The sequence below is a fragment of the Amycolatopsis bartoniae genome (genome assembly GCF_014191255.1).
Lineage (GTDB): Bacteria > Actinomycetota > Actinomycetes > Mycobacteriales > Pseudonocardiaceae > Amycolatopsis_E > Amycolatopsis_E bartoniae.
Genome location: NZ_JACHWH010000008.1, coordinates 1 through 57,136, shown reverse-complemented (window position 1 = coordinate 57,136; position 57,136 = coordinate 1). Strand labels below are relative to the sequence as shown.

Here is a 57,136-nt window from a genome sequence, read left to right as displayed (position 1 = left end):
CGAAAGTTACCTTTCCGTACTCACCCGCCGCTATCGGGACGGCCACGTTCAAGGCCGACGTGACCACGCTCGCGAAGATCAGGAGTCGACGGGCTGGCCGCAGCACGTCCGCTGACGCGCCTGCGAGCGCCAGATGCCTAGTACCCAGCAGCAGACCAAGGATCGACAGATCGACCGCAGGTGCGACAAGCGGCGCGACCCAGACCGGGACTCCGAGCCGGAGCGCGAGGTTGAGGACGTTGCCGAAGCCGAACAGGAAGGTGAGGCCGACGACGACGCCCATGATCAGGGTGACGGCGTGAACGACAGAAGACCCGTCCGAACCTGATCGAGTTGGAATAGTTGCAGGCTGGCTTATCGGGCACCACCTGCTTCGACGCGCGGGCGTCCGTGGGTGTCTCGGGTAGGGATGCCGCGTTCGCGCAGTTTGTTGAGCACGGTGGTGTGGTTGACGCCGAGGTGATCTGACTCGCGCGAGGGACCAGCCGAGGTTGTAGAGGTGGATGGCGTCGTCGACCTGTTCAGGCGAGAGGCCGCGGCGGCGCATCGGCACACCGTGCCGGTGGAGGATGGTGCTGACCGTTCGTCGTTCGATGCCGAACTGGTTGCCGAGTTCGTACACAGTCGCGCCGGACCGGTAGTCGGCGATCAACTGCTCGATCTGTTCGGGGCCGAGTTGACGGGCGCGGCCGGGGCGATCGCGCTTGATCGCCGGGGGCTCGGGTGTGTCGAGCCTGGGAAGCTTCTCGCGGAGTTCTTCCAGGGCTCTGACCTGGTAGGCGACGGAGCGGGCACAGCGGCTGAGCGACTGTGGGCCGGGTCCATTCTGCTTGAAGGCGAACCGCTTTAAGTCAGTGGTGTCGCCGAATATGGCTCATACCTGCGAGACAGCGGCGTGGTTTCATTCCTGCGGCCTCACCGGCGATGTGCGTGCTCGTCGGCACATGGTCCACACGCCCGCGGCACCGGCCACCACCAGTACCCATGCCGTCACGTCCACCATGTATGCGGCCAGCCACACGTGCTTCGCGATCTCGAAGTACCCGTCCGCCAGCGCTGCCGCGGACAGTCCCAGACCGGCAACCGCCGTCGCGCCCGCCAGCCGCGCCGCCCTGAGCCCAAGGGTGTGGCCCCGCCGTAACCCCACCAGCCCTACCACGCAGCCGGCGATCAGCACGGTGCCAGGCCACCACGGCGCCGGCAGCCCCGCGAGCCAGGTCCGAAGCTGTGCCGCATCCGCGGCCTGCTCCCCCGTCGTCTGGCCCAGCGGTGTCGGCGACATCCCCGGCGACCACGCCCGCGACGGCAGGTACGAGAGTTCCCGGCCGGCTGTGGCCTGCACGGCCACCGACAAGGCGCGGACCATCGCCGCGGGATGCTCGGCGAGCTCGACAAGCACCCGGTTCCGCACCGCGCCGGGAGCGGCCGCGACCACGTCCGCACCCGGTACTCCCTCCGGGCCCGCCGGGTAGTAGGCCCTGCCCGCCGCGTTCTGCGCCGCCGCGGGCAGACCGAGTGCCGGCGCCGAGCCGGGCATCTCGGTCAGCGCGAGCGTATACACCAGATTATGGCTGTTGATCGCTGCATAGTGTCGGGTCTGCAAGCTGCTGAGGTGGATGAACAGCGCCCCACTCACGACGCCGATCCCCGCGGCGGTGGCAACGCTGGCCCGCCACGCGCGTCGGCCACCCGACAGCGCGGCGGCTGCTGCGGCAACCAGGGCCAGCGGCGCATAGGCGGGTTTCGCCCAGGCCGCGCCGATGGCCCCGACGGCGAGCAGCCCCAGCATCAGCGCTCGATCCCAGCCAACGGGGCGGGTCACCGCTGCGGCGATCCCGCACGCCACCGTGAACGCCGCCAGCAGCCCCACCGGTTCGCTGAAGGTCGAGATCAGCATTCGGGTGAATGCGGAGTCCCACAGTGGCATGATCACCGGGACCAGCAGTACCGCGCGCCGGACGCCTCGGGAGGTCGCTACCCATCCAGCGCACGCGGCTACTGCCGTGAATACGAGGGCGTAGAGCGCGCCGAGCACCCGTAGGTCTGCGCCACTTCCAGTGCCCACGACGTCGAGGAGGACCTGCGCCAGTGAGGGGTACGGGTCCGGGCAACGTGCCGCTGGCACGAAGTGCAGCACCACGCCGCCCAGCCACGCCGAATTGCCGCCCGGTGTGGCCGGCGCCAGGCCTGCCCCGCAGTACAGCCGACTGCCGTCGCCGTTGTCCGCGGCTCCGACCACCGTTCCAGTGGCCAACCCGGTGGAGATCAGGATCGCCGCGAGGGTGAATATGGCCGCCGCGAAGGCCGCCGCCGCGCGGACGATCCGCCGTGGCCGCTCCGGGGGCGGGCACTTCGCCCGGGCGCGAAACGCGATCAAAGCATCCATCACGGGCAGTGTGTCGGACCGCGTTTCCCGCACAGCGGCGACCCTCCTGCTTGTCGATGCATGTGCAGCGCACAGCGCGGTGCCCGGACCGGCTGCGTCGGGGTCCTCCACACCTAGCAGGACAGGGAGGCTCGTCCGGAAGACGCGGAGAAGCCACCCTGTCCTGCGACACCGGGTCAGTAGTAGAAGGCCTGGACGGTGTTGTTGCTGGCAGTCCAAATGATGTAGCCGTGTTGGAAGTCGCTACGTCGACCGCCCGTGATGCCGTATTCGTCGCTCGCCGGGTAGCCGAGTCGGCCGGCTTCCCAGCCGAGGGAGGCCCAGGTACCGCGGATGGCGCCTAGGACGGCGTGCGCGCCAGTGCTGGGAGTCCAGTAGATGGAGGCACCGGAGGCAAGGCTGAAGTGGTTGTAGCGGCCTACGCCATCTGGCGTCACCGATTCATCTGTGGTGGGGTAGCCGAGGGCCGCTCCTTGACCTTGGGCTATCCATTTTGCGCGAATGAGACCTTGGATGGCGTGAGCGCCGTTGGCGCTGGTCCAGTAAATGGAGGCGCCGTCGGAGCGGCTGAAGTCGTTGTAGCGGGCCAAACCATCCGCGGTGCCGGTCTCGTCGGTGGTGGGGTAGCCGAGATTGGTTTCCCAACCGAGTGCGGCCCACTTGCCGCGGATGGCGCCTAGGACGGCGTGCGCGCCGGTGCTTGGAGTCCAGTAGATGGAGGCACCCGAGGCGAGGCTGAAGCGGTTGTAGCGGCCTACGCCATCTGGCGTTCCGGTTTCGTCTGTGGTGGGGAACCCGATCGCGGCGGGACCGCCGATTTGCTGGTATCGACCGAGGATGGCGCCGAGGACGTAGTGCGTGCCGCTGCTGGGGGAGTTGTAGAGGGCGCCGTGTTCGTAGTTCTGGACGGTGCCGCCGGCCACAGAGGTTTCCCCGCCGACAGGCGCGGCGAGGAAGGACGCGGTACCGCCGAGTGCGAGGTAGCGGGTGAGGATGGGGGAGTTCGTCTGCCCGGTGAGCGAGTCGTGGAGGTCGTCGACCCGGGTCTCCACTGCGCCGGTGCGGGTTTCGGTTTCCGCGAGGCAACCACGTTGCCAGGAGGCGTGGTTGAGCGCGACGAGTTCGGGGGTGCCGTTGTTGTCGCGTAAAGCGGGGCCGCCAGCATCGCCCTTGCACGTGGTGGGCCCGCCGCTGCTGTTGACCGACAGCGTGGTGGCGGTGGTGGCGTCGACGGTGACCACACTGGTATGAACCTGATTGGGTACCCATTCGGTGGCGGTGCGGCCATAGCCCGCGACGGTCAGCGAATCGCCGTTCTGCGCCGCGGTGGCACCAACGGTCAGGGTGTCGACATCGGTAACCGCGGTAGCCAGGTGCGCCAGCACAAGCGAGCGGCCAGTCTGGGGCACGATGGAATCGACCTTGACCACGTGATCGGTCGTGCCGGAGAGGTCGGCCCGGCCAACGGTGGCGGTCGTCGGCGTTGTAGGTGCCCCGATTTGGGCGGTGCCGGGAAAGCAGGTGCTGGAAGTCAGCACCCATTGCGATGCGGTGAGCACGCCGCTGCAGTCGCCGGTGTCGTTGGTCAGTTTGACCACGAACTCGTAGGTGGCCGGGGCCGAGACGGCGAGACCGAAGGCGATGATGGCGGCGGTGCGGCGGAAGTGTCTTCGTGAGAACGCAGGCATGGAAGTCTCCAGGCAAGGGTGGGTGTCGCGTGCGACGTCGCAGCGGAACGGGAGTTGGGGGAACGGGTGCGCCGGGAACGGTCAGGAAGATGCGCGGAGTTCGACGAGGGTGGCGGGGTCGGTGCCGGCGCCTTCGCCGATGCCGGTCCAGCTGTTCTTCGCGACCGCGACGGTGCTGTCCTCACCGTTGATGGTGACGGTGGCTTCGACCGTGTGGTCGTCGCCGCGGATCTGGTAGGCGTAGGGCACTTCTATACGTAGGTAGCCGCTGGACCCGGTGACCTTGAAGCAGTAGTGGCTGGGATCGCTGCTGTGGTCGGCGGAGTTGTAGGCGTGCACCTGCAGCAACCCGGTGCCGCTCGCGCAGTCGGCGAGCATGATGTGCCCGTCTCCACTGATCAACGTCAGTGCCCGGTCTGCGAGAACTTTCGCGGCCCCCGGATAGCTGTGGTCCTCGACGATGGAGGGTGGCGTCCCCGGCGGAGGAGACACCGATTGAGGACACGGTGGCAATGACGGCTGCTCCGATGGCAGCACCGATGGCGATGAAACGCGCACGAAAGCGCATGGTTTCCCCTACGTCCAAGAACAGAAGAATGACGAGTGGTGTCCGGGCCCCGAAACCGGACGCGATCATCCGGACTCTAATCAGACTTTCGTTGGCAGGTCAACGATGTGGTCGTGCCGGTGCACGGCGTTCGTCTTCGTGATCCGGATGATTTGACTGACGAGGAACTCGTGACTGCGGTGAGTGCGATTCGGGCCCAGCTCAACGATCTCGAGGGGACTCCACACGTTTGAGGTTCCTCGACCGGTGTCGTCACCGGTTGTCCGCGAATCCGCAAAACTACCGGAGTCAAGCTGGTTCTGCGGTGACGGCTGCTGGGTGGTGCCCTTCGTGGGCGGTATAGTGGTGGCGGCGCAGCGCGGGCTGGGTCTACGAGTGATCGTCAAGTGTCCCTGGTGAGCGTCGGCGGGTTGCTGGGTCAAGACGGCAGGCTGGTTCTGACGGCACGCCGGTATTCGTGGTGCAGTCGAGCGAACCGCACGGGATCGACGGCGCCCGGGTCGGTCAACAACACGACGACTGCTGCCTCATGGCGGGTTCGGCGAACGTCGGCGCCCAGCTGTCCGAGGACTGGCGAGAGCAGCCGGTAGCGGTCGGCATCGAAGTAGGTCACCCAGCTTAGCCAGTCCGGCCAGGAACCCAACGGCGGCGGGGTGACGCCCAAGAACGGATCGGGCAGTTCGGACCAGATCTGCTCCAATGACCACTCGTCCTCGACCCGGCCGAACAGCGCACCGGTCTCAGTCGCGATGGCCATCCACAGTTCGGTGAGTATCCGGTGTAGTTCCCGGAACGGTTCAGCCTGGGCAGTGGGAGTCCGCCGGCAGTGAACGGCGTCCAGCGACAGTGTCACCAAGTCCCAGCCGTTCGCGCCGCCGGGCCTGGTGGTCACGAAGACCTCCTCCTCCTCCTCCTCGGACCGGGTCCACAGGTTGGTACTCCAGGAGCCGGTGGAAAGGCTGTGCACCAGCTGTTCCCAGGCCAGCACGCGGTGTTCGCCCTCGTGCCCCCGGGAGTTGTCGAAGCCGTTGATCCCGCCGCCCGGTCGATGTGGCGACAGTCCGAACGTCTCGACCAGAGCCAGCAGTCGTTCGACCGTCGCCGCGTTCAACGTCCCATCGGGTAGCGCCAGCGTCCATGACCAGTCCGAGCCCATGGCAGGCAGCTTCTCATCGACCGCACTTCTCACGGAACCGGATTTCGACCTGTCGCGCCGAACCGTCCGGGATTGACCGCGGCGATGCTACGGGCGCGGACCCAGCTTGGCAGGTGGACTGGGCAGGTTGCTGACCGCCTTTTCGCCCTGACGGAAGCGCCATTCTGGCCTTGACTGCCAATTCGGGCTGTAGCCTGCGCTATAGGTGGCCCTGGTCTACTCGGCAAGGTGGAACCATTTCTGACGGAATCAGAACTCGCCAGGATCGGTCGCGGCGACATCAAGGACGCGCTCGAATGGTGGGAATCAGGTGGTCGGCTGAATGAGGGCGCGGGCGGAAATTCGTGGTCGGGCCTGGTCCAGGTCGTGCTGGCGAAGTTCAGGGCTGAGCTGGAGAAAACGCTCTCCCCCGACCACCGTCTGCTGGCCGGCATCGTCATCGAGCCCGGGACACCATTCGATGCGAACCGCTTGTTTCGGGTGGTCTTGGCGAACGTTACCGAGGAACGGGTGGCCGAGGCGATGCGACTCGGGCCGTTTTGGCGGACCTTGGACCGCGCCACGATGTCACGCTTGATGCGGTTGAAACATTTCCTCAAGCTCGCCGCCGTGTTGCAGCCACGCCTCTCTGACCACCGCGATGTCGACAGGGTGGACAGTTGACGGTCTCTCTACGAGGTATTGCCCTTTTCCGGAAACAGAAAGCCTATGCCGGACCACAGGTATCGTTGAGCGGCGAGACGACCAGCGCGTCGGCGAGCAGGGGCGCCAGCTCGTCCCGGGGCATCCCGGCCTTCCTGCGTGCATTCCGCAGGAGGACACCGAAACGGTTGGCACGTCCGCAGTTCCTCCATGCGAGCGGCTTTCGGAGGCGCCGTGCGGTAGGGTCCGGGTCGCCGGGCAGTCGTGAGGGGGATCGGTGACGCAGGTACCCGAGTGGTGGCCGCGGGTGGTGGCGGCCGGCGAGCGCCTTGCGGCCGTGGACACCGTTTCCGAACTGGGCGAGTTTCGTTTTGTGGACAAGGCTCAGGTCTACTTGCGGATCGGGGAGGCGGGCCGGGAGTTCGCATCCGCTGCCGAAATCGGTACCGCCGAGCGGGTTCGAGTGCTGGCGGTCTTGGAGGACGTGCTCGAAGACCCGGCTCATCGTCCGGCTGCGCTGACATTTCTGACACCTCTTGCCGAGCGCACTCGGCTGGCCGAACTGCAGCGATTGTGGTCGTCGCTGGGGCCTCGGGTGCGGCAGGAGCTGGCGTTGCTCGCCGCAGTTGTGCCGGACTGGATGGAGCCCGCGGTGCCCGCACCGGCGAAACCCGTCGTGCGGCTGGCGGATCCGGTGACGTTGGCCCGTCAGTTCGCGGAGTCGGGATTCGTCCCGGCGGCGGAGGTCGTCGCGTCGTGGCAGGAGCTCGCCGAGCTGGCCAGGGACGAGCTGGAGCGCTGCGGAGTTCCCGCGTCCGTGACCGCCTCCGGTGCGGATGCCGTGCCGACGGGGGTGTGCCTGTCGGTGAGCCTCGAAGAACCCTACGGCGTCTTCCTGGAGTGGAACCCCCTGGACAGCGGATCGCGGCGGTACCGGGCTCTCACCGAGTCCCGCTCCGGGACGGCATATCTGGCTGACTACATCGGTGACGTCCGGGGTCTGCTGGCGCGAGCGGCGTTGGAGGTGCTGGCCGCGGCCGGGTTCCGGACCCTGCTGGAGTACGACTTCCTGTTCGGCGGCCGACGCGCCTACCGGGTGCTGGCCCCGCCGCAGCGGCCCTTCGCATGATTCCGCCAGGAGGAGAGCATGAGAGTACCAGTACCGCGGTGGTGGAGCGCGCTGCTGGCGGCGAGCCAGCACCTCGCCGCGGCCGACGACGCGTTCCACGGCGACTGGCGGGCACGCTACCCACCGGAGGACTTCGAAAGACCTGACGAGGCGGAAATGCCGCGAGGTATGCGGGTCATTCACCTCGGCGAGGAACTACGGTCCAATGTGGACATAAACGCGGCGGAACGGCTCCGCGTGCTGACGGTGCTCGACGACGCCCTGGGCGACGACAGCGACCCGGACCGGTATGCCACCGTGGCGACGTTCCTGCGTGTCGCGTTGAGCCGCGCCGACCTGGACGACCTGCGGGCAGTGTGGCCGTCGCTGGGAGTCCGCATCCAGCAGGCGTGCGTGCTGACACTCGACTCCTGGCCCACAGGCCCGCCCGAGTGGATGACCACGGGCGCCCCGCCGTGGGGCCCGCGGGCGATCGCGCGCCTCCGTGCTTGGAGCGCCCGCGACTCGCGGTCGTCGCGCGGGCATCTCATGACGGATCCACTCGATGTCGACGAGCTCCACGAAGGGGCCGGACGGCCGTTGCCCTGGGACCCTCCTGCCGAGGCCGTCGCAGCCTGGGTGGACCTGGCGGAGAAGGTTCGCGCGGAGCTCGACCGGGTCGGCATCCGCGCCACGGTCGATGTCGGCACGTTCGGCGGTGGACCGGCCGGTGTCTCCGTCGAGGTGAACCTGTCGATGGAGCCCCACGGGGTCCTCCTGCGCTGGCACGCGCCGATCCAGGACTCGGCTCGGTACCACGACATCCTGGATTCACAGGATCGCAGTACCGAGCTGACGTCGTACGTGTTCGAGGCCGAGAAAATCCTGCTGCGGGCCGCACTCGACGTGCTGGCCGCGGCAGGCTTCCGCACCATGAGGTACTACTACTTCCCCCATGACCGCGGATGCGCATACCGGGTCCTCGCACCTCCGGAGCACCCGATCACCTGATCTCGATGTCAGGTCCCGTGTCAGGCCGGGGTCAGGGTGGTGTCAGGCGGTACGCCGACAGTGGCTCCCATGACGGAATCAGCGATCGCGGCCTCCGGGCTGCGGAAGGTTTACCAGGACAGAACCGTGCTCGACGGGGTCGATCTCGACGTTCCGGTGGGGGCCGTGTTCGCACTGCTCGGGCCGAACGGGGCCGGCAAGACGACGATGATCAACGTGCTCACGACGTTGCTCAAGGCCGACGCCGGCACGGTGCGCGTCGCCGGGCACGACGTCGTCACCGAGGCCAAGGCGGTGCGTGCGGCGATCGGCGTCACCGGGCAGTTCGCGGCGGTCGACGAACTGCTGACGGGGCGGGAGAACCTGCAGCTGATGGTGGACCTGGGCCACGCGAAGGCGACCCGGCAGACCGTCGCCCGGCTGTTGGAGCGCTTCGACCTCGTGGAGGCAGCGGACAAGCCCGCCTCGACCTACTCCGGGGGCATGCGCCGCAAGCTCGACCTGGCCATGACGCTTGTCAACAATCCGAGGATCCTCTTTCTGGACGAGCCTACAACAGGACTTGACCCACGTAGTCGGCGCGCATTGTGGACAATCATCCGTGAGCTGGTGGCCGACGGCGTGACCGTTTTCCTCACCACCCAGTACCTCGACGAGGCCGACCAGCTCGCCAACCGGGTTGCGGTGCTCGACCACGGCCGCCTGGTCGCCCAGGGCACTCCCGACGAGCTCAAGCGCCGCATTCCCGGCACGCACGTCCGGCTCCGGTTCGCGAACGCCGCACAGCTCGACGCTGCCGCGCGCGTGCTCACCGACTCCACGCGCGACGGCGAGGCGCTGACCCTGCGTGTTCCCGGCGACGGCGGCACGAACTCCCTGCGCACCCTGCTCGACAGGCTCGACGAGTACTCGATCAGCGCCGAAGAACTCTCCGTCCACACGCCTGACCTCGATGACGTCTTCCTCGCCCTGACGGGCCGCCCCACGGAGGTGCTCGCGAAATGAACGCCCACTCGATCGTGATGCTGCGCCGCAACTTCAAGCACATCGCCCGGAACCCGATGTCGGTGTTCAACGCGATCCTGATGCCGGTCGTGGTCATGCTGATGTTCGTGTACATGCTCGGCGACGCGTTCAGCGTCGGCGTGGACTACGTCGACTACGCGACACCGGGACTGGTGCTGCTGGCCGTCTGCTACGGGCTGGGTTCCGTTGCCACGTCGGTGAACGCCGACATGACGAAGGGGATCATCAACCGGTTCAAGGTCATGGACGTCTCCCGCGGTGCGGTGCTCACCGGGCACGTCATCGCCAGCGTGCTCACCAACCTGCTCGCCATCGCGGCCATCCTCGGAGTGGCCTTCCTGCTGGGCTTCAGCCCGTCCGCGAGCTTCCTCGGCTGGCTCGGCGTGGGCGGTCTCGTGCTGCTGCTGGCCGTCGCGGCAGGCTGGTTCACCGTCGCGTTAGGACTGTTCGCCAAGACCCCGGAAACCGCGGGGATGGCCGCCGTGCCGCTGGTCATGCTCCCGTTCTTCAGCAGCGCCATCGTGCCGGCCGAGAAGATGGGCCCCGGGCTCCGGCAGTTCGCCGAGTACCAGCCCTGCACACCGATCATCGAAACCATCCGCGGACTGCTCAACGGCACGCCGTCCGCCGGCTACGCGATCGCCGCCGTCGGCTGGTGCACCGGTCTCGCCGTCGTCGGTTACCTGTGGGCGTGCGCCACGTTCAAGAAGCGAGCGTGACGGCGGCCAGCTCCTGCCAGTCCGCCTTCGTCCCCTCCGCAGTCGCCTCGGTGAACCGCTGGTCACCGAGGCGGCTTCGCGCGGCCTGCTCGATCCGGGCGGAATCCGGCTGGGAATGGTCCGGCAGGCCGCGCACGGTGGCGCTCGCCGCGAGCAACCGCGCGGCCTGCTCGTGTTGTTGGTTGCGCAGCGCCAAATCCGCGACACCGACGAGCACCTGGGCGATCAGAGCCGAATATCCTCCCTCGGTCGCCGCCCGCAGCGCCGCGGCCCGGTGTTCACGGGCCGCAGCGGGATCCTCGGTCAGGTAGCCGAGCAAATCGTGGGTCACCGCACGGATCTGCGCCCGCTCGGCGTCGCTGCCCAGTACAGCTGTCGCGGCGGCGAGTTGTTGTTGCGCCTCCTCGAAATCGCCGCTCCAGCGCGCGAGCTCCGCTTTCGCCAGTGCGAGCTCGACGTGCGCCTCCGGCCAGGCGACCAGTCCCGCGTACCGCTGCGCCTCCGCCATCGCCGCCGCACTCGACTCCTCGTCGCCCAGCAGCCAGTACAACTGTGCCTGCCGCGACCGCATTCGCACGAGGTCCTCTGTGGACCCAACCTCGGTGACGACGGCGACCGCTTGTTCGTAGTACTCGCACGCGGCGGCGAACTCACCACGCACGGCGATTCGGTCCGCCAGTTCGGCGAGAGCGAAGGAGATTCCCCACCGGTCGCCGACGCTCCGGAAGTCGGTAAGCGCTTTCTCGAAGTAGGCGTCGACGTCGCGTCCGCCGTGGCCGAGCACGATCCGCATCTTGCCGTGCTGCAGCCGGGCGAGGCCGCGGACCCAAGGGTCCTCGTCGTCGATCAGCGGTTCCCACGCGGACAGGAGCGCGTCCGGGCCGTGCAGCATGTGTTCCATCGGAGCCATCACCCGCAGCGCGGGGTGCCAGTGCGGCACTCGCCGGCTGATCTCGTCCGCCCTGCGGATCCACTCCGCAGCCGCGAACTGGTCGCTCCGCCCGGAAACCACGAACATCGAGACGAAGGCGTAGACCACGGCCCGGATCTCGTCCGGCACCTCGCCTGGCACGGCGGTGGCCGCCAAGAGCAGCTCGTTGCCCTCCACCTTGTGGCCGCCGAACCACCAGTACCAGCCGGCGGCCGCCGCGAGCCGCATGGCTTCGGTAGCCTCGCCCGCCGCGAGCGCGCCGCGCATGGCGGCCGTGAGGTTGTCGTGCTCGGCTTCGAGGGTGGTGAGCCATTCCAGCTGCTCCGCGCGGCGCAGGTGCGGCTCCGCGGTTTCGGCGAGTTCGGTGAAGTACGCGAGGTGCGCGCGGCGGGCCGAATCCGATTCGCCCGCCTCCGCGAGGCGCTGCGCGGCGTACTCCTTGATGGTGCCGAGCATCCGGTAGCGCGGCACCGAATCCTCTTCGGTGACCACCAGCAGCGACTTCTCGGTCAACGCCGTCAGCAGTTCCTCGGCGGTTTCGTCGGCGCAGACCCGCTCGGCCGCTGCCAAACTCGCCCCGCCGGAGAACACCGAAAGCCTGCGCAGCACAAGGCGTTCGGCGTCGGTGAGCAGCTCCCAGCTCCAGTCGATCACCGCCCGCAGCGTCCGGTGCCGCGGCAGCGCCGTGCGGCTGCCGCCGGTCAGCAGGCGGAACCGGTCGTCGAGCCTGGCGGCGAGCTGGTCGAGGGACAGGGTGCGCAACCGCGCCGCGGCGAGTTCGATGGCCAGCGGCATTCCGTCCAGCGCCCCGCAGATGCGCGCCATCGTGGCCAACGTGCGGGCGTCGGCTCCGAGCTCCTTGCGCACCGCGGCGGCCCGGTCCAGCAGCAGCTTGACGGCCGGGGAGGACTCGATCTCGCGCGGGTCGGCGTTCTCCCCGGGCAGTTCCAGTGGCGCGACCGGCCAGAGCGCCTCCCCGGTGATGCTGAGCGGTTCCCGGCTCGTCGCAAGGATCCGCAGCCGGCGGCACTCGCCGAGCACGCGGTGGGCGAACGCCGCGGCGGATTCGATCACGTGCTCGCAGTTGTCCAGTACCAGCACCATTTCCCGCTCGCGGACGGCCGCGATGACCCGGTCGGTCGGCTCCGCGTCCGGTACGTCGCCGAGCAACGCGTCACGCAGGCCGAGCGCGGCGAGCGTCGCCTGCGCCACGTCGTCCTCGACACCGATGGCGGCGAGCTCGACCAGCCGCACGCCGTCCGGCAGGTCGTCGAGCAGCGTGCGCGCGGTTTCCGTGGCCAGCCTGGTCTTTCCCGAACCACCCGGCCCGATCAGCGTGGTGAGCCGGTGCCCGGTGACGAGTTCGCGGACCGCGGCGACGTCGGCGTCCTTGCCGACGTAACTGGTCAGCTCGGCGCGCAGGTTGGTCTTCGGGGTTTCCTTCCGCTCCCTCAGCTCGCCGCGCAGCAACGAGACGTGCAACGCGGACAGCTCCGGCGACGGATCCGCGCCCAGCTCTTCGGCCAGGGTTTCCCGCGTGCGCTCATAAACCAGCAGCGCCTCGGTGTCGCGGCCGCTCGCGACGAGGGCCCGCATCAACGCGCCGACGAGCCGCTCGCGTACCGGGTGCGCGGCCACCAGGTCGGTCAGCTCCGTGACGAGCTTTGCGCCGTGGCCGAGGCGGAGATCCGCGTCGAACCGGTCCTCCAGCGCGGTCAGGCGCAGAGCCTCGAGCCGGGTGACCGCCGCGTCGAACGCCGCACTGTCCTGCAGGCCGACCTCCTGCATGGCCGCGCCGCGCCACAGCGAGAGCGCCTCGCGCAGCCGGCGCGGATCGTCGTCGTCGCGGGCCTCGCCGACGAGGCGTTCGAACCGCACGGCGTCGACCTCATCGGGCGGCACCGCCAACCGGTAGCCGTTGGGCTGCCCCTCGACCGAGCCTTCCGGCAGTGCCTTCCGCAGCCGGGAAACCAGGCGCTGCAGGGCGTTGGTCGCGTCGGCGGGCGGGCGCTCGCCCCAGATCCAGTCGACGAGCGTGCCCTTGGGAACCACGCGGCCCGGTTCGAGCGCGAGGGCGATCAGCAGTGCGCGCAACCGGGCGCCCGGCACGTCGGCCAGGAGGCCGTCGTCCGTGCGTACCTCGAACGGTCCCAGCATCCCGATCTGCACCCGCCGATTTTGCCACCGCGGGTTCCGCTGGTGACGGCGCCGAGGATCGCCGGTGTCAGAGCCGTGTCAGAGGCGTGTCAGATCGTTCGGTGATCGTGTTGTCAGCACGCCGACGATAGGAAAGTCCATGAATCAGATTGTCAACATTCCGAACGGCCTCCCCATGGAGCGTGACGCCGGCCCCTTCGACCCGCCCAGCGAGATCAGCCGGCTGCGCGCGGCTCGGCCGGTCAGCCCCCTGGTCTTCCCGGACGGTCACGAGGGCTGGCTCGTCACCGGCTACGACGCGGTGCGGCAGATGATGGCCGACACCCGGTTCAGCTCGCGGCTGGACCTCGACGTCGTGCACGTGCCGTACGAGACCCCTGGCATGCCCGTCGCCACCGAACCGTCCCCGCAGCTCCCGGGCATGTTCATCGCCATGGACCCGCCGGACCACAGCCGGCTGCGGCGCAGGCTCACCGGCGCGTTCACGGTCAAGCGCATGAAGCAGCTCGAAGAGCACATCGCCGACATCGTCGAGCGGCAGCTCGATCACCTGGCGCGGCTGGCCCCGCCGGTCGACCTGGTCAAGGAGTTCGCGCTGCCCGTGCCCTCGCTGGTGATCTGCGAGCTGCTCGGCGTGCCGTACGCGGACCGCGACTCCTTCCAGGCGCACTCCGCCCAGTTCATGGTCAAGGACCAGTCGCTCCAGGAGAAGATGGGCGCGTACGTCGCGCTGAACACCTACCTCGCCGAGCTGGTCACGCGGAAGCGGGCCACTCCGGGGGAGGACATCCTGTCCGACCTGGCGCGCCAGGACGACCTCAGCATCGAAGAGCTGACCGGGATCGCGTTCCTGCTGCTGCTCGCGGGGCACGAGACCACCGCGAACATGCTGTCGTTGGGCACCTTCGCGCTGTTGGAGCACCCCGAGCAGCTCACCGAACTGCGCGCCGACCCAGAGCTGCTGCCCGGTGCCGTCGAGGAACTGCTGCGGTACCTGTCGGTGGCCGACATCTTCTTCCGCTACGCCACCGAGGACCTCGAACTCGGCGGGGAAACGATCGCGAAGGGCTCTACGGTGGTCGTCTCGCTGCTGGCCGCCAACCGCGATCCGGAGCGCTTCGAAAACCCGGACACGCTGGACTTCCGCCGCAAAACCCGTGGCCTGCTGTCCTTCGGGCACGGCGTCCACCAGTGCCTCGGGCAGCAACTCGCCCGCATCGAGATGCGTGCCGGGTTCGCCGGTCTGCTGCGCCGCTTCCCGACGCTCGAACTCGCCGTTCCCGCGAGCGAGGTCCGGCTCCGGACGGACATGAACATCTACGGCGTCCACGAACTTCCCGTCACCTGGACGGACGCGGCCGGATGAACCATCCGGTGATGCTTTCGGAGCAGTGCTTTGTGCGGTGGGTGATCGGCAACTAGACCATAGTGCTGAAATCCGTTCCAACGGCCCAGTGCGATCGGTTTCCGGGTCTAGCCTTGGTTGCCCGATTCCTGAGCAGAGCTAGGGAGCGTAATGCCCGCGGCAGGCGAAGCACCTGACATACTTTCCCCGGAATTCGCCGAAAACCCTTATGCGGCTTATCGCGTCATGCTGGACACCGCGCCGTTGTTCTGGCACGAGGCGACGCAGAGTTACGTCGTTTCGCGGTACGAGGACGTGGCGCGGGCTTTCAAGGAGCCCGCTTTCACAACCGACAACTACAACTGGCAGCTGGAACCGGTGCATGGCAAGACGATCCTGCAGATGAGCGGCCGGGAGCACGCGGTGCGCCGGGCGCTCGTCGCGCCGGCGTTCCGCGGCAGCGAACTGGAGCGCAAGTTCCTGCCGGTGATCGAACGCAACGCCCGTCAGCTCATCGACTCGTTCCGCGACCGCGGCGAGGTCGACCTGGTTTCCGAGTTCGCGCGGCACTTCCCGATCAACGTCATCGTGGACATGCTCGGGCTGGACCGCAGCGAGCACGCGCGCTTCCAGAAGTGGTACACGTCGATCATCGCGTTCCTCGGGAACCTCAGCCAGGACCCGGAAGTGGCCGCCGACGGGTTGCGCACGCGGGACGAGCTGGCCGAGTACATGATTCCGGTGATCCGCGAACGCAGGCAAAACCTCGGCGACGACCTGTTGTCGACGTTGTGCAAGGCCGAGGTCGACGGCACGTCGATGAGCGACGAGGACATCAAGGCGTTCGTCAGCCTGCTGCTCGCCGCCGGTGGGGAGACGACCGACAAGGCCATCGCGAGCGTGGTCAAGAACCTGCTGGAGCACCCGGACCAGTTCGAGGCGGTGCTTGCGGACCGGTCGCTGATTCCACGCGCTTTCGCGGAGACCCTGCGGTACACGCCGCCGGTGCACATGATCATGCGCCAGCCCGCGCGGGACGTCGAGCTGAGCACGGGCACGGTGCCCAAGGGCGCCACGGTGACCTGCCTGATCGGCGCGGCGAACCGCGACCCGCGCCGGTTCGCCGACCCCGACCGGTTCGACGTCTTTCGCACGGACCTGGCGGAGGAAACCGCTTTCTCGGCGGCTGCCGGGCACCTGGCGTTCGCACTGGGCCGCCACTTCTGCGTCGGAGCGCTACTGGCGAAGTCGGAGGTCGAGGTGGGGCTCAACCAGCTGCTCGACGCCATGCCGGACGCCCGCCTGGCGGACGGCGCGGGCCCCGTGGAGCAGGGCCTGTTCACGCGCGGCCCGGCCACACTGCCGATCACCTTCACACCCCGGATCCCGACGGCGGTGTGATTCCGGCCTGAACGGGTGCGTGGTGAGGAAAGCGCTTTTTCAAAGCCGCGCGTGGCTCGCGACGCTGCTGGAGGCCGTAGAAAGCGCTTTCTCCAGGCGATGTGGCTCGATGGAGCGGATGGTTGGGTCTGAAAGCGCTTGCTCGCGCCGAGGTTACGGGGGATGGAAGGGGGTAGGCAGCCCAGGAAGCGCTTCTTGGGCGGTCGCTTCATTTGAAGGAGCGGCATGCGTGGATGGAAGCGCTTTCTCGGCGGGCAGCGCGGGCTCGGCGAGGGATATGGGGAGTGGGGCGAGTGTTTTCGCGCCCGGCAGTGTCGCTTAGGGGATGGATCGAGGGGACGGAGGTGCTTTCCCGGCAACCGGCCCGGTCCCGGCAACGGCCCGGCTTGGGTGGGGCACATGGGGGCGCAGAAACGCCTTCTCCCCCGGAGTGGTGTCGCTTGGGGTGTGGCTACGAGTCCGGAAAGCCCTTTCTCAGCGGGCGGCGCCGCTCGCAGAGGCGCCAGGCGTGGAAGAAAGCGCTTCCTGGAGGCCAGCGCCACTCGCAGGGGTGCGCGGGCGGCAAGGAAGCCGCTTTCTCGGCGGCTGGGGCCACTTGGAGGGCAGAAAGCGCCCTTTTCGACGAGCGGCGTTAGGGGGTACGCGGAGGCGTCAGCAAGCGCTTTCTTGCGACACTCCGCATCCCCGAACCCCGGCCTCACCAGGCCGACGGAACCCCCGCCCCGGTTTGAGACGCCACGTACGTCGGTGTGAAGGCCACCGGCAGGCGCTCCAGGCCGCGCATCCAGACCGACGGGTGCCACACCAGTTCCTCCGCCGGGACGGCCAGTTCCAGGTCCGGGAGCCGGTCGAGGAGCACCTCCACCGTCGTCTTCGCGATGACCTGCGCGACCTCCGGCGCGGGGTACGGACAACCGTGCTCGCCGTGGCCGAAGGACATGTACGCCTGGTTTCCCGTGTGCTGGTCGGCGAAATCCGGCCGCACCGCCGGGTCCGCGTTCGCCGCCGCCAGGCCCAGCACCAGCATGTCGCCCGTCCGGATCCGCTGCCCGGCCAGTTGCGTGTCCCTGGTCGCGAACCGGCCGATGAAGTTCTGCGTGGGGGTGTCCTGCCACAGCACCTCGTTCAGCGCCTGCCCCACACTGCCGCGCCCGCCGGCCAGCGTCATCGCGAAACGTTCATCTGTCAACATCAGGCGGATCGTGTTGCCGATCCAGTTGGCTGTCGGCTGTTGCGCGGCCGCCGCCACCACCAGCAGGTCCAGCACGATCTCCTCGTCGGACAGGTTCGCCTCGTGCTGGATGAGCTGCGACGGCAGGTCCGCACCGGGCGCATCGTGCTTCTCCGCCACCAGCCGCCCCATCGCCTCCTGCACCCGGCCGTACGCGGGAATCGCGTCGGGCCCGACGTCCAGCGACAGCGCGATGTCCCGCACCAGCGCCGGGATCTCGTGCTCCGGCAAGCCGAACATCCACGCGACCATCAGCAGCGGCATCCGCATGGCGTACTGCGCCACGAGATCCGCCTCGCCGGTGCCCGCGAACACGTCGATCAGCTGGTCCGCCACCCGCTCGCAGTGCGCGCGCAGCTCGAACTGGTCCACGGCACTGAGCGCGTCCCCGATCGCGCCCGCGCGACGGCGGTGCTCGGGGCCCTCCGTGAACATCACCGACGGGTTGTGCGCCACGTACGGCAACAACGGCCAGTCCTCCGGCACCCGGTCCCACATGTTCCAGCGGCGGGTGTCCCGCGCGAACAGCTGCGAGTCATCACAGATCTGGTGGATCTCGCGATACCCGGAGACGAACCACGCCGGGAGGTCGCCGTCGAGCAGCACCGGCGCCACCGGGCCGTGCTCGCGCCGGATCGTCGCGTAGAGCGCCGCCGGGTCCTGCTGGAACCGCGGACCATACAGCCGCAGCGGCCCCGGCGAGGGAGTGGGGTTGTCGGTCATGATGCGGTCTCCCGTGCGGTGGAAAGACGATAGAGGTGGTCGACGAGCCCGACCAGCACCCGCTTCGACGACTCGCGGTCCCGCGCGTCACAGTCGATCAGGGGCACGTCGTCGGGCAGGGTCAGCGCGTCGCGCACCGTGTCCAGGTCGTGCTGCGGCGGCTCGAAGTTGTTGCGCGCCACGATGAACGGCGTGCCGTGGTGCTCCAGCCGGTCGATGGCGTACCACGAGTCCTCGACGCGCCGGGTGTCGACGAGCACGACCGCGCCGAGCGTGCCGGAAAACAACCTGTCCCACAGGAACCAGAACCGCTCCTGCCCGGGCGCGCCGAACAGGTACAGCACCATCTCGGCGTTCAGGCTGATGCGGCCGAAGTCGAAGGCCACCGTGGTGGTGGTCTTGCCGTAGGCGCCGGCGTTCGAGTCGATGCCCAGCCCCGCCTGGGTCATCGTCTCCTCTGTGGACAGTGGGCGGATCTCGCTGACCGAGCGCACCATCGTCGTCTTGCCGACACCGAACCCGCCGACGATCACGATCTTGATCCCGTCCGTCGCGGTGCTGCTCAGCGGCGTGCGGGTGGCCAGGTCAGATGTTCTTGAGTCCAACGAGCACCTTCTTCAGGAATTCGGAGTCGGGCAGGCCGGACCCGTGGCGGAACACCGTGGAGGGGTGCCGCGCGGAGATCCGGCCGTCGGCGAGCAGGTCCGCCAGCAGGATCTTCACGACGCTCACGGGCAGCCCCAGCTCGGAGGCGACCTCCACGACCGCGGTCGGGAACCGGCACGTCCGCAGCACCTTCACGTACTCCGACTGCATACCGGGCACGGGATCGGCCTCGCTCACGATCAACGTGACGAGGTCGAGGTCGACGTCCGCGGCCCGGCTGCGGCCCCCGGTCACCGTGTAGAGGCGATCCGGGTCCTCGTCGTCGACCGCGCGGTGGATCATGCCGGGCGCGCGGGCTGGAACTGCCGGGGCGGCGAGGTCAGGAAGGCCCCGATCTGCTCCACCAGCTCGTCCATGTTGTGCCCGATGAGGCCGACGTCGGCGTCGTCGGAGGCGAGCACCGCGAGGTGGGCGCCTTCCCCCGCCTCCACGATGAACAGCAGCCCGCCGTGGAACTCGGTCATCGACTGGCGCACCCCGCCGCTGCCGTCCCCGAACTCCACCGAGGCACCGTGGGCGAGCGACTGCACGCCCGCGGCGATCGCGGCCAACTGGTCCGCCTTGTCCACCGAGAGCCGCTGGGTGTGGCAGAGCTTGAGACCGTCCTTGGACAGCACCAGCGCGTGGTTCGCGCCCGGGGTGCCGTCCACCAGGTTCTCCAGTAGCCACTCGAGGCTGGCGTCTGCTGCGTTCATCGAAATTCCGGGGGTGCCCCCGCACTCCAATCTCTGTGTCACTCGCTGTCGTCGGACGGCTTGCCGCCCTCGGAGTTCCTGGCGCGGGCCTGGCGGAAGGCGCCGAACCGGGCGCCGGAGTCCATCCGCGGCCGGTTCGACGACGGCCCGGATGGCGAGCCCGACGACCGGGTGGCGTTCAACGTCTGGCCGCGCGGGCGCTTCGGCAGGGCCTTGGGCTCCTCCACGGCCACCGCGGACTCGACGTGGTTCGCCGGGCGGGCGGCGGGTACTTCGAGCGCGGGCCGCGGCGCCGGTGCGGCCTCGGCCGGCCGCTGGCGGGGCTGGGTGATCAGCTGGTTCGGCAGCCGCAGCACGACGCCGGTGCCGCCGCGGGAGGACGGCCGGAAGAACACCTGCAGCTGGTGCTTGCGGGCCAGCGTGCCGACGACGGCGAGGCCGAGGCGCGTGCCCGACAGCTGCGCGAGGTCGAGCGGCTCGGTGGAGGCGATGGCGGCCTTCGCGCGTTCGAGCGCCTGCGGCTTCATGCCGAGGCCGCCGTCCTCGATGGTGATCACGACGCCGTTGTGCAGCTCCTCCACGTAGACGTGGACCTCTTCCGAAGGAGCGGAGAACTTCGTCGCGTTGTCCATCAGCTCGGCGAGCGCGTGCATGACGTCCTCCGCCGCGTACCCGACGACGGCCGACGTGCAGGTCGAGTGGACGTGCACGCGCTGGTACGCGCCGATGCGGCCCATCGCGCCACGCAGGACGCTCTCCATCACGATCGGCTTCGTCCAGCGGCGGCCGGTCCTGGCACCGGTGAGCACCGCGATGCTGTCGGCCAGCCGCCCGGCCTGCGCGGTGCTGTGGTCGATCTTGAGCAGGTCCCCGAGCGCGTCCTCGCTGTAGCGGTGTTCCATGTCACGCAGGTCCGCGAGCATGCTGGTGGCCAGCGCCTGCACGCGGCCCGCCGCGTTGCCACAGGCCGCCATCGCGGCGGCGCGGCGCCGCTCGCCGACGCTGATCTCGCGGGTCAGCGTGCGCAGCAGTCGCTGGTGCGCCTCGTTGCGGGGCTTGGGTAGCTGGGCCAGGACGGTGTCGGCGGACGCGCCGCTGCGCAGCCGCTGCACCGCGGCGGGCAGGAGGTCGTCGACGAGGTGGCCCAGCTCGTCGTTCAGCGCCGAGATCTGCTCCCGCTCCCGGCGCAGCCGCGCGGCGCGCTGGGCGAGCAGGGCGGCGGCGACGGACAGCAGCAGCGCGAGCACGCCACCGGCCACGCCGACCAGCATCCGCACCTCGGCGGGGGTTTCCAGCACCACCCAGGTCCAGCCGCCGCCCGTGACCAGCACGGCGACCAGCAGCACGAGCAACGGCGCGGCCGTACGGGAGCGGGCGGAGTTCGGTACCGACATAGCTGAGATTCCTCGAGACGAGAGAGACGGGGGAATGACTCGGGGGCGCGGACGAGTCCCGGAGAGTAGTACGTGTCACAGGCGCCTGGCTAGGGGGGAGGAAAGCGCTTTCGGCGAGAACGGTGCTTGTCCCTCCTGAAAGCTACCCCCGGATGTCCTTCTCAAGGTGATTTTCCGAGCCGCGGAGTTGCCTAGCTTTCCCGGTATGAAAACTCAGTCACTCCACAAGTTCCGCTTCCCGATCCTGCTGGTCGGCATGATCGCCGTGATGGTGGTCGCGAGCCTCCTGAACGCCGCGCTGGGCGACCTCGGACCCGTCTCGCTCGTCGTCGGCCTGGCCACTGCGGCGGGCGGTTTGTTCTGCTACACCCGCCTTTCGCGGTTCGCCGAGCAGCGGCCGGATGTACCCGAGCTGGCCCGCGCCGACGCGAAACCAGGGCTCCTGCGCGGATCGGCGCTCGGCGCCGGTGCCTTCGCCGCGACCATGCTGCTGATCGGGATGTTCGGCGGCTGGGACCACGTCTCCGGCGGCTCGTTCTGGGGGTTCCTCGCGAGCATCGGCGTGATGGCGAGCGCCGCGGTCAACGAGGAGCTGCTGTTCCGCGGTGTGATCTTCCGGATCACGCAGGAACGGGCGGGCACCTGGCCCGCGCTGGTGCTGTCCGCGGTGCTGTTCGGCGGTACGCACCTGCTCAACGCGAACGCGACGTTGTGGGGCGCCGTCTCCATCGCCGTCGAGGCCGGGGTCATGCTGGGCGCCGCGTACGCCTGCACCCGTTCGCTGTGGCTGCCGATCGGCATCCACTTCGCCTGGAACCTGTTCGAGTCCGGGGTGTTCGGCACGACCGTGTCCGGCGCTTCGGGAACCGCGCAGGGGCTGCTGAACACCGCGCTGTCCGGGCCCGCGCTGCTGACCGGCGGGGGCTTCGGGCCGGAGGCGAGCCTCATCGCTGTGCTCACCTGCGCGACGCCCGCGGTGTTCCTGCTCCGCAAGGCCGCGCGCCGGGGCCTGCTGGTGCCGTTCCGCGCCAAGGCTCACTCGTGAGCGGCGACCAGTCCCGTCCGGTAGGCGAGGACGACGGCCTGGACCCGGTCACGCAGGTCCAGCTTGGTCAGGATGCGCGACACGTAGGTCTTCACGGTCTCGATGCTGAGCACCAGTTCGGCCGCGATCTCCTTGTTGGACAAGCCCTTCGCGATGAGCTTGAGCACCTCGCGCTCGCGCGGGGCCAGTACGGCCAGCGGCTGGTCACCGGAAGCCGCGTCGGCGGGCCGGATCCGCTCGGCGAACTGTCCGATCAGGGTGCGCGTGACGGCCGGGGCCAGCAGGGACTCGCCGCGGGCGATGGTGCGGACGCCGTTCACCAGCTCCTCCGGAGGCGCGTCCTTGAGCAGGAAACCGCTGGCCCCGGCACGCAACGCCGCGTACACATATTCATCCACGTTGAAAGTCGTGATCACCAGGATCTTCGCGGGGTTGGCCGAACCGGAGCCCGCGAGCCGTCGCGTCACCTCGATGCCGTCCATGAGCGGCATCTGGATGTCCATCACGATGACGTCCGGCTGGAGTTCTTCGGCGGCGGCCAGGCCGGCGGGCCCGTCGGCCGCTTCGCCGACGACCTCCATGTCCGGCTGGGCGTTGAAGATCGTCGCGTAACCCGCGCGGATGAGCGCCTGGTCCTCGCAGATGAGTACGCGGATCACCGCTCGTCCCCCGTCGGAATCGTGGCGTGCACCCGGAATCCACCGCCGGGTACGGCACCCGCGGTCAGTTCGCCGCCGACGTTCCGCACGCGTTCTTCGAGGCCGGTGAGCCCCCGGCCGCCGGAGAGGCTGCGGTCGGGGGAGTCGCCGGTGCCGTCGCTGGTCACCTCGATGTCGACCGTGTCGTCGCGGTATCCGATGCGGACGACGGTGCGATGACCGCCGGCGTACTTCACGGCGTTGGTCAGCGCTTCCTGCACCACCCGGTAGCCCGCGAGCTCCGCGGCGGTGGGCAGCGGGGTGCGCTCGCCCTCCTCGACCAGCTCGACCGGCTGGCCGCCGAGCCTGGTCCGGACCACGAGGTCCGCGACGTCGTCCAGCGCCGGTTCGCCCTGGTCGCCGGTGGCTTCGAGGATCTTCAGCAGCGAGCGCAGTTCCTTGAGCGCCTGACGGCCGGTATCGCCGATCGTGGTCAGGGATTCGCCTACCTGGTCCGGGTTTCCGATCAGGTAGCGGGCGGCGCTCGCCTGCACGACCATCGCGGTGACGTGGTGGGTCACGACGTCGTGGAGTTCCCGGGCGATGCGTGCGCGTTCGGCGGTCTTGGCGGCCTCCGCCTCGAACCTGCGGCGCACGGCCTCGGCCGCCCGCCTGCTGCGGACGAGCGCGCCGATGCCCGCGCCCACGAGGAGTGCCAGGTAGAACAGCACGAAGTCGGGCAGTCGCTCGGGCGAGCCGCGCAGGGTGAGGACGACGCAGAAGCCGGCGTACAGGGCGGTGCTCGCCACTGCCACGGCCCAGCGCCCGCGGTTCTGGTGCGCGGCGACGGTGTAGAGGGCGAGGAGCAGGCCCAGCGCGCCGAACGTCGGCGGGTAGGCGAGGGTCTCGTGGAGGACGAAGCACGCCGCGACGACACCGAAGCACGCGGCGGGCCAGCGGGTGCGGACCGCGAGCGGCAGGGTCATGCCCAGGGCGAGCAGCACGCCGAGGGCGTCGCCGTGGCGCAGGGGCAGATCGCCGAACTGCGGCCCCACGTTCGCCGCGAACGGGACGAAGGCGAGGACGGCGAGCACGAGGGCGAGCGAGGGGTCGGCCGCCAGGCTCGCACTCCAGCGCCCGGGGCGCGTCGACATGCGGAAAGTGTAGCGGGAGGGGAGTGGCAGACTGCGGCTGTGGCGAAGCTGTTCGAGGGGGAGTTGCACGTCCACTACAGCCACTTCTACGTGGAAAGCCGGATGGGTGACTACTTCCACGGGTTGACCGAGACGCGGGGCGGTCAGCGCAACGGGTTGTGCGGCGCCGCCGTGCCGGGGCTGTTGTTCCTCACCACGGGACTGCACACCGGTAACGTCGAGGTGACTGTCGAGCTGTGCGACGCGCCGCCGCCGGTCGGGGACGACTGGGAGGACGTCGTCGAGGTCTCGTTCCGGCCGCAGAGCGACCGGGTGCAGCTGGTGCAGTGGGCGAGTGAGGCGGTCCGGCCGCTGGCGCTCGAACCGGTCGGCTACCGCGTGCGGTACTGCGCCTCCGGGATGGACCGGGCGCACGCCAAGGACACGCGGCTCGACGGGGAACCGCTGCTGGACCGGTACCTGCTGCAGCTGTGGCCCGCTCCCGCGGCCCCGGATGTGGTCGTCCGCCAGACCAGCCAGCAGGCGGCGTACTGGCACGACCACGCCCGGACGCTTCCCCCACCGCCGGCTCCCGAGCAGCGGGCGGAGACGCTCCGGCGGGAGCGTCTCGCCCGGGAGACGGCGGTCAGGGAGGCGGCGCGGGAGGCCGAGCTGCGGCGGTGGGGCGGGCGGATACCCAGCGAACGTGTTCGGAGGGTCAACGGCGGGCTCACGCTGCTGCGGCTGGATCGGGATCTCGTGGAGGCGATCGAGAGCGCCGACGAGCCGACCCAGCGTGCGGTGGCCGGGTGGCTGGCCCGGCAGGCGTGCGACGCGGCGAGCCTGAGCGGTCTCGACTGGGTCGCGGAGGCGCTGGCGGCGCTGGAGAACGGGGAACTGCTGCCTCTCGCCGACCACAACGCGGCGTTTCAGTTGCTGAACACGGACCCCCGCGTGCCGCGGACCGCTGTCGCTTCCTGGGACGGGCGGCACGACCGGATTTCCCAGCAGCACGCGGCACTTCCGGCGCTACGGGCGGCGGCCGCGGACGAACCGCTCGCCGCGGCGGTCGAGACCCTGTTCCACGCAGTCGTCACGTTCGGAAGCGGATATGCGCGGCTGCTGGCCGACCTGCGCGAGGCGTTCGACCTCAGGCCTTGAGCGCTTCCCGGATCGTGTCGCGCAGCCAGCGGTGCGCCGGGTCCGCGTCGAGGCGGACGTGCCAGCTCAGGCGGACCTCGACCACCGGCAGGTCGGCCGCGAGGGGGAACCAGCGGATGCCCAGCGTCTCGCCGTACTGCTCCGCCAGGCGCTGCGGCACCAGCCCGACGTAGGGGCTCGACGCGACCAGCAACGCGGCCACGGCGGAGGTGGGCACGACGGCCGCGACGTGACGGCGCAGGCCCTCGGCTTCGAGGATCTCGTCGAGAGGGCCGCGAGCGCGTCCCCGGCGGGACGCCGACACGTGCGGATACCGGCACAGCTGCGCCAGCGTCGGGCGGCGGTGGCGGCCCAGCGGGCTGTCCGCGCGCACGATGCCGACCAGGCGTTCCCGGTACAACTCCGCCGTCCGGAGGTCCGGCGCCGCGGGTTCACCCGCGCCGATGTCCAGGTCCACCGAACCGTCACGCAGGGCCTCCGTGCTTTCGTTGCCCTCCGCGACGAAGCGCAAGGTCACACCCGGCGCGGCCGCGGCCACGGCTTCGACCGCCGTCGCCGCGAGGGTCGCCGCGACGCCGTCGTTGATGCGGATCGTGAAGGTGCGCTCCAGCTCGCCGACCGTGATCTCGCGGTCGGCGCTGATCAACGCCGACGCCTCGTCCAGCAGTGACCGCACGCGTGGCGCGGTGCGCAACGCGAACGGGGTGGGGGCCATGCCGCGGCCCGCGCGCACCAGGATCGGGTCGGCCATCGCCCGCCGCAACCGGCCCAGCGCGCGGCTCGTCGCCGGGATGGACAGGTGGAGTCGTTCGGCCGCCGCCGTGACGCTGCCTTCCCGCAGCAGGGCGTCGAACACGCGCAGCAGGTTCAGGTCCAGTTGTTCGGGCACAGTTGCATCGTACGCAACTAGTCTTTACCGAAGTTGCGTCGCGCGAAGACATCGTGCACTCCTAGCGTCGGAGCCATGCAACTCAACGTGGTCTCGCGCAACGGTTTGCTCACGCTCATGTGCGCGTGCGTCGTGCTCGTCGTCGGGATGGTCGCCGCCATCAACCTCGCCGTGCCGATGCTCGCCGCGAGTCCGCTGCATCCGTCCGCGCCGGTGCTCGTGTGGATCGTCGACACCTACGTGATCTTCTTCGCCTGCCTGGTGATCCCCGGCGGTGCGGCGGGGGATCGTCTGGGGCGCAAAGGGGTTCTGCTCACGGGCCTGGTGCTGTTCGCCGCGGGCGCGCTCCTGTCGGCGGTGGCGCCGGACGTCATGCTCCTGCTCGCCGGCCGCGCGGTGACCGGGATCGGCGCCGCCGCCGTGCTGCCCAACACGCTCGCCGTCCTGCTGCACGCCGTTCCCGCCGAACGCAGGGGCGCGACGATCGCGACCTGGGCGTCGATGACCGGCATCGGCGGGGTCGCCGGCAATGTCGGCGGTGGGGTGGTGCTGTCGGGCGGCTCCTGGCGCTGGCTGTTCGCCGCCGTCGTGCCGATCGCGCTGGTGCTCGCTGTGTTCGTGGGACGCGTCGCGCCGGTGTCGCCACGTCACGACCGCCGCCTCGACCCGCTCGGCGCGGTGTTGCTCGTCGCCGCGTCGGTGGCGCTGCTGCTCGGCATCGTGCAGGGGCCTGAGGCGGGCTGGGGGAGTCCGGTGGTCGTCACCGGGTTCGCCTGCTCCGCCGCGCTGTTCGTGGCGTGGGCGCTCGTCGAGCTGAGGGCCGAACACCCGCTGCTCGATCCCCGCCTGTTCCGCCTGCCGAACCTGCGCAACGCGTGCCTCGGCCTGACGGCGATCTTCTTCGGCATGTTCGCGTTGTTCTACGTCAACGCGTCGTTCCTGCAGTACGGCAAGGGTTTCAGCGTGCTGGAGACCGGGCTCGGGATCATCCCGCTGACCGTGCCGGTGATCGTCGGCGCCCGGCACGTCGGACGGCTGGCGCAACGTGTCGGTCTTCCTACTGTCCTCTTGTTCGCTTTTCTTTTTGTCGGCAGTGGTCTAGTCGGATTGTCAACAAGCGACATAACGACGTCGTACCTCGTCTACGCCGCCTGGCTCGTCGTGACGGGAGCCGGGGTGACGCTGGCACTGCCGACGCTCTCCGGGGTGATCGCGGGATCGCTGCCCCCGGCGCAGGCCGGAGTCGGCACCGGACTGCAGGCCACCACCCGGGAGTTCGGCAGCGCTCTCGGCGTCGCGGTGATCGGCACCCTCCTCAATGGACGGTTCGCGACCGCGCTCCCCGCGGACCTCCGCGGTGCGCACACCGTGGCACAGGCACTGGCCGCGGCACCTGCCCGCGGACCGGAAGTCGTCACCGCGTTCGTCGTCGCCGCAGACGGCGGACTGCGGGTGATCGGGGTGACGGTGCTCGTCCTCGGCGGGCTCGTCGTCCTCCCATCCCTCACCAAGAAGAAGGAGTCCTGAAATGCACGTCTTCATCACGGGCGCGACCGGGTGGATCGGCTCGGCCGCGGTCGACCACCTGCTCGACGCCGGGCACGAGGTCACTGGCCTCGCGCGCTCCGAAGCCTCCGCCGCCGCGCTCGCGGCGAAGGGCGCCCGCGCGCGGCGCGGAGACCTGGACGACCTCGACGGTCTCCGCGCCGGCGCCGACGGCGCCGACGCGGTCGTCCACCTCGCGAACAAGCACGACTGGGCCCACCCGGCGGAGACCAACCGGACCGAGCGCGACGCGGTGCGGGCCATCGCCGAGGCGCTCGCGGGCTCGCACCGGCCGTTCGTCCTCGCCGCGGGCCTGCACTCCCTGGCGCCCGGCAAGGTCGCCACCGAACAGGACCCGTCCCCGTTCCACGGGGTCGAGTCCGTGCGGGGCGGCAGCGAGAACCTCGCGCTGGAGTTCGTCGCGCAGGGAGTGAACACGGTCGTCGTGCGCTTCGCGCCCACCGTGCACGGCAAGGGGGACAACGGTTTCCTGGCCGGGCTCGTCGCGGTTGCCCGAGCCAAGGGGGAGTCGGCGTACCTCGGCGACGGCACCCACCGCTGGGCGGCGATCCACCGCGACGACGCCGGACGCGTCGTGCGGCTCGCCCTCGACAGGAAGGCGCCGGCACGCACGATCCTGCACGCCACGGCCGAGCCGGGCGTTCCGACGCGCGACATCGCCACGGCCATCGGACGGGCGTTCGACCTGCCCGTCGTCGCCGTTCCGCAGGAGCGGGCGGGGGAGCACTTCGGGTGGCTCAACAGGTTCTTCGGCACGGACATGGCGGCGAGCAGCGAGGCGACGCGGACGCTGCTGGGCTGGACACCGGGCGGCCCGAGCCTGGCCGACGACCTCAAGGACGGTGCGTATGCCTGAGTTCGAGGCGAACGTCACGGCGTTCATGCTGGTCAAGACCACGCCGGAGTGGTTGCGGCTGTCGGTCGGGGAGCGGGTGAAGGCGTTCGAGACCGAGGTCCTCCCGGTGGTCAAGGCGAAGGCGAAGGACGTCCGATCGCGCTTCTTCGACACTGAGTTCTACTCCGCGCGCGTGACCGACGTGTGGGTGTGGGAGGCGCGGGACCACGAGGCGTACCAGCTCCTGGTGGACGCGCTGCGCGAAACCCCGTTCTGGGACAAGTACTTCGAAGTCGTCGAGCTGCTCGTCGGCGTCGAGAACGGGTACGCCAGGAACTACGGCGTGGAGGCCGTGGCTTCCATCGAGGCGTGAGCCGGGTGGGTCCGTGCGGCCCACCCGGCTCACCGCGAAAGAGCCGTCGCCGCCGCGTTGCGGATGTGGTCGCGCCACAGCGCGCTCGCCGCGTCCGCGTCGCGCGCGGCGATGCGTGCCACCACCTCTTCGATCTCCGCGATGCTGGACTGCGGGCGGCCGCTGTGGCTCAGCGACCGCGCCCGCAGCTGGGCCAGCCTGCCGTGCAGCAAGTGTGCCTGGGAGTGCAGCACTTCGTTGCCCGCGCCCGAGTACAGCACGTCGTAGAACTTGGTCTTCGTGCTCAGCATCCGGGCCACGCGCCCGGACTCGTGCGCTGCCTTGAGTTTCGCCAGCGCGTCCCGCAGCCGGGTCACCGTCTCGTCCGACGCCCGCTCCACGAACAACCGCACGGCGAAGCATTCCAGCGCTTCCCGCACCTCGTAGATCGCCCGGGCCTCCTCGTCGCTGAGCTGCGCGACCGTGGGGCCCTTGTGCGGCGGGATGACGAGAAAGCCCTCGGCCTCCAGTTGCCGGCAAGCCTCGCGCACCGTGTTGCGCGACACGTCGAGACGCTCGCACAGCTCCCGCTCGACGAGCCGCTGTCCCGGCTTCAGCGTGCCGCTGACGATCTCGGCGCGGATGGCCTCGACCGCCTGGGTGCGGACCGGCGCGGCGGCGTGGATCACCTTCACGGCGCCAGCCTAGTGATTGCCGGATTGTAGGTCAAACAACGATCGGACCAAACTCGAGAAAGAGCAGCTCAGAAACTCGAAGTTGACCGATTGTGGGACAATCATCTAGCGTCGGCCGGGTCATCGAAGACCCAGGAAGGCAATCATGTCGCAGTCCCTGCCGGACACCCCAGTCGAGGGTGTCACCCGCTACGGCCTGTTCATCGACAACCAGCAGTCGGCCCCGATCGAGGGTGACTACCTCGACGTGGTCAACCCCGCGACCGGCCGCGTCTGGGCGCAGGTGCCCAACGCCTCGGCCAAGGACGTGGACGCGGCGGTCGAGAGCGCCCGCCGCGCGTTCGAGGAGGGTGACTGGCCCGCTCACCGGGCGGCCGACCGGGCGAAGTTCCTCATCCGCTTCGGCGAGGCCATCGCCGACAACGCCGACGAGATCGCCCAGCTGCAGGTCAACGAGAACGGCAAGCTGATCCGCGAGATGGTCGGGCAGGCCAAGCTCATGCCCGAGTACTTCAACTACTACGCGGGCCTCGCGCAGATGCCGACCGGCAGCACGAACCCCCTGCACGTCCAGCAGATGCTCAACTACACCGTGCGCGAGCCGCTCGGCGTGGTCGCGGCGATCACGCCGTGGAACTCACCGTTGCTGCTGCTGGTGTGGAAGCTGGGTCCGGCGCTCGCCGCCGGCAACACCGTGATCGCGAAGCCGTCCGAGGTCACGCCGGTCTCGGCCATCCGCTTCGCACAGCTCGCCGCCGAGGTCGGCCTGCCGCCGGGCGTGTTCAACGTCGTCACCGGGCTGGGCAGCCCCTCGGGCACCGCGCTGACCGGGCACCCGGGTGTGGACAAGATCGCGTTCACCGGTTCCACCGCCACCGGGCAGGCCATCGCCGCACAGGCGGGCCGGACGCTCAAGCGGGTTTCCCTGGAACTCGGCGGGAAATCGCCCAACATCGTGTTCGACGACGCCGATCTCACGAGCGCGGTCAACGGCCTCGTCGCCGGGATCTTCGGCGCCAGCGGCCAGACCTGCATGGCGGGGTCCCGGATCCTGGTGCAGGACACCGTTTACGACCAGGTGGTCGAGGAGCTGACGCGGCGCGCGGAGGCGATCGAGGTCGGCGACCCGCAGAACCCGGCCAGCGAGATGGGCACCGTCGCGTGCCGCCCGCAGTACGAGAAGGTGCTGTCCTACATCGAGGTCGCGAAGGCCGACGGGGCGCGGCTCGTCGCCGGTGGCACCACCGCGCAGGTCGACGGCTTCCCCGACGGCCTGTTCGTCCGCCCGACGGTGTTCGCCGACGTCACCAACGACATGCGCATCGCGCAGGAGGAGGTCTTCGGCCCGATCGCCTCGCTGATCCGCTTCTCCGACGAGGACGAGGCCGTGCGCATCGCCAACGACACCCAGTTCGGCCTCGCCGCCGGGGTGTGGACCGGTAACGTCCAGCGCGCCCACCGCGTCGCGAGCAGGCTCCGCGCGGGAACGGTGTGGATCAACAACTACCGCAAGACCTCCTACGCCACCCCGTTCGGCGGTTACAAGCAGAGCGGCCTCGGCCGCGAGAACGGCGCCGACGCGCTGCGCGAGTACACCGAGGAGAAGAGCGTCTGGGTCGACACCGGCCAGGGCGTCAAGGACCCGTTCAACCCCCGCGCCTGACACAGGAGAAGAGCATGACGACATCGGCAACGTCGCCGGACCCCGTCGTGGTGGTCGGCGCGGGCATCGCGGGCCTCTCGGCCGCCGTCTCGGCGGCCGAGCAGGGCGCTCCCGTCGTACTGGTGGACCGGGCCGGCCCGCTGGAGGCGGGTGGCAACACGAGGTGGACGTCGGCGTACCTGCGCCTGGACGACGTCTACGAGCCCAGCAAGTCCTTTGTGGACGAATTGGTCGGGTTCTCCGGTGGCCGCACCCCGTCGTGGTACGTCGAGGCGCTGGTCGAGCGCCTGCCCGAGGCGATGGAGTGGATCCAGGGCCATGGCGCGCGGTTCCGGCGTCTGCCGACCTACTTCATCAACAGCAACCGGCCCCGCCTCCAGCCGCAGGGCGGTGGGGAGGCGTTGCTGGCCGCGCTGCGGCCGGCCGCGGAGAAGCTCGGCGTCGAGTTCCGGTACCACACCACGGCGCAGCACCTGGTGACCGGCGAGGACGGCCGGGTCACCGGCGTCCGGGTCAGCGATCCGGACGGCGAGCACGTGCTGCCCGCCCGCGCGGTGATCATCGCCTCGGGCGGGTTCGAGGGCGACCCGGCGGCGTTGGGTGAGGCGCTGCCGGGGGACGTCAGCACGCTCATCCCCATCGCGCCCGGGGTCAGGTTCAACAAGGGCGAAGGCATCCGCATGGCGTTGGCGGCCGGGGCGAAGCGGGGCGGGCAGTGGGACAGCTTCCACGCCGAACCGGTCGACCCGCGCGCGGACAACCCCGAGGCGCTGGTGATGGTGTTCCCGTACGGGATACTGGTGAACAAGCTCGGAGAGCGCTTTCTCGACGAGGGGCGCGGCACCGTCGACGAGACCTACGAGAGCACGGCGCGGGCGGTGTGGGCGCAACCGGGCGGCATCGCCTACTTCATCACCGACCGCAGGTTCGAACTGGTCGGCGACCGCGAACGCGGCCTGTTGACGGGGTGCAAGCCGGTCACCACCGAGAACGTCGAAGACCTCGCGGCCGCGCTGGAGCTGCCCGTGGCACGTCTTCGCGAGACCGTGGCCGCCTACAACAAGTCCGTTGTGGACGGTGAGTTCGACTGGCGCCGTCCGGACGGCAAGCACACCGAAGGGCTCACGCCGCCGAAGAGCAACTGGGCGCTGCCCGTCGACGAGGCCCCGTTGCTGGCGTATCCGGTGGCCTGCGCGATCGTCTTCACCTTCGGCGGGCTGGAGACCGACGCACAGGCCCGCGTCGTCGACGAACAGGGCGCGCCGATCCCCGGGCTCTACGCCGCAGGCGAGTGCACCGGCATCTACCACGACAAGTATCCCGGCGGCACGTCCGTGCTGCGGGGCCTGGTGTTCGGGCGGGTGGCCGGTTCCGCGGCCGCCACCGCCTGAGCGTTCCTGGAGGACCCATGACGGCTCCCATCTCGGCGCCCGCGACGGCGCCGGCCGGGCCCGTGCCCGGCAAGTTCCGCACACTGTTCGGCGCGGGCATCGGCAACACGCTCGAGTGGTACGACTGGAGCGTTTATGCCATCTTCGCGCCCTTCTTCGCGAAGCAGTTCTTCGTCGGTGGTAACGCGACGAGCGCCCTACTGTCCACATTGGCCGTGTTCGCGGTCGGTTTCCTGATGCGCCCGCTGGGCGGGTTCTTCTTCGGCTGGCTCGCGGACCGGCGGGGGCGGCGGTTCTCGCTGACCGCCTCGATGATCATGATGGCCGCGGGCAGCCTGCTGATCGGCGTCGCGCCGACGCACACGACGATCGGCGTGGGTGCGGCGGTGATCCTGCTGCTGGCGCGGTTGCTGCAGGGGCTGGCGCACGGCGGGGAGATCGCGGCTTCGTACACCTACGTCGCCGAGATCGCGCCGCCCGCGCGCCGCGGCCTGTGGGCGACGAGCCTGTACTTCTCGGTCACGGCGGGCATCGTGCTGGCGTCGCTGATCGGCGCGGCCGGGTCGAGCCTGTTCGGCGAGCAGGCGTTGCGGGACTGGGCGTGGCGCCTGCCGTTCCTGCTCGGCGGCGTGCTCGGGCTCGTCGGGCTGTACCTGCGGCGGACGCTCCGGGAAACCGCGGCGTACCGCGAAGGCGCCAGCACCCGCAGTACCCGCGAACTGCTGCGTGCGTTGGGGCGCAACAAGAAGAGTCTCGCCCGCATCCTCGGGCTCACCGCGGGAGTAACGGTCGTCTACTACATCTGGGCGGTCGGCATCACCGGTTTCGCCATCGACAGCAAGGGCGTCGACGCGACGGCCGGTCTGTGGGCGACGGTGGCGGCGAACGTGTTCTTCATGATCACGCTGCCGCTGTGGGGCAAGCTGTCCGACCGCTTCGGCCGCAAACCGGTGTTCATCGCGTACGGGATCGCGTTCCTGGTGCTGTCGTTCCCGCTGATGGGGCTCATCGACGACTCGGCGGTCCGGCTCGGGGTGCTGATGGGCGTGGCGCTGTTCTTCCTGGGCGCGTTCGTCGGCATCATGCCCGCGTACTTCGCCGAGCTGTTCCCGACGGAGGTCCGCGCGTCCGGGGTGGGCGTCCCGTACTCGGTGATGGTGGCGCTCTTCGGCGGGACGGCGCCGTACGTGCTGACGTGGCTGCACGCGCACCAGCTGGACTGGGTGTTCTCGTGCTACCTCGTGGTGCTGGTGGCGATCGGCCTGGTGACGACGTTCCTGACGCCGGAGACGCGGGGCAAGCCGTTGACGTGAACGCGGTCAGCCTGAACCGGACGCTGCCAGCGCCTGGTTCAGGCGGCCGCAGCGGCGGATCAGGTCGTTCACGCCCTCGGGAGTCGGGTCCTCCAGCAGATCGACGTAGTCCGCCACCAGCGCCCGGTACCGCTTCGCCAGGCGGTCCTCCCGGGGAAGGGACGCGTAGCGGGCGTCGAGGTCGATGAGCTGCTGGGCCAGCACCGCGGCGCTCGCGCTGAGCTCGCTGCGCGCGTCGGCCGCCGCGGCGCGGCGTTCCTGGCGCTCGGCGGCGAGCCGTGCCGCGCGGCGGGCCGTGAAGTAGATGCCCGCCGCGCCGCCGAGCACCGCCACCACCGCGGCGCCCGCGACGAGGTACCGGGGCAGCGACGGGCTCACCGTGCGCGCCCCGTCCGGCACCAGATCGCTCTGCACCAGGCGGTCGTAGTTGACGGCCACCACCTTCAGCATGTCCAGCGGCCGGTCCGGGAACGCGTTGATCCCGTCGATGATCACCGACTCCGCGACGAACGCCTTGCCGAAGTTCTCGTCGTCCCGCCCCGGCAGCAGCGCGCAGCCGTAGGTGTCGTACTCGTCCTTCCCGGGGCTGAGCACCAGCACGACGTTGCCCTCGGCCGCGTTCGTCACGTCGTCGCACGTTTTCCGCAGGTCCGAACCCGGTTGCAGCAGGATCACGACCAGCCTGCGGTTGCCGAGGATCCGCTCGCCCGCCGTCTTGTCCACGTCGATGCCCGGCGCGACGTACAGCGACGACGCGCGGACCTCCCGCGCGACAGGGCCGTCGAAGAGCCCGCCGGACCACAACGCCCAGCCCGTGAGCACCAGGCAACCCAGCACGGCGAGCCCGAAAACGCTGGTGAAGAACCGCAACACCCTCATGCCAGCCGCCCCCGCAGGTAGTTCTCCGGACGGTAGTCGGTCCGGCCAAGGCCCGCCGCCACCTGGTCGAGCTCACCGCTCGCGTCCGCCAGCAACGTCCGGACCTGGTCGTCCGGCAGGCGGTCCCGCACCGCGTCCCGCGCCGCCTGGAGCGCGGTGATCGCGCGGGTCAGCGCCGCGTCGGTCGCCGCGCCGGTCAGGCCGGACACCTCGATCGCGAGCGCGGTCAGCCCGGCCAGCCGGACGTGCGTGGCCGCGTCGGCGAGCCGGGGCGCCTTCGTGCGGGCCGACCGCGCCGACAGGACCAGGAACACCGCCGCGCAGGCGGCGAACAACCACGGCAGCACGGGGAGCGCGACGCGCAGCGCGTCGAACGGCACGTACGGCAGCGGCCGGTCGAACAGGCCCGCGTACCGCACGGCGGCGACGTTGTTCAGGTACGCGGCCAGGACATTGCGCTGCGGGTAGGCGTAGGTGCTGAGCCGGTCCCCGAACTGGCCGTAGAAACCGGCCGCCGCGACGTCGGCGAAGTCGGCCGCCTGCGGACCGTCGTACTCGATCCACGAGCCGTACACCACGACGATCGGGCGGCCGGGGAACAGCACGGTCAGCGCGGGCCCGTACTGCGGCAACGGCTGCCCGAACGGTTGCGGCGGCAGGACCACGTACAGCGCCGGGGACGGGAACGCCGCCTGCGCCGCCCCGGCGGGGATGTCGGTGACCGTGGTGCCGGGCGCGAGGTACTTCCCGGAGCCGCGCAGGGCGCCGGTGACCTGCGCGAGCTCCGCGGCGCTCGGCGGGCGCCACCGCACCGCCTCGACCCCGTCCGGCGAAGGCCGGTTGTACTTCTTGGCGATCAGCGTGAGCAGCAGGTCCGTGACGTCGCCGGTCGCGAACTGGGCCTGCCACTCCGCGAACGTGCTGGGCACCGCCTGGCTGCCGCCGCCCGTGACCTGCGTGCCGAGCACGACGAGGTCCGCGTCGTCCACCGCCTTCACGCGGTCGCGGGCGGCCTCGTCCAGCCCGGGCGGGGCGACCAGGATGCGCAGGTCCGCTTCGCCGATCGCGTCGCGAACCCGCTGCTCGTCCCAGGACGCGACCGACCCGGGCAGCCGCACCACCGCGTTCGCGTGGACCAGTGCGGTCATCTCGTCGGTCGAGGGCACCGTCGCCCCGCTGAGCTCCCCGGCCGACCCCTCCGGAATCGGGTCCTCGGCCTTGGGTGCCTGGCCGTAGCTGACGCTGACGCTCTGCTTCTGCGCGACGAGGAACACCACGACGAATACCACCGCGGCCGCCAGACAGCCCCAGCGCACCCACTCCCACCGGCGCCTAGTCACGGGCGGCCTCCCGCCACAGGCGGTCGGCGCGGCGGGCGTACTCGGTGGCCGCCTCCGCCGCGCGGGCGCCGTCGCCGTCGGCGATCATCCGCTCCGCACGGGCGAGCAGCTGCTCGGCCTCGGCGACGTCACCGGCCGCGTCCCGGCTGACCTCGGCCATCGCGACCGCCGCCCGTGCCGTGGACCACGCCGTGCGGTCGAGCTCGGCGCGTGCCCGTCGCCGGGGCAGCAGCACCCCGGCGAACCCGGCGACTCCGAGCACCACGGCGGAAACCACCCACATCACCCACACACGCGCCCGCCTCAAGATCGACAACCCCGGGAGGAGTCGGATTCCCCTTCCGGCCCGTTACGACGGCGCGGGAGTGCGCGTGGTTCCTCAGAGCTGGGTGCCGCCACCGTCCACGGGCAGTTCGGCGCCGGTCGTGAAGGTCGCGTCGAAGGCGAGGAACAGCACCGCGTTCGTGATCTCCTCGGGCTTGCCGAAGCGCAGCATCGGGTTGTTCTCCCGCATGTGCGCCTTGGTCTGCTCGGCGACCTCCTTCGGCAGCTGCTTGTCCAGGATGCCGGTGTCGATCGGCCCGGGGCTGACCGCGTTGACGCGGATGCCCCGCGGCAGTAGCTCGCGGGCGAGGCTGCGCGCCATGGAACGCAGCGCGGCCTTGCTCGCCGCGTACGCGCTCACGCCCGGGTAGCCCAGCACGTTCACGACCGAGGTGGTCAGCACCACCCCGCTGCCCTCGTTCAGCAGCGGGGCGAGCTTCTGCACGGTGAAGTACGGACCCTTCGCGTTGATCGTGAGCAGCCGGTCGTACTCCTCCTCGGTCGTCCCTTCGAAGGGGGCGAACCCGCTGACACCCGCGTTCACGAACAGCGCGTCGACGGTGCCGAACTCGGTCTTCACCCGGTCCGCGAGCTCGTCGATGTCCGACAGCGACGCCGCGTCGCTGCGGACCGCGATCGCGTTGTCCCCGAGTCGTGCCCGTGCGGCGTCGAGGGTCTCCTGGGTACGCCCGGTGATCAGCACCCGGGCGCCACCGGCCACGAGCCGTTCCGCCGTGGTGAGGCCGAACCCGCTGCTGCCGCCGGTGATGACGACATTCCTACCGTCGTACTTGCCCATTGTTGACAATCCTTTCGTCGTACTTGACTACTTCCAGTCAAGTTCGACGGCGCCAAGGCGTCCAAGACCTGTTCCGCACCTCGTCATACCGCCCGTGCATGACGCGTAATCTGGGGACATGCCCGACTTCGATCTCCGGCTGGTGCGGTACTTCACGGTTGTCGCGGAGCACCTGAACTTCGGGCGGGCCGCCGCGGCGCTGCACCTCGCGCAGCCGTCGCTGAGCAGGCAGATCCAGCGGCTGGAGCACCAGCTGGGCGTCCGGCTGTTCGACCGCACCCCGCAGGGCAGCCGGCTCACCGAGGCGGGGGAAGCGTTCCTGCCGCAGGCGCGGGCATTGCTGGCCGCGGCCGACCAGGCCGCGTCGGTCGCCCGCGCGTCCGCCCCGGCGCGCTCCATCACGGTGGGTTACACCGATGCGCTGGTGATCACGCCCGCCGTCCGCGAGCTGCGCCGCCGTCACCCGGACGCGCAGGTCCACACCCGGCACCTGGACTGGACCACTGCGCCCGCGGCGCTGCTGGAGCGCCGGGTGGACGCGCTCGTCGCGAGGGCGCCGCTGGCGACGCCGTCGGACAAGCTGCGGGAGACCGTGTTGTACGAGGAGCCGCGGGTGCTGGTGGTGCCCGTGTTCCACCGCCTGGCGGGCAGGGCGTCGGTCACGCCGGAGGACCTCGCCGACGAGAAGCACGTGCCGTGTCCCAACGCGACCAGCGAGTGGGAGGCGTTCGCGCACCTGGAACCCCGCCCGGACGGCCGCCCGGTGCGGGTCACGTCCGTCCAGATCGACGGCCTGGAAGAGAAGCTCGAAGCGGTCGCGGAAGGCCAGGCGATCGTGCTCCTGCCGGCGGGCGACCGCCGCCTCTTCCTCCGCGACGACCTGGTCACGGTGCCGGTCGAGGGAATCGATCCGTCCCGCGTGGTGGTCGCCACCCGGGAGGGTGAGCGCAACGACCTGGTGGCGGAGTTCCGCCGGGTGGCGCGGGAGTCGCTGGGCGCTCCGCGGCTGGTCGGCGCAGTCGGCGTGCCCGCCTCGGCCTAGCTCTGCTCTATCCTGCGGACATGGCCGAAGAACACCGCACCGAGGGTGGGGATCCGGTCTGCTGGCTGGCCCGCGTCTGTCCCGAATGCGGCCTCTTCGCCGAGGACGACGAGGCCGTCACCTGCGCGCGCTGCGGCGCCCGGCTGCGCGACGACGAATAGCTCAGCGGCGCGGGCACAGCTCGATCGTGTCGGTGACCGTCAGTGGCGCGGTGCAGTCGAAGGTCGCTGTCAGGCGGGTTCGCACCGCTGGTTCCAGTTTCGCCGGGTCGAGCCACCCGTGGTCCAGGACCAGCCAGGACGCCCGCGTGTTCTCGACGCAGCCGACGTTGTCACGGTAGCTGTCCAGCTCGCGGACGTACGGCAGGAACGTCGAGCGCTGGAGCCAGACCGGCGACGCGTACCGGCAGTCGGTCGGGTTGCCGAGCAGGTAGTCCACATCGCCGAACGTCAGGTACAGCACCGGCGTCTCGGGCCCGATCTCCGTGCGCGCCTGCAGGAACCGCGTGCGCAGGTCCGCCGTCTTCCCGAACAGCGACGTGTTCGTCTCCGCCGCGTGCGCCATGTTCACGCTGTACGCGGCGTGCGGCAGGTTCGCCGCCCCGAAGGCCAGTGTCATGGCGATCGCCGCCCACGGCACCCAGTTCCGCGGCACGCGCAGCCGGTTCGCGAACACGCCCAGCGCCGCGATCACCAGGAAGACCACCGTGATCGCGGCGAAGTGCTCGCTGCGCCACGCCGCCGGGTGGTAGAGCACGAAGGCCGACGCCAGCCCGCCGACCGCCGCCGGGACGAGTGCGGCCACCGAACGGGTCGCCGCGACCACTCCCGCGGCGAAGACGGGCAGCGCCGCCCACTGGTACAGGTAGCCCTCGCCCTGCACCAGCGCCCCCGCCGCGATCAGCACGACACCGGCCAGAACGAGCACCGGCCGCCAAACCGCGCCCGCGGGCACCGGGCCGTCAGGGCCTGCGGGCACCGGGCGGCCCGCAGCGGGCACCGGGCGCCGCACCGCGGCCGCGGGCAGCGCGAGCACGATCGGCGAGACGACGAGCAGGTTCGCGGCCGACTCGCCGAACGTCCGCCAGTCCAGGTCCAGCCCCGCCCGGGGCAGCGAGTACGGGAACAGCCCCGCCATGTCCTGCGTCCACTGCCACTCCGTCGGCAGGAACAGCCAGGTCACCAGGACCCAAAGCCCGCCGAACCCGGCCGACCACCCCACGGCCGACCACCCCTTGACCACCAAGCAGGCCGCCACGATCGCGATCACCGCGTACGGCAGGGTTGACAACTTCGTCGCGACGCACAGCACCGCGAACAGCCCGGCCAGCGGCGCCGCGAAACGACTGGGCAGCAACGCGGCCCCGAACGCGGCGGTCGCCCACAACGCACCCGTCCAGTCCGGTTCGAGGAAGGTCCAGTTCGGAGCGAGCGCCAGCGCGATGCCCAGCGCCAGCGCGATGAACCCCGCGCCCCGCACCTCCCGCCGGTGCAGCCCGAACCACACCAGCGCGGTGACGGCCGCGACCAGGACGAGCACCTCGGCCCGGACCACGGCCTCCGCGAACGTGCCCGTCCGGTCGGTGAACAGGCGCGTCGGCAGGTCCAGCAGCGCGACGAACACCCGGTAGGCGAGCGGGCGGTGGATGAACGCGCCGTACACGCCCTCGGGTGCGACGCGCAGCCCGCCGAAGGCATAGCGCACGTCGAAGTTCAGCCCGATCCACAGCGACGTCGCCGCGGCGGCGAGGACGGGAACGAGGGCCCAGGGCCACGGACGGCGGTGCTCCAGCGCGACGGTCACGCGAAAGTATGGCGCGCAGCGCACCCCGGACGCGCGGCGGGACGTGTCGAGCCGGGACGGAGGGGGTAGCCGGGTCGTGTCCGGTCAGACGACAGGGGAGCGACGATGGTGGAGACGCACGAGGTCGTGATCGTGGGCGCGGGGTTCGCGGGGGTGAGCGCCGCGAAGGAACTCGCCTCGCACGGCGTGGACGTGCTGCTGGTCGACAAGAACAACTACCACCAGTTCCAGCCGCTGATCTACCAGGTCGCCACCGCCCAGATCGCCAACCGCGACGTCGCGCGGCCGCTGCGCGCGATCTTCCGCCGCGACCGCAGCGTCAAGGTCACCACCGCCGAGGTGACGAAGATCGATGCCGGCACCCGCACCGTCACCACCTCCGACGGGCTGGAGTTCCGCGGCCGCATCCTGGTGATCGCCACCGGTGCGGAGGTCAACTTCTTCGGCATCCCGGGCGCGGACGAGCACGCCTTCCCGCTGTACTCGCTCGACGACGCGGCGCGACTGCGCTCGCGGCTCCTCGGCGCGCTCGACGCCGCCGACCGCGATCGCCGCTATGTGGAGAAGGGCGCGCTCAACGTGGTGATCGTCGGTGGCGGGGCCACCGGTGTCGAGACGGCGGGCGCGGTGGCCGAGAGCATGCGGGAGGTCGTGCCCGCGTACCTGTCGAAGGAGGTGGCGGCCTCGGGCAAGGTGTACCTGGTCGACATGCTGCCGGACATCCTGATGCCGTTCAGCGAGAAGTCCCGCAAGTACGCGGCCGAGCGGCTGCGGGCGGCGGGGGTCGAGCTGAAGCTGGGCGTGAGCGTCACCGAGGTGCGCAAGGACGGCGTGCTGCTGAAGGACGGCACGTTCATCCCGTCGCGGACCGTGGTGTGGGCCGGTGGCCTGAAGGCCCGCGGGCTGCTCGGCGACTCGGGGCTGCCACAGGGCAAGGGCGGCCGCATCGACGTGGGCCCGGAGCTGACGGTGCCCGGTTTCGAGGGCGTGTACGCGCTGGGCGACTCGGCCAACATCACCGACGCGAAGGGCCAGAAGCTGCCGCAGCTCGGGTCGGTGGCGCAGCAGTCGGGGAAGTGGGTGGCGCGGAACATCCTCGCGGACCTGCGTGGCGGGCGGCGCGAGCCGTTCGTCTACCGGGACAAGGGCATCATGGCGATGATCGGCCGCGGCGCGGCGATCGCGGAGCTGGGCAGCAAGCACCAGCACTTCGCGGGGCCGCTGGCGTTCCTGGCCTGGCTGGGCGTGCACGTGGCGCTGATGTCGGGCGTCCGGGAGCGGATCGGCGCCGTCGTGAGCTGGTTCTGGGACTACGGAACCCGGCGGCGGCCGCAGATCGTCGTCGACCGTCCGGACGCGTACCGGATCGACTGGAGCGAGCCGGAGCAGGGCGGGAAACAGGAGCAGAAGAAGCAGCAGCGGGCGCGGGCCTCGGCCTGATAATCGTCACACCCGGTGCGGACAGCGAAATCTCTGTTTAACCTGAGTTCATGGGCAGTTCGACGGCGGAACAGCTGCGCGAGTCGTTCGTCGACGAGCAGATCGCACGGCTGGAGGAGCGGCTGCGGCGCGAGCAGGACGTGCCGCCGCAGCTCCTGCACGGCTGGGTGGAGGACGCGCGCGGGCGCTTCGCCGGCGCCAGTGTGACGTCCTTCCTGCCGATCCTCGTCGAGCGGCTGGTCCGGGCGCGGCTCAAGGCCGGTGCCGTCGCCGACGCCGCGGCGTGGGCCAAGCGCTTGCTCGAAAACGAGCTGCCGCGCCGCTGGCAGCACAGCCAGGGCGTCGCCGGTCGCGCGGCGGAGATCGCCCGGCTGCTGCCGCGGGACGAGGGCCAGGTGCTTGTGGTGTCGGCGTGGCTGCACGACATCGGGTATGCCGCCGAGGTCGCGGACACCGGCTTCCACCAGCTCGACGGGGCCCGCTACCTCGCGCGCCACGGCGTGCCGCGGCGGGTCTGCGCGCTGGTCGCGCACCACGCGGGAGCGGCGGCCGTCGCCGAGCTGAACGGGCTTTCCGGTGAGCTGGCCGAGTTCGAGGACGAGCGCGGCGTGGTGCGGGACGCGCTGTGGTACTGCGACATGACCACCAGCCCGGACGGCGCGCACATGTCGTTCGACGAGCGCATGGCCGAGTTGCGGGCCCGGCGCGGGCCGGACGATCCGGTGGTGCGGGCGCTGGACCGCAACGGCGACGAGCGGGCCGCCGCCGTGCGGCGCACCGAGGAGTTCCTCCGCCGGCACGGCCGCTGAGCCGAAAACGCCTCCCTTGGGCGGGGGAGGCGGCGCTCCTAACGTGACGGTGTCGCCGCGTGAAGGGGACCGCCATGGCCAGCTACGCCGAGCTCGTCGCCCACAGCCGCTCCCTGCTCTTCGTGCCCGGGCACCGTCCCGACCGGTTCGCGAAGGCCGCCGGCAGCGGGGCGGACGTCGTCGTGCTGGACATCGAGGACGCCGTGGGGCCGGAGTCGAAACCGGCCGCGCGCGAGCACATCGACGCCTGGCTCGCCGGTGGCGGGCGCGGGGTCGTGCGGGTGAACGCGGCCGGCACCCCGTGGTACGACGAGGATCTCGCGATGCTCGCCGAGCACCCGGACGTCGTGATCATGCTGCCCAAGGTGACCGCGCCGCACCAGATCGCCGAGGCGCTGTCCCGGCTGGCGTCCGACGCGCGGGTGCTGCCGTTGGTCGAGACCGCGGCCGGGGTGCTCGCGGTCGACTCGTTGCTCGCCGTGCCCGGCGTGTTGCGCGCGGTGTTCGGAAACGCCGACCTGGGCACGGAAATCGGCGTGGCGCCCGAGGAACGGACTGCGTTCGCGTACCCGCGCTCACGCATGGTGATGGCGTCCGCGGCGCTGCGGCTGCCGCCGCCCATCGACGGGGTGACCATCCGGTTGCGCAGTGTCGAAGCCATCACCGACGACGCGCGGCACGCGTTGTCGATGGGGTTCAGCGGCAAGCTCTGCCTGCACCCGTCGCAAGTGCCCGTGGTGAACCAGATCTTCTCGCCGAGCGAGTACGAGCTGGAGTGGGCGCGCGAGGTGCTGGACGCCGCCGCCGACGGGTCGATCCAGCAGCTGCGTGGCCAGGTGGTGGGCAAGCCGATGCTCGAACGGGCCCGCCGCCTGCTGAAGTTCGCCTCCTGACCGCGTTTTCCCTGGCAGAAGGGAGTTCCACGCGTGCACCACAAGCGTCCGCTGGACCGGATCGAGGTGAAGTGGCTCCATGAACAGGCCGCGCAGGTCTACACCTACCGGGGCGTGCTCGACGAAAAGCTGCTCGCGCGGGCGTACGAGTCGCTGTGCGTGCGGCATCCGGTGCTGAACGCGCGGATCAGCCACGACGGTGACGGCTACTACCTCGAAGCGCGGGACGACGACCTGCCGAAGGTGCACGCACGCCGCGGCGACCTGGCCCGGCTGCGTGAGGAGATCGGGGAGCTGCCGGACCCGGCCGACGGGGTCGCGCGGCTGAACCTGGTCACCGACGCGACCGGCGGGGCGATCGTGCTGCAGACCTACCTGTTCGTCGTGGACGGGCAGAGCTGGCTGGCGTTGTTCGCCGAGCTGTGGTCGCGCTACACGCGACTGGTCACCACGGGCGCGCTTCCCACGGAGGAAACCGGCGCGCTGCCCGTACCACCGTCCACTGTGCTCGAACGGCTCGGCATTCCCTGTGACTACCGGCCCTCGCCGTCCGTGGTGAAGCCGATCCACCAGATCGACCGGATACTCGATCCGGATGTGGTGACGGGCCTGCGGACGGTCGCGCACCGCGCGGGCACCACCGTGCACGGCCTGCTGTGCGGCGCCATGTTGCTGGTCCACCGGCGCCTGGATCCGCTGCCCGGCGAGTGGCCGATGCTGTGCATGTCGGCCGTGAACCTGCGGCACCGGCTCACCGCCCCGGTCGGCAAGCTCGAAACCACGCGGCTGGTCGGCTGGCACCGGACCGATCTCACCGTGCGCGGCGACGAGGATCCGGTGCCGCTGGGCCGTCAGGTCCGTGACCAGCTCACGAAGGCGATCGAGGCCCACGAGGTGCCGTTGATGCGGCCGCCGATGGACCCGCCCGAGCCCCTCGACCCGCGGCTGTCGTCGGTGGTCACCACGAACATGGCCGTGATCCCGGAGATGGAGTTCCCGCCGGACCTGGAGGTGACCGGCACGAGCCGCCTCTACCCGTGTACCGCGCTGGACACCCCGTGGCACGGCTTCTACACGTTCCAGGGCCGGATGACGATCATGTCGGCCTACCCCACCGAGGTGTTCTCCGTGGCGGAGGGCGAAGGAATCACCCGGCGGATCACCGAAGTGCTCGCCGACATCGCCGCGACGGCCTGAGCGGGAGGAAGTGCGAACGTGTGCGGAATCGCCGGCTGGGTCTCGTTCGCCCGTGACCTTCGCCCGGAGCGGGACATCGTCGAGGCGATGAGCGGCACCATGGCCTGCCGCGGGCCGGACGACGACGGGATCTGGCTCGGCGAGCGGGCCGCGCTGGGGCACCGGCGCCTGTCGATCATCGACCTGGCCGGCGGACGGCAGCCGATGGCCGTGCAGACCCCGGACGGCGCGGTCGTGATCGTCTACATCGGAGAGACGTACAACTTCCGCGAGCTGCGCGAACAACTGGTGGGCCGGGGACACCGGTTCACCACGAGCAGCGACACCGAGGTGGTGCTGCGCGGCTATCTGGAGTGGGGCCCGGACGTGGTGACGCGCCTCAACGGCATGTACGGGTTCGCGATCTGGGACGAGCGCACCGCGACGCTGCTGCTGACGCGGGATCGCATGGGGATAAAGCCGTTCTACTACTACCCGACGTCGGACGGGGTGCTGTTCGGTTCGGAGCCGAAGGCGATACTGGCCAACCCGCTCGCCGAGCGCGTGGTGGACGCGGCGGGCCTGCGGGACCTGATCACCTTCGCCCGCGTGCCGGGATGGGCGCTGTGGCGCGGAATGCGCGAGGTCGAACCCGGCACACTGGTCCTCGTCGACGCCGACGGCATCCGCACGCGCACCTACTGGCGGCTCGAAGCCCGCGAGCACGAGCACGACCGGCAGGAGACCATCGCGCACGTGCGGGACCTGCTGACCGACATCGTGGAGCGGCAGCTGGTCGCGGACGTGCCGCGGTGCGTGCTGCTGTCCGGCGGCCTGGACTCCAGCGCGATCACCGGGCTGGCCGCGAAAACCCTTGCGCGGGAAGGGGAACGGCCGCGCACCTTTTCGGTCAACTACCTCGGGCACGAGGAGCGGTTCCGCCCCGACCCGTTGCGGGACACCGTGGACGCACCCTACATCCGGGACGTCGTCGACCTGCTGCACCCGCGGCACGAGGAGATCCTGCTCGACACGAGGGACCTCGCCGATCCGGAGCTGCGCCGGAGGGTGATCACCGCGCGGGACATGCCGGGGCTGCTCGGCGACCTCGACCCCTCGCTGTACTTGCTGTCGAAGGCGATCAAGGAGACCTCCACCGTCGCGTTGTCCGGGGAGTCCGCGGACGAGGTGTTCGGCGGTTACCGCTGGTACCACGAGGACGCACCGCGCTGGGCGGAGGAGTTTTCGTGGCGCGCGTTCCCCGGATCGCTGACCGCGGACCGGCACGAGGTGCTGCGGCCGGACGTGCTGGACGCGCTCGAACTGCCCGAGTACGTCGCCGACCAGTACGCGACGGCGGTCGCGGGCGTCGGGCACCTGCCCGGGGAGGAGGGCTTGCGGCGGCGGATGCGCACGGTGCTGCACCTCAACCTGACGCGGTACCTGCGGATGGTGCTCGACCGCAAGGACCGCATGTCGATGGCCGCCGGGCTGGAGGTGCGGGTGCCGTTCTGCGACCATCGGCTCGTCGAATATGTCTACAATGTTCCTTGGGGATTGCAGACATTCGACGGACAGGAAAAGAGCCTGTTGCGACACGCGACAAAGCACGTGTTGCCCGAGTCGGTGGCCAACCGGAAGAAGAATCCGTATCCGTCCACACAGGACCCTCAGTACGCGGCGGCGTTGCAGCAGCAGGCGAAGGAGCTGCTCGCCGAGCCGGGGCTACCCGTGTTCGACCTCGTCGACGCGGGCTGGGTGACCGCCGCCGCCGAGTACGACCCGGAGACCGTGCCGCGGCGCACCCGGGCGGGGCTCGACCAGGTCCTCGACCTGCACCACTGGCTCGACCTCTACCGCCCCGAGGTCCGGCTGGACGGCTGAGGCAGGAGGTCCGCCTCGCCCTCGGGATCGAGGACCCACGGCACGGCCTCGGCCGCCGCCTCGAACGCGAACCCGGCGCGGTACACCGTCCGCTCGTCGAACCGGCGCCCGGCGATCTGCAGCCCGGCGGGCAGTCCGGAGTCGCCCGGCCCGGCGGGCACGGTCAGGGCGGGGTGGCCGCTGAGGTTGAACGGGCTCGTGTTGTACGCGACGTCGGCGGCAGGTTCCTGGGCCAGCAGCACCGGACCGGCCGGAGTGGTCGGCGTGATCAGCAGGTCGACGTCCGCGAGCGTCCGGTCGAGCTGGCGGCGCAGGTCGAGCCGCAGGTTGCGGGCGTGCGCGAGGTGCACCCCGCGGTTGGTTTCCCGCACGTGTTCCAGCGCGAGCAGGCGTGCCCGTAGCACGAACGGCAGTTGCCCCATGCCATCGCCGTAGTGCACACCCGCCGTGGCCACGGCGTTGACGTCGACGCGGGCGAGGTCGCCGGGAGTGTGCCCGCCGGTGGCGGCCGTCGCGGCGAACGAGAACGTGGTCAGCACCCGCACGACCACCGACGCGGCGGGCCACAACGGCACCGAGACGGGCACGAGCTTCGCGCCCGCTCCCGCGAGCACCTGCCGTGCGCGCTCGAACGCCTCCAGCATGTCGGGCGTGCAGTGCGCCAGTGCTTCCTCGACCACGCCGATGCGCAGCCCCTCGATGCCTTCGCCGGCCGCGTCGGGGTAGTGCTCGGGGGTGCGGTCGGGATCGGTGGCCGGGTCGCGCCAGTCGCCGCCCGCGATGACCTGGAGCAGCAGGGCGTTGTCGGCGACGGTGGTCGTCATGGGGCCGATGTGGTCGAGGCTGTGTTCCAGGTGCGTGAGCCCGTGGGCGGGCACGAGGCCGAAGGTCGGCTTCATCCCGACGATTCCGCACCACGCGGCGGGCACGCGGATGCTGCCGCCCTGGTCGGCGCCGAGCGCGAGGTCGACGAGCCCGCCCGCGACGGCGGCGGCCGAGCCGGACGACGAGCCGCCGGCGGAAAACCGCGTGTCGTGGGGGTTTCTCACGGTACCGAGGCCCATCGACAGATCCGCGAGGCTCGTCTTGGCGACGAGGTGCGCGCCCGCCGCGAGCGCGCGCTCCACCACGACGGCGTCCTCCAGCGGCACCGGGCACGGGAGCCGGTCGCTGCCGTCGGTCACCGGAACTCCGGCGACGGCGATGGAGTCCTTGACCCCCAACGTCATTCCGGAGAGCGGACCACCGGGGTCGCCCGCGACCTCGCACCAGCGTGCGATCGCTCCGAACGGGTCCGATGTGGACCGTTCGCCGGGCGACCGGGCGGGGTGGCGCAGGGCGGTCGTGGTCCGCGGGAACTCGCCGAGCCGGTCGAACAGCGCGAGGTGGGCCGTCACGGCCTCCCGGTAGGCGGCCACCTCGTCACAGGCAACCCGCACCCGCAGGCGGTTCGCGTACCGGACCACCTCGTCCGGCCCGGGTGGGCGCATGTCGCTCCTCTCAGGCGTAGCAGGCGATTCCGCCGTCGTTGCGGGGGTCTGCGGCGCCGGTCGGCCTGCCGTCTTCGAGGGCGATCAGCTGGACCCGGCCGAAGGACGCGAGGTAGTTCGCCGGTTTCTGCACGATCGGCATGCCGCGGTCGCGCAGCGCGGTGATCGTGCGCTGCGAGAACCGGCCCTCGGCGAACACCGGCCTGCCCTCGGAGTGCAGCCGGGGCGCGGACACGGCCTCCGCCGGCGACATGCCGAAGTCGAGAACGTTGCTCAGCGCCTGCGTGACCGCGCTGGGAATCGAGTAACCGCCGGGAGAACCGGCCACCAGCACCGGCTTGCCGTCGCGGAACACGATCGTCGGTGCGGCCGCGTTCGCCCGGGAACGCCCTGGTACCAACGAGTTCACGCGGCCCGGCTCGGGGTCCATCAGGCACGCGCAGCCGTTCCAGGTGAACCCCGTACCGGGAATGACCACTCCGGACGGAATGGTCAGCGTGTGGGTCAGCGAGACGCAGTTGCCCTCGGCGTCGGTGACCGACAGGTGCGTGGTGCCGCCGGGCTCGTGCAACACGTCGAGGTCCGGCAGCTCGCGGCGGTTCAGGTGCCCGGCGATCTCGTCGGTGTACTCGTCGGACAGCAGCCAGTCCACCGGCACGTCCTGGTGCCGCGGGTCGGCGAGGTGGCGGAAGCGGATCACCCCGGCCCACGCCAGCGCACCACCGACCAGGAACGCGTGCTCGGGCCCGTTGTGCTCCAGCCGTCCCAGCTCGAACCGCTCCAGCACCTTGAGGATGTGCAGGACGAGCAGCCCGCCGTTGGGCAGCGCGGCGGATTCCAGCCCGTGGCCGCGGTAGGAACCGGCGAGCGGGCGCCCGACGTCCACCTGGTAGTCCTTGAGGTCGCCCGCGGTGACGAAGGCGCCGTTACGTCCGAAGTCCTCCGCGATCACCTCCGCCAGCTCGCCGGTGTAGAAGTCCTCGGCGCCGCGTTCGGCCAGCTGCCGCAGGGTTTTCGCGTGGTCGGGATTGCGGAACGGCTCGCCCGCCTGCTTGAGTTTCCCGTCCGGACCGGTCCACAACTGTTTCGCCGGCGGCGACCAGCAGTAGTGGTCCTCGACGGAAGGCATCCCGGGAAAGACGAAACTGCGCGAGACGCTCGCGACCTGTTCGCTGATCGGGAAACCTTCCTCGCTCGCGACGGCGCTCGGCTCGATCAGTTCCGCCCACGGCAGCGAACCGTGCGCGCGGTGCAGCTCGCCGAGCCCGGCGACCGTGCCGGGCGTCATGATCGCCCCGTAGCCCACGAGGTTCGGATGGCCTTCGACGAGCGCGACGTGCCACATGTCGGTGTAGCCGGTGATGTCGTTCGCCCACAGATCGGGCCGCATCAGCGAACCGACCCGCGCGGGAAAGCCGAAGTGTTCGCTGGCACCGGTTTTCGCGGAGAACGTCGTCGCGAGGCCCCAGCCGCCGAGGCCGCACATGAAGGGGCTGAACACGGTCTGGGCGAACGCCGTGGCCACCGCCGCGTCGAAGGCGTTGCCGCCGCGGCGCAGCACGTCCGCCCCGATCTCGGCGGCCCGCGGCTCCGGGGAGACGACGACACCGCTCGCGATCCGGTCCATTCCAGCTCCTCGCTCGTGCGTTAAGGGGTGGCAGGACGACGTCGATGAACACTAAGTGCCTTTTCGGAACGAGTCAATACGACTGTTTCACCTGCTGGAACATATCGGCGCGGGGTGCTATCGTCCCCGAAACACCTCACTAACTCCCGTCGGCACGGCCCTTTTTCCCGCGTGTTCTCCTGCGAAAGGACTCGAGCGGTGAGTGTGTTGGATCCCCAGCATGAAGCGGGCACGTCGGCCGCGCTCGCGGCCCGCTTCGAGCGGCTGCCGTTCACCGGATACCGGAAACGGCTCGCCGCCATCCTGGCCACCTGCTTCATGATCGACGGCGTCGACCTGAACATGCTGTCGTTCCTGCTCGCGCCGATCAGCGCCGACCTCGGGCTGAGCAAGGGCGCCGCGGCCTGGGCGGCGAGCGCGAGCTTCATCGGGATGGGCGTGGGGGCCACGTGCGCCGGGCTGATCGCCGACCGGTTCGGCCGCAGGCTCGTGCTGGTCAACAGCATGTTGTTGTGGGGCACGGCGAGCCTGCTCACGGCGTTCGCCTGGGACCTGCAGTCGTTCCTCGTGTTCCGCATCGTCACCGGCATCGGCCTCGGCGCCGAGCTGCCCGTCGCGTTCGCGCTGCTCGCGGAGTTCATGCCGGCCGGACGGCGGGCACGGCTCACGGGCTGGGTGCAGGTCGCCGGCGCGGCGGGACTGGTGGCGTTCAACGCCCTTTCGCTGCTCGTCGTGGCCGTGGGGGGCACGGTCTTCGGCTGGCGTGCGATGTTCGTCGTGATGTTCTTCACCGCACTGTTCGCCCTCATCGCGCGGCGGCGGGTGCCGGAGTCGCCGCGGTGGTACGCGGCACACGGCCGTCCGGGTGAGGCGGACGCGGTGCTGAGCGAGATCGAGCGCCGGACCGAGCAGGAGTACGGGAAACCGTTGCCGGAACCGGTTTCGGTGGCCCCGGCGCCGGATCGCGAGCCGTCCCGCAACGTGCTGCGCGAGCTGTTCGCCCCCGGCTACGCGGGCCGGACGCTGCTGGCGTGGGCGATGTGGCTCGTGATCATGCTGGCCTTCTACGGCATCACGACGTGGGTCGGGAAACTGCTGGTGGACCGGGGGATGAGCGTGTCCAAGTCGATCCTCGTCGGACTGCTGATCTCGGCGGCGGGCCTGCCCGCGGCCTGGCTCACCGGCTGGCTGATGGATCGCGTCGGCCGCAAGGCGGTGCTCAGCGGCGCGCTCGTGCTCGTCGCGGCCGGTGCCTTCGCCTACGGTCACGCGGCCACGTTCACGCTGGTGGTCGTCGCGGGCGCGGTGATGCAGTTCGCGCTGACCGGCGTGGCGACCTCGCTGTACGCCTACACGCCCGAGCTGTTCCCGACCCGCACGCGCGGCACCGGGATGGGCACGGCGTCCACGGCGGGCCGGATCTCCGCCATCACCGGGCCGCTGCTGGTGCCCGTTGTGCTGGTCGCGTGGGGGTACACGGGCACGTTCCTCGCGTTCGCGTGCTGCTTCGCGGTCGGCGCGTTGCTGGTGCTGGCTTTCGGCCCGGAGAGCCGGGGCCGGGTGCTGGAGGAGGTTTCCGCTTGAGGCGGTGGAAAGAACTCCGCCTCGCGGGCGCGCTTCCGGCTCCTACCCTGGCATCGAGAGGTGAATCAGCGTGAAGCTCGACGGCATCGAAATCGTCCGCGCCTCGATCTCCCTGCGCGACCCGATCCGGACGTCGTTCGGCAGCCTGGCCCGGCGGGACCTGGTGCTGGTGCGCGCGGTGACCCCGGACGCCGACGGCTGGGGCGAATGCGTCGCGCCCACGGATCCGTTGTATTCCTCGGAATACGCGGACGCGGCGGCGACGGTGCTCGAACGGTTCCTGGCGCCCAGGTTGCTGGAGCGCGGGGAGGTCACGGCGGAGACGGTGGCCGAGGTGCTGCACCCGATCCGCGGGCACCGGATGGCGAAGGCCGCGATCGAGGCCGCCGTCCTGGACGCGCAGCTGCGCAGCTGGGGCGTGTCGTTCGCCGACTACCTCGGCGCCACGCGCGACCGCGTGCCCGCGGGGGTGTCCATCGGCATCCGGCAGTCCGTGGGGGAGCTCGTCGACGTGGTGGCCGGGTTCCTCAACGAGGGCTACCGGCGGATCAAGATCAAGATCGCACCGGGCTGGGACGTGGAGCCGGTGCGGGCGCTGCGCGCCGAGTTCGGCGACGACCTGCCGTTGCAGGTGGACGCCAACTGCGCCTACACGCTCGCCGACGCCGAGCACCTCGCGCGGCTCGACGAGTTCGGGTTGCAGCTGCTCGAACAGCCGCTCGGCGAGGAGCAGATGCGTCAGCACGCCGAGCTGGCCCGTCTCGTCCGCACCCCGATCGCCCTCGACGAGACGATCCTTTCCGCCGAGTCTGCGGCGGATGCTGTCGGATTGAAGGCATGTCGGATTGTCAACATCAAGCCGGGCAGAGTCGGCGGTTATCTGGAAGGCCGACGAATCCACGACCTGTGCCGGGCGAACGGGATCGCGGTGTGGTGCGGCGGCATGGCGGAGACCGGGCTCGGGCGGGCGGGGAACGTCGCGCTCGCGGCGTTGCCCGGGTTCATGCCCGGAGACAACTCGGCGTCCGACCGGTACTTCGAGCAGGACCTCACCGAACCGTTCCTGCTGGAGGACGGGCACCTGAAAGTGCCGACGGGGCCCGGTTTCGGTGTCGCCCCCCGGCGGGAGGTGCTCAAGCGGATCATCGACACCACCGCGTGGATAGCGGCGTAATTCGGGGGGTGGCAAGGGCTTTCCCGCCCGCGTTACGTTCGAGCCGTGCGCGTGCTGGCCTTCTGCTGCCTCAGCCAGCTGATGATCGCGCTCGACGTGTCGGTGGTGAACATCGCGCTTCCGGCGATCGGGGCGGACCTGGCGTTCTCGGCGACCGGGCTGCAGTGGGTGCTCAACGCGTACACGATCGTCCTCGCCGGGTTCCTCTTGCTCGGCGGCCGGGCGGTGGACGTGTGGCCGGCGCGGACGGTGCTGACGGTGGGGTTCGCGGTGTTCGCGGGTTCGTCGTTGCTGGCCGGGCTGGCTCCGGACGCGGGCACGCTCGTGGCGGCCCGGGCACTGCAGGGGCTCGGGGACGCGATCGTGGCGCCGGCGACGCTGGCCGTGCTGACGTCGGCCTTTTCCGGCCCGCGTGAGCGCGCCCGGGCGCTGGGGGCGTGGGCGGCGGCCAGTAGCTGCGGGGCCGCGCTCGGCCTCGTGACCGGTGGGCTGCTGACCCAGTTCGCCGGGTGGCAGTGGGTGTTCCTGGTGAACGTTCCCGCGGGGCTGCTGGCGCTCGTCGCGGCGCGGCGGGTCCTGCCCGGCGAGGCGCGCCGCGTCCGGGCGCTCGACGTCCCCGGCGCGGTGACGGCGTCGGCCGGGTTGATGGCGCTCGTGTACGGGACGGTGCACCACGATTTCCGGGTGCTGGGCGTGGGATCCGTGCTGCTGCTGGGTTTCGTGCTCGTCGAACACCGCTCGGCGGCGCCCGTCCTGCCGCTGCGGGTGTTCCGCGACGGGCGGCTCGTGCTGGCCAACCTCGTGGTGCTGCTGCTGGGCTGCACGATGGTGTCCACGTGGTACTTCGTGACGCTGCAGCTGCAACGGGTCCTGGGGTACGGCCCGGCCGAGGCGGGTTTCGCGTTCGTGCCGATGGCGGTGACGCTGGTGCTGTGCTCGCGGCTCGCGGGCCGGTTCGTGCGGGTGGGTCCGGTGCTGGTGCTGGGCCTCCTGCTGACCGGCGCGGGCGCGGCGCTGTTCGCGCTGGTCACGCCGGGTGCGAGCTACGTGCCGCACGTGCTGGTGCCGATGGTCACGACGGCGGCGGGCATCGGCGTCGCGTTCGTCGCCGCGACGGGCGCGGCCACCACGGGCGCGGAAGCGGGCCTGGCGGCGGGCCTGGTCAACACGACCCGGCAGGTCGGCGCCGCACTGGGCCTCGCGGTGCTGACGGTGGTCGCCACCGGCGGCGGCTACCGGGCGGCCCTGTTCGGGGACGCGATCGCCGCGGGAGCGGGGGCGCTGGTCGCGTTAGGCCTTTCTTCAGAGCGGCGGAGCCGCTTGCCGCGGGCCGTCAACTGGCACCGCCGCGGGTTCTGAGGTGGCCTCTCGCGAGGACAGCCCCGACGTGGTGACCTGGCGGTCATGAGGAGGGGATCCCGGAGCGAGAGGCCACCTCAGGTTCCGCCACCTGCACCGGCTCGCAGGTTAGGCTACGTACATTCATTCGGGGGAGGGGACGATGGCGGACTACGTGCTGGTGCACGGAGCGTGGCACGGCGGCTGGTGCTGGGAGCGGGTCGCCGGGCCGTTGCGGGAGCGCGGGCACCGCGTGTTCACCCCCACGCTGAGCACCGGCGACCCCGGAATCGGCCTGCGCACGCACGTCGACGAGGTCGCCGCGCTGCTCGCGGACCTCGACGACGTCGTGCTCGTCGGGCACAGCTACTCCGGCTTCGTCGTACGCGAGGCGGCCGACCGGCTGCCCGAACGCGTCGCGCGGCTGGTGCTCGTCGACGCCTGGTACGGCCGCGACGGGGACTCGATGGACAGCCGGGCGCCCGAGTGGTTCGTCCAGTGGGTCGACTCGCTGACCACCGACGGCATGATCGCCCCGCCGCCGGCGGCCACGGTGGCCGTCACCGAACCCGCCGACGTCGCGTGGCTGGAGGCGAACCTCCAGCCGCAGCCGCGCCGCACGTTCAGTGAGCCGACCCGCCTCACCGGCGCCGTCGAGAACGTGCCGTGCCACGCTGTGCTGTGCCTGCCCAACAAGCGCCTGCCGTTCGCGCAGTGGGTGGCCGAGTTCGGCTGGCCCAGCACGGAACTGCGCACCGGCCACGACGCGATGGTGACCGCGCCGGGGCAGCTCGTGGAAATCCTGCTGGCGCAGGCCTGAACTCCGGCTGAAAGGGCTTTCCTGAAAGCGCTTTCCGCTGGCACCCTGCCGGGGTGAGCCGACTCAAGACCGCACTGGCCGCCGCCGTGCTGGGTGTCTCCGTGGTGGCGGCGCCCGCCGCCACGGCCGACGTCCCGTTCGCCTCGGCGCTGTTCAAGGCGACGCACAACAGCTACTCCGGCAACGTCGACGGCGCCAAGGGTTCGATCACCTACCAGCTCGACAACGGCGTCCGCTTCGTCGAGTTCGACATCCACGACAACGACTACGGCACGCTGCACGACTACGCCGTCGGCCACGACTCGCCCGGGAACCTCGTGGACCACAACGGAAACCCGGCCTCGAACGCGCTGCGGGACTGGCTGCGCGTGGTCGACACCTGGTCCGACGCACACCCCTCGCACGCGCCGATCGTCGTCATGCTCGACCTCAAGGACGACCTCACCGACAACACCTCGTACGCGGCGGGCAACCTCGCCGCGCTCGACCAGGAGCTGACCGACGTGTTCGGCAGCAGCCTCGCGACCGCCGCGCAGTACCCGGCGAACATGCCGTCCGTCGACTCGCTCCGCGGCCGCGTGCTGCCCCTGTTGTCGGGCAACGGAACCACGCGCGCCGCGTACCGCCGCGACACCGGGTCGAGCCCGGCGATCGCCGTGAACAGCAAGGGCCAGGTCGTCGAGGTGCATGACTCCGGCGGCGGCGCGCTCTGGTACTGGACCGGCACCTATGGCGCCGACGGGCGGATCACCTGGCTGCGGCACGGCAGGTACGACAGCGGCAAGACACCCGCGATCGCGCTGAACGACAACGGTCAGCTCGTCGAGGTGCACCAGTCGCAGAGCAACACCACGCTCTGGTCCCACGTCGGACAGCTCGGCGCGGACGGCGAGGTCACCTGGGGCGCGAGCACCCAGTACGACAACGGGGTTTCGCCGACCGTTGCGTTCACCGGGGCGAACACCGTCCGGGAGGTCCACCAGAGCCAGAGCAACAGCCAGAACTGGCAGTGGACGGGCACGGTCGGCGGCTCGACGGTTTCCTGGAGCGGCAACGCGAAGACCTCCGACAGCCGCTACGACAAGACGACGAGTGGCGGCGTACTGGTCTGGACCGGTGCGGACGGCGCCACGCCGGCCCAGACGCTGCGCTACTCCACGCCGAAGGTCACCGGCGCGCGGATCCAGTACCCGCAGACGGCGTTCGACGAGTACCAGGACGGCGACAGCGCGGAACTCCAGCAGGGCGCGGTCTTCTACGCCGCCGCGGCCACGGACTCGTCGTTCCTCGTCGCGGCCCGCAAGGCGGGTCACGTCGTCCGCGGCTGGGACTTCGACTCCGCCGGTCTCGCCACCGACCCGCTGGTGAACTACCCGGCGACCAACCACCCCTGGGACTCCTGGTACCAGTCGCTGACCGCGCAGGCGGTCCAGTAGCACTGTCCACAGTGGAGTATGCTGGCACGGCTTGATTCCCGCGCCGCTTTGAGCGAGGATGCGATGACGCCCCCTCGCGAGAGGTGGAGAAACGTGGACGTGGCCCGCACCCCGACCGGCCGCAAGCTGCAGCTGGCCGCATTGCTGCGGTACCTGCGCGAGCGACGGCGGCTGACGCAGCACGAGGCCGGGCACGCGGTGTGGCCGAAGGCCAGTGCCGGCAGCGTGCAGAACAAGCTGGCGCGCCTGGAGAGCGCGGACGCCGGGATCAGGCAGGAGGACCTGTACGAGCTGCTCGCGGTGTACGACGCCGTGGAGGGCGAGTACTGGGAGCTGGCGAGCCTGCTCAACACCGGGCTTTCGCAGCGCGGCCGCTGGCAGGGGTACCGCTCGATCTACTCCGAGTCCTACCGCCGCCTCATCGACCTGGAGGAGGACGCGCAGTCGATCCGCTACGTCGCCAACGAGCGGATACCCGAGCTGCTGCACTCCGAGTCCTACGTGCGGGCCGAGTTCCCCCGCGCGGTCGAGGGGCCCAGCTCCGACGAGGAGTTCACCGTGCAGGCGACGCTGGCGCGGCAGCAGAACGTGTTCTTCCGCGACGAGCCACCGGCCGTGGCCACGGTGCTCAGCGAGTCGGCGCTGCGCCGGGTGCAGGGCGACGAGGCGGTGATGCGGCAGCAGATCGAGTTCCTGCTGGAGCTGTCCGAGCACCCGCACGTCACGGTGCAGGTGGTGCCGTTCTCCGCCGGTGCCGGCCGGGCCGGGATCTCGCACAAGGGCATCCTGGAGCGGTTCGCGTTGCTGCGGCTCGCGTTGCCGGGGGTGACCGGCGGGCTGCCGGGGCACCTCGACTACGTCTTCACCAGGACGGGTGAGGAGATCTGCTGGCAGGACGACGTGCGGCACTACGAGGACCAGTGGGCGAGGGCGAGCGAGGCCGCCCTGTCCCCGCGGGGGACGCGGGATTTCCTGCGGCGGGTCGGCAGGGACTTCGCCTGAGGCCGGGTTGCCGCGCTCGAACGCCTGTTCTAGGGTGGCTGCGAGGGAGAGAGTCGCGCAGGGGAGGGGTTCGGATGGCTTACAAGATCATGCACCGGTCGCGTCCGCAGGAGATCCGGTTTCCGACGCAGGCGGCCGCGGAGCGCTACGCCGACCAGTTCGCCGGGGGGCTCGGCAACTGGACGGTGGTGGAGGCCGGGCGGGCGGCGCAGTCCGCCGAGTCGGCGGAGGACCAGCGCGGGTAGCGCGTTTTTACGATCTCCGCCCGGTGGGTAGTCCCCCGTTCGTGAGCACGCGGATGGAATGGGTGGGACTGCTCCGCCACGGCCAGAGCACCGGCAACGTGGCGCGGGAGGAGGCGGAGTCCGACGGTCGCGAGGTGATCGACATCGCCGAGCGCGACGCGGACGTGCCGCTGACGGAGCTGGGTGCGCAGCAGGCCGAGGCGGCGGGCGACTGGCTCGTGCGGCATCCGGTCGACGTCGTCGTGGCGTCGCCGTACGTGCGGTCCGCGGAGACCGCCCGGATAGCGCTTGCCGCGGCCGCGCGCCAGGGCGCGCGGGTGCCGGAGCAGGTGACCATCGACGAGCGGTTGCGCGACCGCGAGCTCGGCGTGCTCGACCTGCTGACCACCAAGGGCGTGCGTGAGCGCTGGCCCGACGAGCTGCGCCGCAAGCAGCGGCACGGGAAGTTCTACTACCGGCCGCCGGGCGGCGAGTCGTGGGCGGATGTGGTTGCTGCGCCTGCG

53 protein-coding genes (1 of these 53 cut by a window edge) are annotated in these 57,136 nt (G+C 70.5%); 31 read left to right on the top strand and 22 right to left on the bottom strand.

Going from position 1 to position 57,136, the window contains the following annotated elements; genetic code table 11:
* On the bottom strand, positions 1-283 hold the 5' portion of the coding sequence (locus FHX82_RS28665; RefSeq protein ID WP_373308672.1) for a hypothetical protein. It extends 188 nt beyond the left edge of the window; 283 of the gene's 471 nt are visible here — the first part of the coding sequence; the start codon lies at positions 281-283; the stop codon falls past the left edge of the window.
* Positions 284-499: 216 nt separating this feature from the next.
* Here FHX82_RS28665 and FHX82_RS28660 point away from each other — a divergent pair, with 216 nt between their 5' ends.
* Entirely contained in the window at positions 500-850 is a 351-nt protein-coding gene (locus FHX82_RS28660) for a hypothetical protein (RefSeq protein ID WP_183176905.1), read from the top strand.
* 51 nt (positions 851-901) lie between these two features.
* On the opposite strand, the gene wsfD is transcribed toward FHX82_RS28660, so the two are convergent.
* From wsfD to FHX82_RS28640, 4 genes are all read right to left on the bottom strand, one after another.
* Positions 902-2,386 carry a glycan biosynthesis hexose transferase WsfD gene (gene wsfD, locus FHX82_RS28655; RefSeq protein WP_145932577.1) on the bottom strand — a complete coding sequence of 495 codons (1,485 nt, stop codon included), beginning with the start codon at positions 2,384-2,386 and terminating at the stop codon, positions 902-904.
* A gap of 176 nt (positions 2,387-2,562) precedes the next feature.
* Positions 2,563-4,074, bottom strand: coding sequence for a trypsin-like serine protease (locus tag FHX82_RS28650; RefSeq protein ID WP_183176890.1), 1,512 nt, complete (start codon positions 4,072-4,074; stop codon positions 2,563-2,565).
* Between the two features lie 81 nt (positions 4,075-4,155).
* Positions 4,156-4,566 carry a hypothetical protein gene (locus tag FHX82_RS28645; RefSeq protein ID WP_145932578.1) on the bottom strand — a complete coding sequence of 137 codons (411 nt, stop codon included), beginning with the start codon at positions 4,564-4,566 and terminating at the stop codon, positions 4,156-4,158.
* A 494-nt stretch (positions 4,567-5,060) separates the two neighbouring features.
* The gene (locus tag FHX82_RS28640; RefSeq protein ID WP_145932579.1) at positions 5,061-5,798 is read right to left on the bottom strand and encodes a hypothetical protein; all 738 of its coding nucleotides are present in this window, start codon (positions 5,796-5,798) and stop codon (positions 5,061-5,063) included.
* 228 nt (positions 5,799-6,026) lie between these two features.
* Here FHX82_RS28640 and FHX82_RS28635 point away from each other — a divergent pair, with 228 nt between their 5' ends.
* The 5 genes from FHX82_RS28635 (at position 6,027) to FHX82_RS28615 (ending at position 10,304) form a co-directional block, all read left to right on the top strand.
* Entirely contained in the window at positions 6,027-6,461 is a 435-nt protein-coding gene (locus tag FHX82_RS28635) for a hypothetical protein (protein ID WP_145932580.1), read from the top strand.
* A 256-nt stretch (positions 6,462-6,717) separates the two neighbouring features.
* On the top strand, positions 6,718-7,569 hold the full coding sequence (locus FHX82_RS28630; RefSeq protein ID WP_145932581.1) for a hypothetical protein: 852 nt from the start codon (positions 6,718-6,720) through the stop codon (positions 7,567-7,569).
* 18 nt (positions 7,570-7,587) lie between these two features.
* The gene (locus FHX82_RS28625; protein WP_145932582.1) at positions 7,588-8,559 is read left to right on the top strand and encodes a hypothetical protein; all 972 of its coding nucleotides are present in this window, start codon (positions 7,588-7,590) and stop codon (positions 8,557-8,559) included.
* A 69-nt stretch (positions 8,560-8,628) separates the two neighbouring features.
* Positions 8,629-9,564 carry an ATP-binding cassette domain-containing protein gene (locus FHX82_RS28620; protein WP_145932583.1) on the top strand — a complete coding sequence of 312 codons (936 nt, stop codon included), beginning with the start codon at positions 8,629-8,631 and terminating at the stop codon, positions 9,562-9,564.
* The gene (locus tag FHX82_RS28615; protein WP_145932584.1) at positions 9,561-10,304 is read left to right on the top strand and encodes an ABC transporter permease; all 744 of its coding nucleotides are present in this window, start codon (positions 9,561-9,563) and stop codon (positions 10,302-10,304) included. The genes FHX82_RS28620 and FHX82_RS28615 overlap by 4 nt, the downstream gene beginning before the upstream one ends.
* Here FHX82_RS28615 and FHX82_RS28610 read toward each other — a convergent pair.
* Positions 10,288-13,404, bottom strand: coding sequence for an ATP-binding protein (locus FHX82_RS28610; protein WP_145932585.1), 3,117 nt, complete (start codon positions 13,402-13,404; stop codon positions 10,288-10,290). The genes FHX82_RS28615 and FHX82_RS28610 overlap by 17 nt on opposite strands.
* Before the next feature lie 127 nt (positions 13,405-13,531).
* Between FHX82_RS28610 and FHX82_RS28605 the strand changes: the two genes are divergently transcribed.
* On the top strand, positions 13,532-14,758 hold the full coding sequence (locus FHX82_RS28605; protein ID WP_145932586.1) for a cytochrome P450: 1,227 nt from the start codon (positions 13,532-13,534) through the stop codon (positions 14,756-14,758).
* A 225-nt stretch (positions 14,759-14,983) separates the two neighbouring features.
* Positions 14,984-16,138, top strand: coding sequence for a cytochrome P450 (locus tag FHX82_RS28600; RefSeq protein ID WP_229881384.1), 1,155 nt, complete (start codon positions 14,984-14,986; stop codon positions 16,136-16,138).
* A gap of 697 nt (positions 16,139-16,835) precedes the next feature.
* Here the strand turns inward: FHX82_RS28600 and FHX82_RS28595 are convergent.
* The 5 genes from FHX82_RS28595 to FHX82_RS28575 are packed head-to-tail and all read right to left on the bottom strand — an operon-like array spanning position 16,836 to position 20,847.
* The gene (locus FHX82_RS28595; protein ID WP_145932588.1) at positions 16,836-18,092 is read right to left on the bottom strand and encodes a cytochrome P450; all 1,257 of its coding nucleotides are present in this window, start codon (positions 18,090-18,092) and stop codon (positions 16,836-16,838) included.
* Complete coding sequence (locus FHX82_RS28590) at positions 18,089-18,625, bottom strand: GTP-binding protein (RefSeq protein ID WP_222425922.1); 537 nt, start codon at positions 18,623-18,625, stop codon at positions 18,089-18,091. Before FHX82_RS28590 ends, FHX82_RS28595 begins: the two co-directional genes overlap by 4 nt.
* 52 nt (positions 18,626-18,677) lie before the next feature.
* Entirely contained in the window at positions 18,678-19,040 is a 363-nt protein-coding gene (locus FHX82_RS28585; RefSeq protein WP_145932590.1) for a DUF742 domain-containing protein, read from the bottom strand.
* On the bottom strand, positions 19,037-19,453 hold the full coding sequence (locus FHX82_RS28580) for a roadblock/LC7 domain-containing protein (protein ID WP_145932591.1): 417 nt from the start codon (positions 19,451-19,453) through the stop codon (positions 19,037-19,039). Before FHX82_RS28580 ends, FHX82_RS28585 begins: the two co-directional genes overlap by 4 nt.
* A 38-nt stretch (positions 19,454-19,491) precedes the next feature.
* Positions 19,492-20,847, bottom strand: a complete 1,356-nt coding sequence (locus tag FHX82_RS28575) for a sensor histidine kinase (protein WP_145932592.1) — start codon at positions 20,845-20,847, stop codon at positions 19,492-19,494.
* Positions 20,848-21,052: 205 nt separating this feature from the next.
* Here FHX82_RS28575 and FHX82_RS28570 point away from each other — a divergent pair, with 205 nt between their 5' ends.
* Positions 21,053-21,892 carry a CPBP family intramembrane glutamic endopeptidase gene (locus FHX82_RS28570; protein ID WP_145932593.1) on the top strand — a complete coding sequence of 280 codons (840 nt, stop codon included), beginning with the start codon at positions 21,053-21,055 and terminating at the stop codon, positions 21,890-21,892.
* Here the strand turns inward: FHX82_RS28570 and FHX82_RS28565 are convergent.
* On the bottom strand, positions 21,883-22,551 hold the full coding sequence (locus FHX82_RS28565) for a response regulator (RefSeq protein ID WP_145932594.1): 669 nt from the start codon (positions 22,549-22,551) through the stop codon (positions 21,883-21,885). The two genes, FHX82_RS28570 and FHX82_RS28565, sit on opposite strands and share 10 nt — an antisense overlap.
* The gene (locus tag FHX82_RS28560; protein ID WP_145932595.1) at positions 22,548-23,684 is read right to left on the bottom strand and encodes a sensor histidine kinase; all 1,137 of its coding nucleotides are present in this window, start codon (positions 23,682-23,684) and stop codon (positions 22,548-22,550) included. Before FHX82_RS28560 ends, FHX82_RS28565 begins: the two co-directional genes overlap by 4 nt.
* Before the next feature lie 39 nt (positions 23,685-23,723).
* Here FHX82_RS28560 and FHX82_RS28555 point away from each other — a divergent pair, with 39 nt between their 5' ends.
* Positions 23,724-24,824: a hypothetical protein gene (locus FHX82_RS28555; protein ID WP_145932596.1), complete on the top strand. Its 1,101-nt coding sequence runs from the start codon at positions 23,724-23,726 to the stop codon at positions 24,822-24,824.
* Here FHX82_RS28555 and FHX82_RS28550 read toward each other — a convergent pair.
* Positions 24,814-25,713, bottom strand: a complete 900-nt coding sequence (locus tag FHX82_RS28550) for a LysR family transcriptional regulator (RefSeq protein ID WP_145932597.1) — start codon at positions 25,711-25,713, stop codon at positions 24,814-24,816. The genes FHX82_RS28555 and FHX82_RS28550 overlap by 11 nt on opposite strands.
* A 117-nt stretch (positions 25,714-25,830) precedes the next feature.
* Between FHX82_RS28550 and FHX82_RS28545 the strand changes: the two genes are divergently transcribed.
* Genes FHX82_RS28545 through FHX82_RS28535 form a run of 3 tightly spaced genes read left to right on the top strand, consistent with a single transcriptional unit; the run spans position 25,831 to position 28,487 of the window.
* Positions 25,831-27,240, top strand: coding sequence for an MFS transporter (locus FHX82_RS28545; RefSeq protein WP_145932708.1), 1,410 nt, complete (start codon positions 25,831-25,833; stop codon positions 27,238-27,240).
* A gap of 1 nt (position 27,241) precedes the next feature.
* On the top strand, positions 27,242-28,135 hold the full coding sequence (locus FHX82_RS28540) for an NAD-dependent epimerase/dehydratase family protein (RefSeq protein WP_145932598.1): 894 nt from the start codon (positions 27,242-27,244) through the stop codon (positions 28,133-28,135).
* Positions 28,128-28,487: a darcynin family protein gene (locus FHX82_RS28535; RefSeq protein ID WP_145932599.1), complete on the top strand. Its 360-nt coding sequence runs from the start codon at positions 28,128-28,130 to the stop codon at positions 28,485-28,487. Before FHX82_RS28540 ends, FHX82_RS28535 begins: the two co-directional genes overlap by 8 nt.
* 29 nt (positions 28,488-28,516) lie before the next feature.
* Here the strand turns inward: FHX82_RS28535 and FHX82_RS28530 are convergent, their stop codons facing one another.
* Positions 28,517-29,161 (bottom strand): GntR family transcriptional regulator, encoded by a 645-nt coding sequence (locus FHX82_RS28530; protein ID WP_145932600.1) that lies wholly within the window; start codon positions 29,159-29,161, stop codon positions 28,517-28,519.
* A 145-nt stretch (positions 29,162-29,306) separates the two neighbouring features.
* On the opposite strand from FHX82_RS28530, the gene FHX82_RS28525 reads away from it, so the two are divergent.
* Genes FHX82_RS28525 through FHX82_RS28515 form a run of 3 tightly spaced genes read left to right on the top strand, consistent with a single transcriptional unit; the run spans position 29,307 to position 33,528 of the window.
* A complete protein-coding gene (locus tag FHX82_RS28525; RefSeq protein WP_145932601.1) occupies positions 29,307-30,824 on the top strand; it encodes an aldehyde dehydrogenase in 1,518 nt (505 codons plus the stop codon).
* A gap of 14 nt (positions 30,825-30,838) precedes the next feature.
* The gene (locus tag FHX82_RS28520; protein ID WP_145932602.1) at positions 30,839-32,215 is read left to right on the top strand and encodes an FAD-dependent oxidoreductase; all 1,377 of its coding nucleotides are present in this window, start codon (positions 30,839-30,841) and stop codon (positions 32,213-32,215) included.
* A 17-nt stretch (positions 32,216-32,232) separates the two neighbouring features.
* Positions 32,233-33,528, top strand: a complete 1,296-nt coding sequence (locus FHX82_RS28515; RefSeq protein WP_145932603.1) for an MFS transporter — start codon at positions 32,233-32,235, stop codon at positions 33,526-33,528.
* Between the two features lie 6 nt (positions 33,529-33,534).
* On the opposite strand, the gene FHX82_RS28510 is transcribed toward FHX82_RS28515, so the two are convergent.
* From FHX82_RS28510 to FHX82_RS28495, 4 genes are all read right to left on the bottom strand, one after another.
* The gene (locus FHX82_RS28510) at positions 33,535-34,407 is read right to left on the bottom strand and encodes a hypothetical protein (RefSeq protein ID WP_145932604.1); all 873 of its coding nucleotides are present in this window, start codon (positions 34,405-34,407) and stop codon (positions 33,535-33,537) included.
* Positions 34,404-35,747: a hypothetical protein gene (locus FHX82_RS28505; protein WP_145932605.1), complete on the bottom strand. Its 1,344-nt coding sequence runs from the start codon at positions 35,745-35,747 to the stop codon at positions 34,404-34,406. Before FHX82_RS28505 ends, FHX82_RS28510 begins: the two co-directional genes overlap by 4 nt.
* Positions 35,740-36,030 (bottom strand): DUF6403 family protein, encoded by a 291-nt coding sequence (locus FHX82_RS28500; protein ID WP_145932709.1) that lies wholly within the window; start codon positions 36,028-36,030, stop codon positions 35,740-35,742. Before FHX82_RS28500 ends, FHX82_RS28505 begins: the two co-directional genes overlap by 8 nt.
* A 96-nt stretch (positions 36,031-36,126) precedes the next feature.
* Positions 36,127-36,870, bottom strand: a complete 744-nt coding sequence (locus FHX82_RS28495; RefSeq protein WP_145932606.1) for an SDR family oxidoreductase — start codon at positions 36,868-36,870, stop codon at positions 36,127-36,129.
* Between the two features lie 118 nt (positions 36,871-36,988).
* On the opposite strand from FHX82_RS28495, the gene FHX82_RS28490 reads away from it, so the two are divergent.
* The gene (locus FHX82_RS28490; protein ID WP_145932607.1) at positions 36,989-37,912 is read left to right on the top strand and encodes a LysR family transcriptional regulator; all 924 of its coding nucleotides are present in this window, start codon (positions 36,989-36,991) and stop codon (positions 37,910-37,912) included.
* Between the two features lie 20 nt (positions 37,913-37,932).
* The gene (locus FHX82_RS28485) at positions 37,933-38,073 is read left to right on the top strand and encodes a glycosyltransferase family 4 protein (RefSeq protein WP_145932608.1); all 141 of its coding nucleotides are present in this window, start codon (positions 37,933-37,935) and stop codon (positions 38,071-38,073) included.
* 1 nt (position 38,074) lies between these two features.
* Here FHX82_RS28485 and FHX82_RS28480 read toward each other — a convergent pair whose 3' ends face one another.
* Entirely contained in the window at positions 38,075-39,715 is a 1,641-nt protein-coding gene (locus tag FHX82_RS28480; protein ID WP_145932609.1) for a hypothetical protein, read from the bottom strand.
* Between the two features lie 105 nt (positions 39,716-39,820).
* Between FHX82_RS28480 and FHX82_RS28475 the strand changes: the two genes are divergently transcribed.
* From FHX82_RS28475 to asnB, 5 genes are read left to right on the top strand one after another with little or no spacing between them, the layout of a single operon-like run.
* Positions 39,821-41,155, top strand: a complete 1,335-nt coding sequence (locus FHX82_RS28475; RefSeq protein ID WP_145932610.1) for an NAD(P)/FAD-dependent oxidoreductase — start codon at positions 39,821-39,823, stop codon at positions 41,153-41,155.
* Positions 41,156-41,205: 50 nt separating this feature from the next.
* On the top strand, positions 41,206-41,964 hold the full coding sequence (locus FHX82_RS28470) for a three-helix bundle dimerization domain-containing protein (RefSeq protein WP_145932611.1): 759 nt from the start codon (positions 41,206-41,208) through the stop codon (positions 41,962-41,964).
* A 59-nt stretch (positions 41,965-42,023) separates the two neighbouring features.
* The gene (locus FHX82_RS28465) at positions 42,024-42,857 is read left to right on the top strand and encodes an HpcH/HpaI aldolase/citrate lyase family protein (RefSeq protein WP_229881380.1); all 834 of its coding nucleotides are present in this window, start codon (positions 42,024-42,026) and stop codon (positions 42,855-42,857) included.
* Between the two features lie 33 nt (positions 42,858-42,890).
* The gene (locus FHX82_RS37875; RefSeq protein WP_145932612.1) at positions 42,891-44,054 is read left to right on the top strand and encodes a phthiocerol/phthiodiolone dimycocerosyl transferase family protein; all 1,164 of its coding nucleotides are present in this window, start codon (positions 42,891-42,893) and stop codon (positions 44,052-44,054) included.
* A gap of 18 nt (positions 44,055-44,072) precedes the next feature.
* On the top strand, positions 44,073-45,917 hold the full coding sequence (gene asnB, locus FHX82_RS28455; RefSeq protein WP_145932613.1) for an asparagine synthase (glutamine-hydrolyzing): 1,845 nt from the start codon (positions 44,073-44,075) through the stop codon (positions 45,915-45,917).
* Here asnB and FHX82_RS28450 read toward each other — a convergent pair.
* Positions 45,887-47,407, bottom strand: a complete 1,521-nt coding sequence (locus tag FHX82_RS28450) for an amidase family protein (protein ID WP_145932614.1) — start codon at positions 47,405-47,407, stop codon at positions 45,887-45,889. The genes asnB and FHX82_RS28450 overlap by 31 nt on opposite strands.
* Positions 47,408-47,417: 10 nt before the next feature.
* A complete protein-coding gene (locus FHX82_RS28445; protein WP_145932615.1) occupies positions 47,418-49,034 on the bottom strand; it encodes a gamma-glutamyltransferase family protein in 1,617 nt (538 codons plus the stop codon).
* 198 nt (positions 49,035-49,232) lie between these two features.
* Here FHX82_RS28445 and FHX82_RS28440 point away from each other — a divergent pair, with 198 nt between their 5' ends.
* The 8 genes from FHX82_RS28440 to FHX82_RS28405 all read left to right on the top strand — a co-directional run.
* A complete protein-coding gene (locus tag FHX82_RS28440; protein WP_145932616.1) occupies positions 49,233-50,618 on the top strand; it encodes an MFS transporter in 1,386 nt (461 codons plus the stop codon).
* Between the two features lie 70 nt (positions 50,619-50,688).
* Positions 50,689-51,792: an o-succinylbenzoate synthase gene (menC, locus tag FHX82_RS28435; protein WP_145932617.1), complete on the top strand. Its 1,104-nt coding sequence runs from the start codon at positions 50,689-50,691 to the stop codon at positions 51,790-51,792.
* 45 nt (positions 51,793-51,837) lie between these two features.
* Positions 51,838-53,151 (top strand): MFS transporter, encoded by a 1,314-nt coding sequence (locus FHX82_RS28430; protein WP_145932618.1) that lies wholly within the window; start codon positions 51,838-51,840, stop codon positions 53,149-53,151.
* Between the two features lie 142 nt (positions 53,152-53,293).
* The gene (locus FHX82_RS28425) at positions 53,294-53,950 is read left to right on the top strand and encodes an alpha/beta fold hydrolase (RefSeq protein WP_145932619.1); all 657 of its coding nucleotides are present in this window, start codon (positions 53,294-53,296) and stop codon (positions 53,948-53,950) included.
* 53 nt (positions 53,951-54,003) lie between these two features.
* Positions 54,004-55,386, top strand: a complete 1,383-nt coding sequence (locus tag FHX82_RS28420) for a phosphatidylinositol-specific phospholipase C domain-containing protein (protein WP_145932620.1) — start codon at positions 54,004-54,006, stop codon at positions 55,384-55,386.
* A gap of 93 nt (positions 55,387-55,479) precedes the next feature.
* Positions 55,480-56,388, top strand: a complete 909-nt coding sequence (locus FHX82_RS28415) for a DUF5753 domain-containing protein (RefSeq protein WP_145932621.1) — start codon at positions 55,480-55,482, stop codon at positions 56,386-56,388.
* Positions 56,389-56,462: 74 nt separating this feature from the next.
* Complete coding sequence (locus FHX82_RS28410) at positions 56,463-56,633, top strand: hypothetical protein (RefSeq protein WP_183176889.1); 171 nt, start codon at positions 56,463-56,465, stop codon at positions 56,631-56,633.
* Positions 56,634-56,674: 41 nt separating this feature from the next.
* The coding region (locus FHX82_RS28405; protein WP_183176888.1) for a histidine phosphatase family protein at positions 56,675-57,136 on the top strand (462 nt) is incomplete at its 3' end.

Coding starts and splice junctions, on each gene's coding strand:
- FHX82_RS28425 (WP_145932619.1), top strand. CDS start 53,294: ATGGCGGACTACGTGCTGGTGCACGGAGCGTGGCACGGCGGCTGGTGC.
- FHX82_RS28445 (WP_145932615.1), bottom strand. CDS start 49,034: ATGGACCGGATCGCGAGCGGTGTCGTCGTCTCCCCGGAGCCGCGGGCC.
- FHX82_RS28545 (WP_145932708.1), top strand. CDS start 25,831: ATGTGCGCGTGCGTCGTGCTCGTCGTCGGGATGGTCGCCGCCATCAAC.
- FHX82_RS28580 (WP_145932591.1), bottom strand. CDS start 19,453: ATGAACGCAGCAGACGCCAGCCTCGAGTGGCTACTGGAGAACCTGGTG.
- FHX82_RS28475 (WP_145932610.1), top strand. CDS start 39,821: ATGGTGGAGACGCACGAGGTCGTGATCGTGGGCGCGGGGTTCGCGGGG.
- FHX82_RS28500 (WP_145932709.1), bottom strand. CDS start 36,030: ATGTGGGTGGTTTCCGCCGTGGTGCTCGGAGTCGCCGGGTTCGCCGGG.
- FHX82_RS28600 (WP_229881384.1), top strand. CDS start 14,984: ATGCTGGACACCGCGCCGTTGTTCTGGCACGAGGCGACGCAGAGTTAC.
- FHX82_RS28625 (WP_145932582.1), top strand. CDS start 7,588: ATGAGAGTACCAGTACCGCGGTGGTGGAGCGCGCTGCTGGCGGCGAGC.
- FHX82_RS28470 (WP_145932611.1), top strand. CDS start 41,206: ATGGGCAGTTCGACGGCGGAACAGCTGCGCGAGTCGTTCGTCGACGAG.
- FHX82_RS28495 (WP_145932606.1), bottom strand. CDS start 36,870: ATGGGCAAGTACGACGGTAGGAATGTCGTCATCACCGGCGGCAGCAGC.
- FHX82_RS28640 (WP_145932579.1), bottom strand. CDS start 5,798: ATGGGCTCGGACTGGTCATGGACGCTGGCGCTACCCGATGGGACGTTG.
- FHX82_RS28410 (WP_183176889.1), top strand. CDS start 56,463: ATGGCTTACAAGATCATGCACCGGTCGCGTCCGCAGGAGATCCGGTTT.
- FHX82_RS28515 (WP_145932603.1), top strand. CDS start 32,233: ATGACGGCTCCCATCTCGGCGCCCGCGACGGCGCCGGCCGGGCCCGTG.
- FHX82_RS28490 (WP_145932607.1), top strand. CDS start 36,989: ATGCCCGACTTCGATCTCCGGCTGGTGCGGTACTTCACGGTTGTCGCG.
- FHX82_RS28615 (WP_145932584.1), top strand. CDS start 9,561: ATGAACGCCCACTCGATCGTGATGCTGCGCCGCAACTTCAAGCACATC.
- FHX82_RS28485 (WP_145932608.1), top strand. CDS start 37,933: ATGGCCGAAGAACACCGCACCGAGGGTGGGGATCCGGTCTGCTGGCTG.
- FHX82_RS28520 (WP_145932602.1), top strand. CDS start 30,839: ATGACGACATCGGCAACGTCGCCGGACCCCGTCGTGGTGGTCGGCGCG.
- FHX82_RS28650 (WP_183176890.1), bottom strand. CDS start 4,074: ATGCCTGCGTTCTCACGAAGACACTTCCGCCGCACCGCCGCCATCATC.
- FHX82_RS28535 (WP_145932599.1), top strand. CDS start 28,128: ATGCCTGAGTTCGAGGCGAACGTCACGGCGTTCATGCTGGTCAAGACC.
- wsfD (WP_145932577.1), bottom strand. CDS start 2,386: ATGGATGCTTTGATCGCGTTTCGCGCCCGGGCGAAGTGCCCGCCCCCG.
- FHX82_RS28595 (WP_145932588.1), bottom strand. CDS start 18,092: ATGACCGACAACCCCACTCCCTCGCCGGGGCCGCTGCGGCTGTATGGT.
- FHX82_RS28525 (WP_145932601.1), top strand. CDS start 29,307: ATGTCGCAGTCCCTGCCGGACACCCCAGTCGAGGGTGTCACCCGCTAC.
- FHX82_RS28605 (WP_145932586.1), top strand. CDS start 13,532: ATGAATCAGATTGTCAACATTCCGAACGGCCTCCCCATGGAGCGTGAC.
- FHX82_RS28575 (WP_145932592.1), bottom strand. CDS start 20,847: ATGTCGGTACCGAACTCCGCCCGCTCCCGTACGGCCGCGCCGTTGCTC.
- FHX82_RS28620 (WP_145932583.1), top strand. CDS start 8,629: ATGACGGAATCAGCGATCGCGGCCTCCGGGCTGCGGAAGGTTTACCAG.
- FHX82_RS28560 (WP_145932595.1), bottom strand. CDS start 23,684: ATGTCGACGCGCCCCGGGCGCTGGAGTGCGAGCCTGGCGGCCGACCCC.
- FHX82_RS28570 (WP_145932593.1), top strand. CDS start 21,053: ATGAAAACTCAGTCACTCCACAAGTTCCGCTTCCCGATCCTGCTGGTC.
- FHX82_RS28510 (WP_145932604.1), bottom strand. CDS start 34,407: ATGAGGGTGTTGCGGTTCTTCACCAGCGTTTTCGGGCTCGCCGTGCTG.
- FHX82_RS28450 (WP_145932614.1), bottom strand. CDS start 47,407: ATGCGCCCACCCGGGCCGGACGAGGTGGTCCGGTACGCGAACCGCCTG.
- FHX82_RS28585 (WP_145932590.1), bottom strand. CDS start 19,040: ATGATCCACCGCGCGGTCGACGACGAGGACCCGGATCGCCTCTACACG.
- FHX82_RS28540 (WP_145932598.1), top strand. CDS start 27,242: ATGCACGTCTTCATCACGGGCGCGACCGGGTGGATCGGCTCGGCCGCG.